This window comes from Leptospira wolffii serovar Khorat str. Khorat-H2 (genome assembly GCF_000306115.2).
Classification (GTDB): domain Bacteria; phylum Spirochaetota; class Leptospiria; order Leptospirales; family Leptospiraceae; genus Leptospira_B; species Leptospira_B wolffii.
Genome location: NZ_AKWX02000023.1, coordinates 345,630 through 403,300, shown reverse-complemented (window position 1 = coordinate 403,300; position 57,671 = coordinate 345,630). Strand labels below are relative to the sequence as shown.

54 protein-coding genes (2 of these 54 cut by a window edge) are annotated in these 57,671 nt (G+C 46.2%); 21 read left to right on the top strand and 33 right to left on the bottom strand.

Annotated features, from left to right (window positions below):
• The 4 genes from LEP1GSC061_RS19995 to LEP1GSC061_RS19980 form a co-directional block, all read right to left on the bottom strand.
• Positions 1-722 carry the 5' portion of a hypothetical protein gene (locus LEP1GSC061_RS19995; protein WP_016547178.1) on the bottom strand. Its footprint begins 43 nt before the window's first position, so only the first 722 of its 765 coding nucleotides appear in the window; it begins with the start codon at positions 720-722; its stop codon lies off the left edge, out of view.
• 32 nt (positions 723-754) lie between these two features.
• Positions 755-1,498 (bottom strand): hypothetical protein, encoded by a 744-nt coding sequence (locus LEP1GSC061_RS19990; RefSeq protein WP_016547466.1) that lies wholly within the window; start codon positions 1,496-1,498, stop codon positions 755-757.
• On the bottom strand, positions 1,498-1,956 hold the full coding sequence (locus tag LEP1GSC061_RS19985) for a hypothetical protein (protein ID WP_016547475.1): 459 nt from the start codon (positions 1,954-1,956) through the stop codon (positions 1,498-1,500). The genes LEP1GSC061_RS19990 and LEP1GSC061_RS19985 overlap by 1 nt, the downstream gene beginning before the upstream one ends.
• A gap of 146 nt (positions 1,957-2,102) precedes the next feature.
• Complete coding sequence (locus LEP1GSC061_RS19980) at positions 2,103-5,987, bottom strand: PAS domain S-box protein (RefSeq protein ID WP_232218528.1); 3,885 nt, start codon at positions 5,985-5,987, stop codon at positions 2,103-2,105.
• Between the two features lie 145 nt (positions 5,988-6,132).
• On the opposite strand from LEP1GSC061_RS19980, the gene LEP1GSC061_RS19975 reads away from it, so the two are divergent.
• Complete coding sequence (locus LEP1GSC061_RS19975; RefSeq protein ID WP_016547055.1) at positions 6,133-6,552, top strand: MAPEG family protein; 420 nt, start codon at positions 6,133-6,135, stop codon at positions 6,550-6,552.
• Between the two features lie 11 nt (positions 6,553-6,563).
• On the opposite strand, the gene LEP1GSC061_RS19970 is transcribed toward LEP1GSC061_RS19975, so the two are convergent.
• The 14 genes from LEP1GSC061_RS19970 to LEP1GSC061_RS19905 all read right to left on the bottom strand — a co-directional run bounded on the left by LEP1GSC061_RS19970 (position 6,564) and on the right by LEP1GSC061_RS19905 (position 19,317).
• Complete coding sequence (locus LEP1GSC061_RS19970; RefSeq protein WP_232218524.1) at positions 6,564-7,124, bottom strand: hypothetical protein; 561 nt, start codon at positions 7,122-7,124, stop codon at positions 6,564-6,566.
• 186 nt (positions 7,125-7,310) lie between these two features.
• Entirely contained in the window at positions 7,311-7,820 is a 510-nt protein-coding gene (locus LEP1GSC061_RS19965; RefSeq protein ID WP_016547111.1) for an SseB family protein, read from the bottom strand.
• A 3-nt stretch (positions 7,821-7,823) separates the two neighbouring features.
• Positions 7,824-9,305: an NADH-quinone oxidoreductase subunit N gene (locus LEP1GSC061_RS19960; protein ID WP_016546926.1), complete on the bottom strand. Its 1,482-nt coding sequence runs from the start codon at positions 9,303-9,305 to the stop codon at positions 7,824-7,826.
• A complete protein-coding gene (locus LEP1GSC061_RS19955; RefSeq protein WP_016547405.1) occupies positions 9,302-10,951 on the bottom strand; it encodes a complex I subunit 4 family protein in 1,650 nt (549 codons plus the stop codon). Before LEP1GSC061_RS19955 ends, LEP1GSC061_RS19960 begins: the two co-directional genes overlap by 4 nt.
• Entirely contained in the window at positions 10,952-12,865 is a 1,914-nt protein-coding gene (nuoL, locus tag LEP1GSC061_RS19950) for an NADH-quinone oxidoreductase subunit L (RefSeq protein WP_016547464.1), read from the bottom strand.
• 4 nt (positions 12,866-12,869) lie between these two features.
• Positions 12,870-13,205: an NADH-quinone oxidoreductase subunit NuoK gene (gene nuoK, locus LEP1GSC061_RS19945; protein ID WP_016547346.1), complete on the bottom strand. Its 336-nt coding sequence runs from the start codon at positions 13,203-13,205 to the stop codon at positions 12,870-12,872.
• On the bottom strand, positions 13,202-13,816 hold the full coding sequence (locus LEP1GSC061_RS19940; protein WP_016547430.1) for an NADH-quinone oxidoreductase subunit J family protein: 615 nt from the start codon (positions 13,814-13,816) through the stop codon (positions 13,202-13,204). The genes nuoK and LEP1GSC061_RS19940 overlap by 4 nt, the downstream gene beginning before the upstream one ends.
• Positions 13,810-14,868 carry an NADH-quinone oxidoreductase subunit NuoH gene (nuoH, locus tag LEP1GSC061_RS19935; RefSeq protein WP_016547073.1) on the bottom strand — a complete coding sequence of 353 codons (1,059 nt, stop codon included), beginning with the start codon at positions 14,866-14,868 and terminating at the stop codon, positions 13,810-13,812. The genes LEP1GSC061_RS19940 and nuoH overlap by 7 nt, the downstream gene beginning before the upstream one ends.
• Positions 14,869-16,155, bottom strand: coding sequence for an NADH-quinone oxidoreductase subunit NuoF (nuoF, locus tag LEP1GSC061_RS19930; RefSeq protein ID WP_016546997.1), 1,287 nt, complete (start codon positions 16,153-16,155; stop codon positions 14,869-14,871).
• A gap of 11 nt (positions 16,156-16,166) precedes the next feature.
• Positions 16,167-16,646: an NADH-quinone oxidoreductase subunit NuoE gene (gene nuoE, locus LEP1GSC061_RS19925; RefSeq protein WP_016547240.1), complete on the bottom strand. Its 480-nt coding sequence runs from the start codon at positions 16,644-16,646 to the stop codon at positions 16,167-16,169.
• Positions 16,646-17,860 (bottom strand): NADH-quinone oxidoreductase subunit D, encoded by a 1,215-nt coding sequence (locus LEP1GSC061_RS19920; RefSeq protein WP_040510186.1) that lies wholly within the window; start codon positions 17,858-17,860, stop codon positions 16,646-16,648. Before LEP1GSC061_RS19920 ends, nuoE begins: the two co-directional genes overlap by 1 nt.
• A 10-nt stretch (positions 17,861-17,870) precedes the next feature.
• The gene (locus LEP1GSC061_RS19915) at positions 17,871-18,392 is read right to left on the bottom strand and encodes an NADH-quinone oxidoreductase subunit C (protein WP_016547306.1); all 522 of its coding nucleotides are present in this window, start codon (positions 18,390-18,392) and stop codon (positions 17,871-17,873) included.
• Positions 18,389-18,949, bottom strand: coding sequence for an NADH-quinone oxidoreductase subunit B (locus tag LEP1GSC061_RS19910; protein WP_016547371.1), 561 nt, complete (start codon positions 18,947-18,949; stop codon positions 18,389-18,391). Before LEP1GSC061_RS19910 ends, LEP1GSC061_RS19915 begins: the two co-directional genes overlap by 4 nt.
• Positions 18,940-19,317, bottom strand: coding sequence for an NADH-quinone oxidoreductase subunit A (locus LEP1GSC061_RS19905; protein ID WP_040510183.1), 378 nt, complete (start codon positions 19,315-19,317; stop codon positions 18,940-18,942). Before LEP1GSC061_RS19905 ends, LEP1GSC061_RS19910 begins: the two co-directional genes overlap by 10 nt.
• Before the next feature lie 635 nt (positions 19,318-19,952).
• Here LEP1GSC061_RS19905 and LEP1GSC061_RS19895 point away from each other — a divergent pair.
• Positions 19,953-20,417, top strand: coding sequence for a MaoC family dehydratase (locus tag LEP1GSC061_RS19895; RefSeq protein WP_040510181.1), 465 nt, complete (start codon positions 19,953-19,955; stop codon positions 20,415-20,417).
• Between the two features lie 75 nt (positions 20,418-20,492).
• Positions 20,493-20,918 (top strand): MarR family winged helix-turn-helix transcriptional regulator, encoded by a 426-nt coding sequence (locus tag LEP1GSC061_RS19890; RefSeq protein ID WP_016547052.1) that lies wholly within the window; start codon positions 20,493-20,495, stop codon positions 20,916-20,918.
• A 7-nt stretch (positions 20,919-20,925) separates the two neighbouring features.
• On the opposite strand, the gene LEP1GSC061_RS19885 is transcribed toward LEP1GSC061_RS19890, so the two are convergent.
• Positions 20,926-22,638, bottom strand: a complete 1,713-nt coding sequence (locus LEP1GSC061_RS19885; protein ID WP_016546981.1) for an HsdM family class I SAM-dependent methyltransferase — start codon at positions 22,636-22,638, stop codon at positions 20,926-20,928.
• Between the two features lie 151 nt (positions 22,639-22,789).
• Entirely contained in the window at positions 22,790-23,758 is a 969-nt protein-coding gene (locus LEP1GSC061_RS19880) for an ankyrin repeat domain-containing protein (RefSeq protein WP_156844606.1), read from the bottom strand.
• Positions 23,759-23,981: 223 nt separating this feature from the next.
• Here LEP1GSC061_RS19880 and LEP1GSC061_RS19875 point away from each other — a divergent pair, with 223 nt between their 5' ends.
• The 6 genes from LEP1GSC061_RS19875 (at position 23,982) to ileS (ending at position 32,400) form a co-directional block, all read left to right on the top strand.
• On the top strand, positions 23,982-25,472 hold the full coding sequence (locus LEP1GSC061_RS19875) for an amidase (RefSeq protein WP_016547387.1): 1,491 nt from the start codon (positions 23,982-23,984) through the stop codon (positions 25,470-25,472).
• A 159-nt stretch (positions 25,473-25,631) separates the two neighbouring features.
• The gene (locus LEP1GSC061_RS19870; protein WP_016547198.1) at positions 25,632-26,111 is read left to right on the top strand and encodes a flavin reductase family protein; all 480 of its coding nucleotides are present in this window, start codon (positions 25,632-25,634) and stop codon (positions 26,109-26,111) included.
• 170 nt (positions 26,112-26,281) lie between these two features.
• Positions 26,282-26,701: an LA_3696 family protein gene (locus LEP1GSC061_RS19865; protein ID WP_016547398.1), complete on the top strand. Its 420-nt coding sequence runs from the start codon at positions 26,282-26,284 to the stop codon at positions 26,699-26,701.
• A 92-nt stretch (positions 26,702-26,793) separates the two neighbouring features.
• Entirely contained in the window at positions 26,794-29,022 is a 2,229-nt protein-coding gene (purL, locus tag LEP1GSC061_RS19860) for a phosphoribosylformylglycinamidine synthase subunit PurL (RefSeq protein WP_016547168.1), read from the top strand.
• The gene (locus LEP1GSC061_RS19855; protein ID WP_016546979.1) at positions 29,019-29,660 is read left to right on the top strand and encodes a leucine-rich repeat domain-containing protein; all 642 of its coding nucleotides are present in this window, start codon (positions 29,019-29,021) and stop codon (positions 29,658-29,660) included. The genes purL and LEP1GSC061_RS19855 overlap by 4 nt, the downstream gene beginning before the upstream one ends.
• Before the next feature lies 1 nt (position 29,661).
• Entirely contained in the window at positions 29,662-32,400 is a 2,739-nt protein-coding gene (gene ileS / locus LEP1GSC061_RS19850; protein ID WP_016547296.1) for an isoleucine--tRNA ligase, read from the top strand.
• 56 nt (positions 32,401-32,456) lie between these two features.
• Here the strand turns inward: ileS and LEP1GSC061_RS20925 are convergent, their stop codons facing one another.
• The 5 genes from LEP1GSC061_RS20925 to LEP1GSC061_RS19825 all read right to left on the bottom strand — a co-directional run bounded on the left by LEP1GSC061_RS20925 (position 32,457) and on the right by LEP1GSC061_RS19825 (position 36,383).
• Complete coding sequence (locus LEP1GSC061_RS20925; protein ID WP_016546944.1) at positions 32,457-33,407, bottom strand: outer membrane protein assembly factor BamD; 951 nt, start codon at positions 33,405-33,407, stop codon at positions 32,457-32,459.
• A 19-nt stretch (positions 33,408-33,426) separates the two neighbouring features.
• Entirely contained in the window at positions 33,427-34,524 is a 1,098-nt protein-coding gene (locus LEP1GSC061_RS19840) for a hypothetical protein (RefSeq protein WP_016546996.1), read from the bottom strand.
• 235 nt (positions 34,525-34,759) lie between these two features.
• Positions 34,760-35,137, bottom strand: a complete 378-nt coding sequence (locus LEP1GSC061_RS19835) for a hypothetical protein (RefSeq protein ID WP_016547351.1) — start codon at positions 35,135-35,137, stop codon at positions 34,760-34,762.
• Between the two features lie 80 nt (positions 35,138-35,217).
• Positions 35,218-35,961 (bottom strand): LA_1326/LA_4305 family lipoprotein, encoded by a 744-nt coding sequence (locus LEP1GSC061_RS19830; protein ID WP_016547406.1) that lies wholly within the window; start codon positions 35,959-35,961, stop codon positions 35,218-35,220.
• A gap of 59 nt (positions 35,962-36,020) precedes the next feature.
• Positions 36,021-36,383 (bottom strand): STAS domain-containing protein, encoded by a 363-nt coding sequence (locus LEP1GSC061_RS19825; protein ID WP_016547069.1) that lies wholly within the window; start codon positions 36,381-36,383, stop codon positions 36,021-36,023.
• Positions 36,384-36,496: 113 nt separating this feature from the next.
• Here LEP1GSC061_RS19825 and LEP1GSC061_RS19820 point away from each other — a divergent pair, with 113 nt between their 5' ends.
• From LEP1GSC061_RS19820 to LEP1GSC061_RS19795, 6 genes are all read left to right on the top strand, one after another.
• Positions 36,497-38,326: a hypothetical protein gene (locus tag LEP1GSC061_RS19820; RefSeq protein ID WP_016547323.1), complete on the top strand. Its 1,830-nt coding sequence runs from the start codon at positions 36,497-36,499 to the stop codon at positions 38,324-38,326.
• A 20-nt stretch (positions 38,327-38,346) separates the two neighbouring features.
• Complete coding sequence (locus LEP1GSC061_RS19815; RefSeq protein ID WP_016546988.1) at positions 38,347-39,063, top strand: hypothetical protein; 717 nt, start codon at positions 38,347-38,349, stop codon at positions 39,061-39,063.
• 34 nt (positions 39,064-39,097) lie between these two features.
• Positions 39,098-40,441: a hypothetical protein gene (locus LEP1GSC061_RS19810; protein WP_016547184.1), complete on the top strand. Its 1,344-nt coding sequence runs from the start codon at positions 39,098-39,100 to the stop codon at positions 40,439-40,441.
• A gap of 39 nt (positions 40,442-40,480) precedes the next feature.
• Positions 40,481-41,809 (top strand): hypothetical protein, encoded by a 1,329-nt coding sequence (locus tag LEP1GSC061_RS19805; RefSeq protein ID WP_016547385.1) that lies wholly within the window; start codon positions 40,481-40,483, stop codon positions 41,807-41,809.
• A gap of 92 nt (positions 41,810-41,901) precedes the next feature.
• Positions 41,902-42,216 carry a DUF485 domain-containing protein gene (locus LEP1GSC061_RS19800; protein WP_016547298.1) on the top strand — a complete coding sequence of 105 codons (315 nt, stop codon included), beginning with the start codon at positions 41,902-41,904 and terminating at the stop codon, positions 42,214-42,216.
• A complete protein-coding gene (locus LEP1GSC061_RS19795; protein ID WP_016547121.1) occupies positions 42,216-43,751 on the top strand; it encodes a solute symporter family protein in 1,536 nt (511 codons plus the stop codon). The genes LEP1GSC061_RS19800 and LEP1GSC061_RS19795 overlap by 1 nt, the downstream gene beginning before the upstream one ends.
• Before the next feature lie 51 nt (positions 43,752-43,802).
• Here the strand turns inward: LEP1GSC061_RS19795 and LEP1GSC061_RS19790 are convergent, their stop codons facing one another.
• From LEP1GSC061_RS19790 to LEP1GSC061_RS19770, 5 genes are read right to left on the bottom strand one after another with little or no spacing between them, the layout of a single operon-like run.
• Positions 43,803-44,900 carry an AI-2E family transporter gene (locus LEP1GSC061_RS19790; protein ID WP_016546940.1) on the bottom strand — a complete coding sequence of 366 codons (1,098 nt, stop codon included), beginning with the start codon at positions 44,898-44,900 and terminating at the stop codon, positions 43,803-43,805.
• Complete coding sequence (locus tag LEP1GSC061_RS19785) at positions 44,893-45,420, bottom strand: cyclic nucleotide-binding domain-containing protein (protein ID WP_016547008.1); 528 nt, start codon at positions 45,418-45,420, stop codon at positions 44,893-44,895. Before LEP1GSC061_RS19785 ends, LEP1GSC061_RS19790 begins: the two co-directional genes overlap by 8 nt.
• Positions 45,421-45,422: 2 nt before the next feature.
• A complete protein-coding gene (locus tag LEP1GSC061_RS19780) occupies positions 45,423-45,980 on the bottom strand; it encodes a lipoprotein signal peptidase (protein ID WP_016547058.1) in 558 nt (185 codons plus the stop codon).
• The gene (locus LEP1GSC061_RS19775) at positions 45,977-47,677 is read right to left on the bottom strand and encodes an ABC1 kinase family protein (protein ID WP_016547443.1); all 1,701 of its coding nucleotides are present in this window, start codon (positions 47,675-47,677) and stop codon (positions 45,977-45,979) included. Before LEP1GSC061_RS19775 ends, LEP1GSC061_RS19780 begins: the two co-directional genes overlap by 4 nt.
• A gap of 8 nt (positions 47,678-47,685) precedes the next feature.
• The gene (locus LEP1GSC061_RS19770; protein WP_040510174.1) at positions 47,686-48,738 is read right to left on the bottom strand and encodes a Gfo/Idh/MocA family protein; all 1,053 of its coding nucleotides are present in this window, start codon (positions 48,736-48,738) and stop codon (positions 47,686-47,688) included.
• 92 nt (positions 48,739-48,830) lie between these two features.
• On the opposite strand from LEP1GSC061_RS19770, the gene LEP1GSC061_RS19765 reads away from it, so the two are divergent.
• From LEP1GSC061_RS19765 to LEP1GSC061_RS19740, 6 genes are read left to right on the top strand one after another with little or no spacing between them, the layout of a single operon-like run.
• Entirely contained in the window at positions 48,831-50,246 is a 1,416-nt protein-coding gene (locus LEP1GSC061_RS19765) for a UDP-N-acetylmuramoyl-tripeptide--D-alanyl-D-alanine ligase (RefSeq protein ID WP_016547326.1), read from the top strand.
• Between the two features lie 38 nt (positions 50,247-50,284).
• A complete protein-coding gene (gene purE / locus LEP1GSC061_RS19760) occupies positions 50,285-50,773 on the top strand; it encodes a 5-(carboxyamino)imidazole ribonucleotide mutase (RefSeq protein WP_040510060.1) in 489 nt (162 codons plus the stop codon).
• Positions 50,770-51,891, top strand: a complete 1,122-nt coding sequence (locus LEP1GSC061_RS19755) for a 5-(carboxyamino)imidazole ribonucleotide synthase (protein ID WP_016546937.1) — start codon at positions 50,770-50,772, stop codon at positions 51,889-51,891. Before purE ends, LEP1GSC061_RS19755 begins: the two co-directional genes overlap by 4 nt.
• Before the next feature lie 24 nt (positions 51,892-51,915).
• The gene (locus tag LEP1GSC061_RS19750; RefSeq protein WP_016547279.1) at positions 51,916-53,058 is read left to right on the top strand and encodes a glycosyltransferase family 4 protein; all 1,143 of its coding nucleotides are present in this window, start codon (positions 51,916-51,918) and stop codon (positions 53,056-53,058) included.
• Positions 53,055-53,786 (top strand): class I SAM-dependent methyltransferase, encoded by a 732-nt coding sequence (locus LEP1GSC061_RS19745; RefSeq protein ID WP_016547384.1) that lies wholly within the window; start codon positions 53,055-53,057, stop codon positions 53,784-53,786. Before LEP1GSC061_RS19750 ends, LEP1GSC061_RS19745 begins: the two co-directional genes overlap by 4 nt.
• Positions 53,783-54,712: a lysylphosphatidylglycerol synthase domain-containing protein gene (locus LEP1GSC061_RS19740; RefSeq protein WP_016547018.1), complete on the top strand. Its 930-nt coding sequence runs from the start codon at positions 53,783-53,785 to the stop codon at positions 54,710-54,712. Before LEP1GSC061_RS19745 ends, LEP1GSC061_RS19740 begins: the two co-directional genes overlap by 4 nt.
• 26 nt (positions 54,713-54,738) lie before the next feature.
• On the opposite strand, the gene LEP1GSC061_RS19735 is transcribed toward LEP1GSC061_RS19740, so the two are convergent.
• The 3 genes from LEP1GSC061_RS19735 to LEP1GSC061_RS19725 all read right to left on the bottom strand — a co-directional run.
• A complete protein-coding gene (locus tag LEP1GSC061_RS19735) occupies positions 54,739-55,683 on the bottom strand; it encodes a glycosyltransferase family 2 protein (protein WP_016546939.1) in 945 nt (314 codons plus the stop codon).
• A gap of 143 nt (positions 55,684-55,826) precedes the next feature.
• Positions 55,827-57,227 carry a UDP-N-acetylmuramate--L-alanine ligase gene (murC, locus tag LEP1GSC061_RS19730; protein ID WP_040510173.1) on the bottom strand — a complete coding sequence of 467 codons (1,401 nt, stop codon included), beginning with the start codon at positions 57,225-57,227 and terminating at the stop codon, positions 55,827-55,829.
• 20 nt (positions 57,228-57,247) lie between these two features.
• Positions 57,248-57,671: the end of a UDP-N-acetylglucosamine--N-acetylmuramyl-(pentapeptide) pyrophosphoryl-undecaprenol N-acetylglucosamine transferase gene (locus LEP1GSC061_RS19725; protein WP_016547107.1), read on the bottom strand. The gene runs 653 nt beyond the window's last position; only the last 424 of its 1,077 coding nucleotides appear in the window; its start codon lies off the right edge, out of view; its stop codon occupies positions 57,248-57,250.

The following is a 57,671-nucleotide window of genomic DNA, read 5'->3' as shown; positions in this document are numbered from 1 at the left end:
TGTACCGATTCGAAGAATTTTCTGACTTCCTGCTTATCCAAATTCTTAGGTGAGCCCATAACGGCCGCGGAATATATCTTATCCGCAACGATATACACTCTGGTCTTCATGTAAAATTCCTCGTTTACCTTTTGTTGCACCTCTACCGACTCCAATTTTCCTATGTCCACCGGATATTCCGATACGATTTCTCCGCCTAAAGTCTCTAACCCCTTGGACTTAACACCTGAAGCGACATCCTCTAAGAACATTTTTCCGGAAGGCCTGGATAAATATTCCATTTCAGTAAAAACGTAAATCACTCCTTCGAATTCGGCTCCTAAAGTATTCGTCTTTAATTTTCCGAACTCGGTTGCGGTGAAACGTTCCGTGGGTTGTATTCCCGACACGGGAAGAGTCGCCACCAAGATCTCCTTTTTAGGTAAAATCGGAACGGAACATATAAAAGAGATACTAGCGAATCCTACGGCAAGAATCAGGAATCTCCGGAAGGTTCTTAAACCCTTTACAATCATAAGGATCGCGGGAGGAATCAGATATATTCCGATTTCTGCAAACATGGCTCCGAAAATAAACGGCCAGCCTTCCCGATGGTTTCCTCTGATACCCATGGCCTTCAAAAGAGAAAAGAAGATATAAAGAAAAATTAACAATATCTCCGGGACAGGAGATCTCATCAGACGATGAACGGACCAAGGTTTAGAATTTTCTAATTCTTCCACAAAAACCTCCGCTATAAAAAATCGGATCCGTGTCAAATAGGAAGAAATCTTCGCCGAATTTTGACTGAGTCGAAAAATGCGCGAGTTTTAGGAGATTCCGATTCGGAGATCGGACCCAGATACGAGACCTGGTATAATTTTCCGGAAAGGATATAAAATCTAGACTTAAAGCATTTTTCCGAATCGACTCGAATCGCAAGTTCCAAGGATTCGGTTCCGAGAACATCATCCGCATCCTCTTGGTATATCAGATCCTCTTGCGACTTACCCAAGATCTCCTCTCTTTGCCAATCCGCCATGTCTTCTAAATAAATTTTTTGGAATGGTCTTTTCCGAAAGGAATACTCCTGCAAAAGAAAAATGTATCTTCCATCTCCCGCCACCTTGGAAAACACTTCCACTTCTCCGAATTTGGTATTTCTAATCACTCGACCCTCTCGGTATTCTCCGGGAAGGGAAACCTCGAGGCTACCCTGAGACAATAAAGTTTGGATTCCCGTTCCGATGAATAGATTAGCCGCCGCTAGTCCGAGTCCGATCAGAATAAAGGTTCGAAATTTCCTGAGTTCCTTTACGAACAGAAGGAGCCCCGGAAGTAATAGGGTGATTATTACCGTTCCTACAGTTCGTCCGACCTCGAACTCCAAGATTCTTCTATGAGTGGTCGGCGCGAATAATGTAGTTAAGATGCATACGATTATATACGCGAAAGCCAGTACTATATTGATCAATATCTGGTTTCGTTTTTCTTCCGGGCTTCGTTCCTCATCGGCCATTATTTATTCTTCGCTTCCCGGGTTTTATCGCAATAATCCTGCACAGCGGCGATCACATTCGGACATTTTTGAGAACCGTCCGCTTTCAACTTGCGGCATTGTTCCACTCTCCAAGTAGCCGATTTCATAATTTCTTCGGTAGGAGGAACGCTTTTACAAAATCCCGGAGTTTTTTTCGCCGCCTCCAAGCTGAACCCTAGAAAGAGTCTTTGCTGGATAAGACAGGAAAGATCCAAGTCCCCGGAACATTCCTCGCCACGCTTCACGGCTTCGTTCAATGCCTCCGCCTGTGTATGCTTCTTACTCCATTCCTTCGCTTCGGTCTGGGTTTTTTCGCCGGTCTCTTTCAGGTTCGAGAATACTCCCTCAAGCCAGATCCCTCCCACATAGAGGCAGCCTCCTCCGAGTACAACCAAGCTAACGAAAACGATGAGAAATATCTTAAGTCCCTTTGGCATAACGTGGCAATCAGGAACCATATGCGAAAAATTGCAAGAAGAAGTACTGCGCGATCTAAAAAAGCCCGATATCAAAAGGAAGGATGCGTTCTAAAAGAAATCGACTCTATCCCGATTGGGAGATATCCGAAGAGAATGCGATCGACTCAGCCTAGCCATCTTAGAATAATTTTGGCAAAGTCCGCTTTTACCGCAGGCTTACTGATATAGTCGTCCATTCCCGCTTCCAGGCATTTTTCCCTTTCACCCGTCACGATTCCCGCAGTAACGGCTATGATCGGAACATGCTTATCGGATTCTAAATTTCGAATGGACCTTGTCGCCTCGTAACCGTTCATTTCGGGTATTTGAATGTCCATAAAGATTAGATCGGGGGAATCCAAAGCGAATCGATCCACGGCTTCCTCTCCGGTCTTAGCCTCCAAAATACGAGCGGCGGGTAGAATTCTAGACACGATCGTTTTCGCGAGCATCATATTCACATCGTTGTCCTCGGCGATCAATATCGTGACAGGTTTCCAAATCCGAGGAGCACCTATCGAAGTCGCAGGGGCGGGAGCGTCCGGAAATTGGAAAGGCTCCCGGATAATTTGATTCTTGGACATCACATCGAATAATTGCTGAACGAATATCGGTTTTGCCAGGACTTCCTGGATTCCGTATTTCTTGGATTCCTTACGAACATTCTCCTCATCCGGATCGCTGCTTAAAAGCACGATCGGTTGTTGATCGATCCCGATTTTCAATTCTTCCCGGATCTTTCTCGCAGTCTCTAACCCGCTTAAAATAGGCATCCGGTGATCCAATAGAATCATATCGTATCTCTCACCAAGAGCCAATTTTTCCAAAGCCTCCGCCCCGCTTCTTCCCGACTCGAAGGGAATTTTTTGGAGAGATAGCATTTGCTTCAGAAGTTCCAGATTATGATCGTTATCATCGATCACAAGAACCTTCTTGATGGAGCGAAGCCGTATCCAATCGTCTCCTACGGATGCCAAAACGGGAAGCTTTAGGTCGAAATAAAAGGTACTACCCTCGCCCAACTCGCTCACGAGTTGCAATTGGCTTCCCATAATCGCCAGAAGCTTGTTCGAAATTGTGAGTCCTAATCCGGTCCCTCCGAATCTTCGGGTCGTGGAAACGTCCTCCTGAGTAAATGCTTCGAAGATTTTCTTTTGGTTATTCGGCGCGATACCTATTCCTGTATCCGATACGGAGAATCTAAAGACGGATTCGGTGTTCGAAATTTTTTCCACCACTTCGATCTTAAATTCTATTTCTCCCCTCTCGGTGAACTTCACCGCATTGCTGAATAAATTCAGTATGATCTGCCTTAACCTTACTCCGTCGGCTTTCACGAAGCGAGGCACGTCGCTCGGAATGTTGATGAGGACTTCCAACCCTTTCTTTTGGGCCTGGTATCGGATCACATTTACGGTCTGACTGCACAACTCCAGAAGATTCGTCTTTTCGTAGGACAACTCCAACTTACCGGCTTCTATTTTTGAAAAATCTAATATATCGTTTATTATATCCAGCAAGGATTCTGCGGACTGAAAGACTGTAAGCGCATATTGATGCTGGGTCTGATCCAAGGAAGTTCGCAGAAGAAGGTCCGAAAATCCTATGATCCCGTTCAAAGGAGTACGTATTTCATGACTCATATTGGCCAAGAAATCGGACTTAGCCTTATTGGCCTGTTCCGCAAGCGATTTCGCCTTCTTCAATTCCTCTCTTTGCAGACAGCTTTCCGTGATATCCTGGGTGAACATCATGATCCCGCCTATCGACCCGTCCAAATTATACCAGGGCCTGACTTCCCAACGTAGGTATTGGTCGTGTTCCCATCCCGGAGGTCTCCATATATCCTCGTCGTTCTTTAAAATCTCCCCCTTTAAACATCTCTGATGGATTTCCTTCCATTCCGCCGAGATATTAGGGAACACCTCGTAATGGGAGAGTCCGAGTATGTCCCGGCCTTCCAGATGATATTCCATAAGCCAGCGCTGGCTCACCGCAACGTATTTTACTCCCGTATCGAACATTGCCACCGCTGCCGGGGCATGCTCCACGAATGCGAGAAGTCTGGATTTTTCCCGAAACAGCTCCAACTCGGCTCTTTTTCGTTCGTCTATATCCATCACCTGCGAGACGAACTGCAGGGGCTTCCCTTCCGCGTCCCGGACAACGGAGACCGATAGATGTATCCATACCGGGCTTCCGTCTTTTCGAATATAACGTTTTTCTAAATGATACCATTCTCTTTCCCCGGCCACCAATTCCTTAAATAAAGCCAGGTCCTTGTCTAAGTCCTCCGGATGGGTGATATCCTCGAAAGACTTCGAGGCCAATTCTTCCTGAGTGTATCCTAATAGTTTCGTGAGATTCTTATTCACCCGGATCCATTTTCCGTCCGGATCCACTATTGCCATTCCGATCGCCGAATATTCGAAAGCCCCTTGGAAGGTTTCTCTTATTCTCTTTTTCTCGCCGATATCCCTACCTATTTCGGAAATGCCGACTACCTTTCCACGTGAATCGTACATGGGAGAAACCGAGATGGACATCACCAACCAATGACCGTTCTTACCCTTTCTTACGGTTTCGAATTGAACGATCTCTCCGCCGGCTTTCACTTCCTCGTTCAGCCTTTCCTCTTCCTTACGTTTATCTTCCGGAATCAGAGTATGAATGGATTTACCGATGATTTCTTCCGCCTTATAGCCGAAGATTTTCTCGGCCCCGGAATTCCATGACGTTATTATATTCTCCAGATCCTTCCCTATGATGGAATCGTGGGACGATTCGACGATTCTTGCCAATCGAAGGTTTGCCACTTCTATTCGTTTGTACTCGTCTATATCCTGAAGGGTTCCGAAAAGCCTGGAACATCTACCGTCTATCGATTCCACATGCCCGATCGATCGGACCCATTTCTTCCTACCGTTAGCCGTGATGATTTGGAGTTCCAAATCCCAAGGAACTCCTAACTCTCTTCCTTTATTTACGGCTTCCGAGATGGACTGCCTGCAATCTCCTTCGGTATAAAAAAGAATCCCTTTCTCCAAGTCCGGTTCGTAATCCGACGACACCTCATGGATTTCTCTGACGGTCTGGGACCAATAAATAGTATTTCGATCGAAATCCACCTCCCAACCGCCGACCTTGGCGACCTGGCTTGTCTGCTCCAAAAATTCCTTGGTCCTGCGAAGCTCCAGTTCCGTATTCTTGATCTCGGTAATATCGCTCACGATTACCGTAAATCCGACTGTCCGGCCTTCCCGGATATCCGGAATATAATTCATCAGAGAGTGCCTAACCGACTTACCGTCCGGAGAAGGGATCGATCTTTCGAATCTCTGAATTTCCCCTTTCAAAGCCTTGGCTACATATATAATATTCTTATTATATATCTCTTCCCCTACGATCTCGCGCATATGTTTTCCGATCACTCCGTCCGGCTTAACGCCGAACCAATCCATATACGCCTTGCTGGCCATTTGGCTGATTAAATTGGAATCGTAGTAGCCCACGATGGACGGTATCGTATCCAAAATGGAAAGAAAATCTATGCCTCTTGCCACGGAAACCGTGGGAAGAACGGAATGTTCGGAAATTCTAACGCAGCAGACCAAGATCTCGATTCCGCCATGTTCGTATTTTCTACAAAAGCTCTCCGTAGGAACTCCAACACCGGAGCCGGTTTGGTAACGAACAATAAAGGACTTTTCCTTCTCCTTTCTCTTGGATAAGGAGTCGAATTTATTCGCGTCTTCGGGAAATACGATCTTATCCCAAACTGGCTCGGTACGGGGAAATTCCTTGTATCCCAAAACGGAAAGGAATTTAGGACTGAGCCAAAGATTCTCAGGCTTTCGGATATCTCGAATCCAGAACCCGTCCAAACCGTAAGTCTCCAAAAAACGAAAGACTTCCGGATCGGTTTTTAAGAAGTCGTAGAGTGCTTTCTCCAAATAATCGTGCATATCCGCGAGTCTTTTCTCTTTGGACGAAAAAGAAGCCAGTAACAATAACGGGAAACTCGGTCCGGTCAATATAAAATTGAGTCCGTTTCCCGATCCGACTTCTTTGCGCGGAATATGCTTTTCTTAGTAGCCAAGATCCTGGCAAAAGAATATTCCTTTTCCTACCGTATCAAGACACGTAGGAAAGGATATGCAAAAGGAACTATGGCTATTTCCGATCGGAGCGATGGCTTTATTGACCTTCTTAGTGGTTCTCCAAATACCGATCCGCAGATTTTACGCGGGTTTCAACGGTAAAGTAACCGCCGATGATTTCAAGTTCGGAGAATCCAAAAGAGTGCCTCCTTGGGTTTCCATAGCAAATCGCAATTACATGAATCTACTGGAAATCCCGATGCTTTTCTACCTGATCTGCATACTCCATTTCATAACCGGCAAGGGAGAACCTCCGGAATTGGTCTGGGCTTGGGTTTACGTCGCCCTAAGATTCGCACATAGCACGATACATCTCACCTACAATAACGTCTATCATAGGTTAGCTGCCTTCGCTTTCAGCAACTTCGTTCTCGCGGGGATCTGGGCTTACTTTTTTCTGGAATTGATTTCTTAAGGTAAGGGCGTTCATTTTTTAGATGAGCCGATCTTTAAGTAGCCTTTGGAAAGAGCTTGTTGCAGAGTCTTCAGGCCCATATTCTCCACCAGTTTCTCGTATTCTCCGGAAGGATAATAGAACGGCATGAGAAATACGAAAAGAACCTGATAATAATATTCGTATTTCTCGCTCAAATCCACCGAGCCAAGATGCACTCCTTCCGAATTATAAAAATCGGAACTCATCAGAAAGCTTCCTTCTTCTCTGTAAGGAGCAAACCCGTATCCTTTGGAGATCAGATAGGAGAAATTCCTATCCTCAGCCTCTACCTCTACGATCTTGATTCGCATTTCTATATCGCCCGGTTCGTCCAAGACGACTTCTTCGAATAACCCCGAGTTTCGATAAGCGGAGGAAAGGATCTTTTTCCATTCCTGTTCCCTTTCCTGTTGTTCTTCCTCGCTCAGATTGAAAATAATATCGTTCTTTTCGGGTATATAGAGTATCCTGAGAGAAAGTCTTTTATAAGGAAAAAATTCGCTCTCCGAGAAACGATCCCGTATTCCCGAAAAATCCCCGTTGGTCAGCAAAATACATCCGTTCGCGAAAAAAACGGCGAAGAGAAAGGGGAATATTCGAAAATAAGAATACATAAAGGGGAGAACTCTCTAGGGCCAGATTGCAACCGCCTCTGCGGGAATCCAGCAGGAATTTGTTGGATATCCCATTACCGGGAGAGGCGATTAGTTTGACCCAAAACGAAACGGGAGAAACGATTATTTTTCCTTTTGTAGGATCTCCAAATGATCCCGGGAAAGAATCCATAACGTGGACCCCGGATCGATAGCGACTCCGGACACACCGGAATTCTGCAACCCCAGCCACCAAAGTTCCTTGGCCGTGACGGGAATCAGAGAGGTCTCTTTGCCGAAATAACGCAGGGATTCGGAAGGATGGGAAAAGGCGGGCAGATAGACCCTCCCTTTTTCGTCGCTGATATGAAGTAGCACGATGGGAGCAGGTTCCTCCTTCTTTGCTACCTTCTTCTTTTTTTTGGCGGGGGCCTTTTTCTTAGGCTTGGCTTTTTTCGGCGGAGGTGCCTGCGTATGAGGCACTAAAAAATAAGCCTTGGTCAGCTCCGAAGAGAGTCTTTCCAGATTCTTAGGGCTCTTCTTCTTGGAGTAAAGATACATTGCCTCCTGGAAGGGAGCATTCTTACCTTCGAATTTCGGAACCTTGATAAATAGATTCTCCCAAAAATCCAGGAGTCGCTTCCAGGCTTCCATCCCTTACTTTCTGAGTTCCGCGGACTTAGGAAGAAGTTTAGGATCCGTAAAGTCCTTTGGCTGCAGAAAGAACCAACCGACCAAAATCGCCGCCAAGCTGAAACCCGAGACGAAGATGATTCCGTAACTTCTCTTAGGTGCGGTTTCCTTGGCGATCTCTCCGTCTTCGGAGGACATATAGGAAACGATTCCCACTTTCACATAATAATACAGTGCAAGAGCCGAGTTTGCGATTCCACCGATCAATAATAGGCGGGAGAAATCGTCTCCCTTCTCCGCAATCTTTTGAAAGAGGAATAGCTTGGCCCAAAAGCCGCCTAACGGAGGGATCCCCGCCAAAGATAGGAAGAATAGAAATAAGGCCAAACTGGTCCAAGGCCTGGTTTTTGCGAGTCCAGCTATGGAATCGTAAGTAACCTGTCTGTTCCCTTCTTCCAAAAAGGAAAGTAAGGAGAATGCGCCTAAGCTCATAAAAGAATAAACAATTAGATAGAATAGGGATTCTTCCTTGATTCCCAAAGAGATCCCCGCGACTACGTAGCCCGCATGCGCAATGGAAGAAAACGCGAGTACCCTCTTTAAACCGGTTTGACGAAGGGCCACAAAATTTCCGAAGGTCATGGAGAGTAAGGCCAGGATTCCCATTATGAGAGTCCACTCCTTCCCCTGGACCGGTTCTGGCAATTTTAAGAAAACCGAAAGTAATAATCCCATAGAGGCCGACTTAGAAGCCGTCGCCATGAAGCCGGTGACGGGAGTGAGCGCGCCCTCATAAGCGTCGGGAGTCCAGGAATGATACGGAAAAAGCGCTATCTTAAACGCGATTCCTGTAAGTAATAACAGAAGACCGATCTTGGTGAAATTTCCGTCGAAACCGGAAAGAACCAAAGGCTTCAAGGATTCCCCGAGATGGGTCGTGCCGGAGCCTCCGAACAGGAAAGCCATTCCCATCAAAAAGAATCCGGTGGAAAAGCAACCCAGTAGGAAGTATTTCAAACTGGCTTCCAGGGAGAAGATATCGCTTCTCGCCATTCCCACCAGAACGTAAAGACAGATGCTCATAAGTTCCAGACCCACGAATACGGTCACCGTATCCGTTCCGGAGGTCATAAGGAACATTCCCACCACTGAGAATAGAAGCAATGGATAGAATTCGGGGAATTCCATTTTATGTTGTTCTAATGCTCTCGGAGACGCGAGGACTGTGGCAAAGGCGGAGACAAGGTACAATAGTCCGAACCAAAATCCAAGGGAATCGATTTCGTAGTGTTGTCCGAAATAGGATCCGACTCTCGGAAATATGTAGGTGGAATAGAAAAGGGAAGCGATCGCGGCTAATAATACCAATCCGGAAGTGAATCTAACGATCCTGAATTCGTTCCTATGGAAAATGAATTGTAGGACCAATAGCAGAATTCCTCCGCCGGATAAGACCAGAATGGGAAGTATCGCGAATAGATCGGCCGAGTTAGGAATCAAATTCATTCTACCGCCTCCTCAGCGACGGTTCTTTTTCCCGGAATCCCTCCGGGTTTCAAGGAAGGGATCCTATTCTCATAGCTCGGGACTTCGCTTCCTAAAGTCTTATAATTTACGAATTTCTTATTCGTCGTTTTCAAAGATCCTTCCTGTTCGGAAAAGGCTCTTTCTTCCAAAGCCTGTTTGGATACGGAGTTCAATACCACTCTCGCGCTGGGTTCCAGATAGGAAAGAAGAGGATTCGGAAATACACCCGTTACGATGATGATCCCCCCGGTGAGAAAAAGTATGAACTTTTCCCTCAATCTCAGAGGAGCCATACCGGATGCAACCGCGTTGGGTTCTCCGAATAGGATCGCTTTTGCGAATATTAGCATATACCCCGCGGCAAAAATGATCGCGGTTCCGGCGATAATTCCCAATAAAAGATCGAATTTCAATGCACCGAGAAGAATCAAAAATTCTCCGACGAAACCGTTCGTTCCCGGAAGACCCGCACTTGCGAATGCACCCAAACCTATGAACGCAGCAAGAAGCGGAGCGGATTTGGCAAGACCGGAATATTCGCCCAAGGAATTGGTTCCGGTTCTTTCATGCAGCATTCCTAATATAAAGAAAAGTAAACCAGAGGTAAATCCGTGATTCACCATCTGTAACATTCCCCCGGACACTCCCTCCTCGGTCAACGTCAGGATCCCTAAAATACAGAACCCCATATGAGAAAGAGAGGAGAAGGCGATGAGCCTCTTGCTGTTCTTCTGAGTCAAGGCCACTACGGCTCCGTAAACGATACCCGCTACGGCAAGACCGGCGAAGAAACTCCTGTATTCCAAGAATACCTGAGGGAAGATGGGAATCACCACTCGTATATAGGCAAAGAGTCCGATCTTGAGAAGAATTCCCGCCAAGTCCACGGAACCGACGGTGGGCGCTTCCTCATGAACGTCCGGCATCCATGTATGCAAAGGAAACAGCGGAACTTTGATCGCAAACGCGAAACTGAAACCCATGAAGAGCCAAAATCTAAGCTCGGGAGGAATGGAATTCAAAGGAGCGACCGCTAATTTCTCCAGATCGAAAGTTCCGGTATAACTGAATAAAACCAAAATACTCGCGAGCATGAACACGGATCCGGTAAAGGAGAATACCAGATATTTCATCGCGGCCTTGATTCTTCCCGATTCTCCCCAAATCCCCACCATTAGGGTAAAAGGCAAGACCATCCATTCCCAGAATACGTAGAACTGTATTAGGTTTACGGAAAGGAATACACCCAGAACCCCCGTCTCCACCAGAAGCAGTAAGATGAAGAATTCTCTTACCCTGTGCTTTACGTTGGAAAATGCGGATAAGGCGGAAAGGAAAAATAACAAAGCGGACATCGCCACGAGCAGAAGAGAGAATCCGTCCACGGCTACATAATAGTCCAGCCCGCCGTTTCCCAGATCCAAGAAATTCCAGATTCTATGAGAGAACTGAAAGCCGCTGTCCCCCTGGGCGAATTCCAAAAACAAAGGAACGGTCATCCCGAATACGCCTAACGTCAAAAGGGAAGCTACGCTACGAATCCAAGCCTCCTTTTTGGAAAGGAACAGGAGAGGGATTCCTAAAACGGGAAGAAAGAGCAGTATGCTTAAATAACTCTGGGGCACTTACATTCCCCTCCATAAAAATACGGATAAAATCAGAACGGTTCCGAGAACGATTAAGAAAGCGTAATCTACTACTGTGCCTGTTTGTATTCTTCTCAATACGGATCCGATTCCCGCGGAAATTCTTCCCGCGCCTACCAAAACCCGATCCAATAGCCTTCTTTCCACCACTTGGGATAAGAATTCGGAGAAGGCGGTAAGAGGTCCGATCAGTACCACTTGGAAGAACTCGTCCACATAGTATTTATTCGCTACTAGGAGTCTTAGGCCTTTATACTCGCTTTCGTCTCCCGGAATCTTTTCTTTTTTAGCGAAGAAGAACCAGTAGATTCCCGCACCTAAAGCCACCACACCCAAAGAAACGGATGCGAGCATCAGCTCTATGCTCGGAGTCAAATGATGCTCCTCCGCGTGGCCGGAAGGGGATCGAGCGAAAATAGGAGCGAAGTATCTCTCCAAAAGATCCACTCCCCCAAGTGACTCTGGAATCAAAAGATAGCCTGAAAACGCGGCACCTACAGCGAGCAGAATCAGAGGAAAAGTCATGGTCCAAGGGGATTCATGAGGATGAACCTTAGGATTCACCCTGGATTTTCCGGTAAAAGCCAAAAACGTTAGACGGAACATATAGAATGCGGTAAGGAAAGCCGTTACCGCACCGGTAGCGAAGAATACAGGATGAAAGAAGTAAGCCTTTTCCAGAATCAGATCCTTGGAGAAGAATCCGCTAAAAGGAGGCACTCCCGTAATCGCCAAGGTTCCCAGTAAGAAGGTCCACCAGGTGATCTTCATGTGAGACTTAAGGCCCCCCATTCTTCTCAAATCCTGTTCGTCGTCCAAAGCATGTATAACGGATCCGGAACCCAAGAATAGAAGCGCCTTGAAGAATGCGTGAGTTAAAAGGTGGAACAGTCCCGAAACATAGGCCCCGGCTCCCATAGCCACGAACATATAACCCAATTGGGAAACCGTGGAATATGCGAGCACCTTCTTGATATCGTTTTGGTAAACCCCGATGGTCGCCGCGAAGAATGCCGTAAAGGATCCGATCACTACGATCCAAAATCCCACCTGAGGAACGAGCGCGAAGATATAATTCAATCTGGCGATCAGGAACAATCCGGCAGTCACCATCGTAGCCGCGTGTATTAAAGCGGACACCGGCGTAGGTCCCGCCATCGCATCCGGCAACCAAACGTGAAATGGAAACTGAGCGGACTTACCCATGGCTCCGATAAAGAAGCAAATCGCGACCACTGGCAGAGCCTTCAGAAAAAGAGAGGAGTGCGGAAAGGAAATCGCGATCTGGGTAAAGGAAACCGTTCCGAGTAACCAGAATGTGAGAGCGATCCCGATGACCATTCCCAAATCCGCAACACGGTTCGTTACGAACGCCTTAATGCTTGCGTCCGCCGCGTTCTTCTTATGAGTATCGAATCCGATAAGAAGATAAGAGCATAGCCCCACTCCTTCCCAACCGAAGAATAGAAGAACCAAATTCTCCGCAAGAACCAGATGCAACATGGAGAATAAGAAAAGATTCAGATAAGAGAAGAATCTGGCAATGCCGGGATTTCCCTTCATATAGCCTATGGAATATAGATGGATAAGACTTCCGATCCCGGTAATGATGAGAGTCATAAAAAGGGAAAGATGGTCCACCTGATAAGCGATGTCCACTTTCAGACCGCCCACATCCAGCCAAGAGAAGAATGGAACGATCTCGGGAGTCGTGCGGCCCATCGGACGGTATTGCAAAAAGGCAAGAACTCCCAAGCCGAAGGAAGCGAAGGAGAATAAGGTCCCGATAACCCCGGGTAGAGATCCCTTTAGAAATCTTCCGAAGAAAGCGTTCAGCACGGCCCCGAGAAGAGGAGAAAGGACTAAAAGAGGTACGAGTAATTCCCAGGCCATTACATTACCATTTCATTAAGTTCATTTCGTCTACGAAACTGGTTTTCTTTTTCCGATGAATCGCAACTACAAGAGCCAAACCTATGGCCGCTTCCGCCGCGGCGATGGCCATTACGAAGAACACCACCACTTCTCCCTGGACCTGATGCAGCGCCTTGGAGAATACCACGAAAACCAGATTCACTGAATTGAGCATTAGCTCCACGGACATGAAGATGACCACCGCACTCCTTCTAAAGAGTACGCCCGCGACTCCTATGGAAAACACGATACAAGCCAAAATCAGGAGATATTCCACCGGAATTCCGGCTACACTAGGCTTTAGAATTTCGGAATTCATGATTCTCCTTCTCCCGGTTTTTTTCCCAGATTCTTTTTCCCTAAGATCACGGCCCCTAATACCGCGGCTAATAGAAGCACGGATACGATTTCGAACGGTAGAAGATAATCCAAGAACATGGAAGTTCCTACGACTGCGGTGTTCCCTTCCACGGAAACGTCCGGTTCTTCGGTCTCGGTCTTTTGAGTAAGAGGATACTGATAAGCTCCCTCGGAGGAATAACCTTTGGGAGCGGAATCCGTATTAGGAACGCCTTCTCTGGCCGCATTCGTCAAAACGATTCCCAAAAGAACCACTAGAGATAGAACCAAGATCTTTTTCAGAGGATGGTTCCAAAGTTGGCCGATACCCTCGTCGTGCAAAGATAGCAGCATCAAAACGAATACAACGAGAACCATAATCGCACCCGCATACACCAGAACCTGCATCGTTGCTACGAAGACGGAACCGATCACCGCATAGATACCGGCTAACGCAAAAAAGGAAAGCACTAACAACACTGCCGAACTGATGGGATTGGGATGAAAAACGACTCCCAAGGCGCCCGCGATCAAAACTCCCCCGAAAATAAAAAAGAGGAGAAGCTCCGGATTATCGAATATTCCTACCATTTCCAAAAACCGTCCCAACCGACGTAAACGCTGGCGATGATGATGTTTGCGATCGCCCAAGGAATCATTTTCTTCCAACCGATGGTCATCAATTGGTCGTAACGAAAGCGAGGAAGAGTCCAGCGCACCCACATGAATAAAAACGCGAAGAATAGGACCTTAAACGTGAAAAACCCCAGCCCCGCCACAGCCTGCCAAGGAGACCCGTTCAACCAACCGAAAGGAAGATGGTAACCCCCGAAGAACAGAATGGTGACCACGCAACTCATGGTGATCATATTCATGTATTCCGCGATGAAGAATAGAGCGAACTTGAAGGCTCCGTATTCCGTATGGAAACCCACGACCAATTCCGATTCCGCTTCGGCCAAGTCGAAGGGTAAACGGTTGGTCTCGGCAAACATCGCCACGACGAAGACGGAAAACGCGATGAATCCGGGCAATTTGAAGATATTCCAGAGGCCGATCTGAGCATCGTTGATATCGGTTAACTTGAGGGAACCGGTCAGAATCACGATCACCGCCACGGACATTCCCAAGGGAAGTTCGTAACTGATCATCTGAGCCGTAGAGCGGATCCCGCCGATCAAAGAATATTTATTATTACTGGACCAACCGGCCAATATGATTCCGTATACGGAAAGACTGGAAATCGCGAGTAGGAACAAAATTCCCGTATCCGGATTCGCGATCTGAAGATCCAGAACCGCAATCCCCGTCTTCGCGGCGATCCAATCCGGAACTAAAATCGTGCCTCCCAACGGTACCACCGACCAGGCCATGATGGCGCAGGTCATGGAAATCGCCGGAGCGATCAGATACATGACCCGGTTCACATTCTTCGGAAAGATCTCTTCCTTGGTCAGGAATTTGATCCCGTCCGCGAGAGGCTGCAATAGCCCGAAAGGCCCCGCGCGATTCGGCCCTTTTCTGTCCTGGATATAACCTGCTACTTTACGTTCCGCTAATGTATAATAAGCGCATGCGGTTATGAATACTACGAAGAAAAGAGTACTTTTCAAAAGCCACAGAAGAACGATACCCCAGTCCATCTATTGAACCCCGCTCGTCTCAGGTTCGGAGGCCTTGTCTTTCAATCTGGCTTCGAACTCGTGCCTGAACTTCAAGATGGTAGGACGAACCGCACCCACACATGCGTCCGAGAGAGGACAAATAGTCGTACCTCCCTCCATATTTCTAGCCAAGGAAAGAATGAGCTCCAAATCGGCACTTGTCCCTTCTCCGTCCTTGATCTTATGTAGAAGGTCCTTCACCCAATGAGTGCCTTCTCGGCAGGGAGTGCACTGTCCGCAGGATTCGTGTGCGTAGAATCTTGCAAAACGGTATGTGGTCTCGACTAGATCGGTCCCTTCTCCTATGACGATAACCGCACCGGATCCGAGCATGGTCTTATGAGCCGCCATGGATTCGAAATCCATATTAGCGGTTTTGCATTCTTCCGCGGTAAGAATGGGAACCGACGATCCCCCGGGAATCACCGCTTTCAGAGGCATTCCGTCCAACATCCCGCCGCAAAGATCGTTCACGAGTTCCAAAAGAGGAGTCCCCAATTCGATCTCGTATACTCCGGGACGTTTCACATGACCGGATACGGAGAATAATCTGGTACCTGGAGATTTTTCCGTACCGATCTTGGAATACCAATCCGCTCCCTTATCGATGATATGAGGAACGGTGGAGAAAGTTTCCACGTTATTCACGACTGTAGGACAACGATAGAGTCCGGAAACCGCGGGAAAAGGAGGCTTCAGACGAGGATGGCCCCTACGACCTTCCAAAGAATTGATAAGAGCGGTCTCTTCTCCGCAGATATAGGCTCCGGCTCCTGCATACAAAACCAAATCGAAATCGAAGCCGCTACCCAGGATATTTTTTCCCAAGTATCCTTTCGCATAGGCCTCGTCTATGGCCTTTTGCATGGAATCGATCCCTTTGTTGAATTCTCCCCGGATATAAAAGAAACCTTTATTCGCTCCGATCGCCTTGGCGCCGATCACCATACCTTCTATGATCTGGTGGGGAAGATTCTCTATGAGCTTGCGGTCCTTAAAGGTTCCGGGCTCTCCTTCGTCGGCATTGCAAATCAGATATTTGGGCTTGGGAATATCCTTAGGAATAAAGGACCATTTCAGACCGGTGGGAAAGCCGGCGCCCCCCCTGCCTCTTAAGCCCGATTTTTTCACGATCTCTATGATTTCTTCCGGCTGCATCTGCAGGGATTTTTTCATCCCGTCGTAGCCGTGAACGGATTCGTAAAAGTCCAACTCGTTGGAGCGAGGATCTTCTATATACTTGGTGAGGATTTTCATTTCGGCCATTGGTTTCCTTCTTACGCCAAATCCTTCAAAATCTGATCTATCTTTTCGAATGTCAGATTTTCGTAATATTCTTCGTTGATTTGCACCATAGGCGCGTATCCGCAGGCGCCCAAGCATTCCACTTCTTCGACTGTGAACTTGCCGTCGGGCGTGGTGTCGCCGGGCTCTATTCCGAGTTTGGAGCAGATATGATCCTGCAATTTATCGTTTCCCCGGATATAGCAACTGGAAGTACCGCAAACCTGGATATGGAATTTTCCCACGGGTTTCTTATTGTATAGAGTGTAGAATGTGGCGACACCGTAGACGTGAGCCAAAGAGATCGGGTCTCCGATTCTTTGGGCTAAGGCCTCCATTCCTTCCCGGCTCACGAACCCGTGCTCCTTTTGCAAAAGATACAAACCGGGCAGAATCACGCTTCTTTTGTCGGGAAACATCTCCAATAGTTTGGAGATTCTCGTTTCGGATTCCGAAGAAAAAGTATAAGACATCAGCAATCCAACTCCCCTGCGATTACGTTCAAGGAACTCATCGTAGCGACCGTATCCGCCAGAAGTCCGCCCTTCACAAGCTCGGGAAAGGATTGATAGAACCAAAAACAAGGCCTACGCACATGCACTCTCCAAGGGGATTTTTCCCCTTCCGAAACGATATAGAAACCCAACTCTCCGTTGGCCGCTTCGGTGGACAGATAATATTCTCCCGGAGGAACCTTGATCCCGTGCATGATGAGTTTGAAATGGTAGATCAACTCTTCCATGTTATGATAAACTTTGCTTTTTTCCGGGAGATAGATATGAGGCAGATCTGCGTGATGAGGTCCGGAAGGAAGTCCGTCTATCAATTGCTCCACGATTCTTAGAGATTGGCGCATTTCTTCCATACGAACCAGAGTCCTATGAAGAACCGATCCATCCTCTCCTACCGGAACGTCGAAGTCCACCTTATCGTAGAACATATAAGGATCGTCCTTGCGAATATCCCAAGGAACGCCTGCTGCCCTTAAGTTGGGACCGGAATAACCGTAGGCGATCGCGTCTTCGGCGGAGATTCCCCCGATACCTTGGGTGCGATCCATAAAGATTCTATTATTTACTAATAGGTCCTGGAACTCCTCGATCGCGGGGCGGAGCCCCTTGATGATGGTTCTCACATCCTTTTCGAAATCGGGATAGATATCCTTTTCTAGGCCACCCACCCTACAGAATGTAGTAGTGAGTCTCGCACCGGTTAGTTTTTCCAGAACCTGGTAGATATTTTCCCTATGATGGAAAAGGTGCAACATCCCGGAGAATGCTCCCAGGTCCACACCCAAAATCCCGTTGCAGATGATATGGTCCATGGTTCTGGAAAGTTCCGAGACGATCATCCTCACATAAGTGACCTTGTCCGGAACCTGGATCTGCATCATTTTTTCCACGGCCAGAATCCATCCGATATTATTCAGAGGAGTGGACACATAGTTCATTCTGTCCGTGCAGACCAGAAATTGGTTATAAGTATATTTTTCGCCCAGCTTCTCGAAGCTTCTATGCACATAACCGATCACGGACTCCGCGTCCACGACCCGTTCTCCGTCCAATTGGATTACGTTTTGCAGAATCCCGTGGGTGGAAGGGTGAGAAGGCCCGAGGTTCACGAGTAAATGCCCTTCGGGGAGGGCCCTTTGCTTCAAACTGAAATGCTCGGCCGTTTTTTCGTACATCGCGGTCATCTTAGGCCTCCATATCGTCTTTCAAATGGATGGTAAGAAGGTCTTCTACCAGATAATCCTGACCGAATCCTTCTAACGGATAGTCCTTCCTAAGAGGGTGACCCTGGAAATTATCGGGCATGATGAGTCTGTCCATTCTAGGATGGCCGAGGAATCGGATTCCGAAAAGATCGAATACCTCTCTTTCCGGCCAATTGGCGCCTTTAAAAATACCGATGATGCTCGGAATTTCCTCACCGTCTTCCACAGCAACACGGAACTGAGTCTTGCTAGAGGATTTATTTCCGGAACGGAGAAGGTAACAGACCTCGAAACGAGGGGTTTTCTTTCCCAACCAATCTATGGCGGTCAAATCGTTCAGATAATTCAGCTCTATGCCGGGAGCGGTCTTGAGAGTGGTAAGAACGGGAACGATTCCTTCCGGTTTCAAATGGAAGGTGGGAAGATTAGAGTTCACCTCTTCTTCTTTGGAAAGGAAATGGGGAAATTTTTCTTTTAAAAAACTCGCAATCGCTTCTTTCATCGTACGACCAGGGGCTTATTTCTTTCGTTCATTTCCCGGATCTTATTCATTACTTCCTGGCGCCTAGCCTCCAAGCCTTGCGTTTTCACTTTCTCTTGGAGTTTTACCACTGCGTCTAAAAGAGCTTCCGGCCTAGGAGGACAACCCGGAACGTACAAGTCCACGGGAAGAATCCTATCTATCCCCTGGAGTACGGAGTAAGCGTGAAACATTCCCCCCGAAGAAGCGCAGGCTCCGTAGCTGATCACGAACTTGGGTTCGGAAAGCTGATCGTAAATTTCTCGGAGGACGGGAGCCATTTTATAAGTGATGGTCCCTAAGACCAGAATCATGTCCGCCTGTCTGGGAGAAAAAGAGGGTCTCTCCGCTCCGAAACGAGCGATATCGTAATCGGCGCAGGAAGTACTCATGTATTCGATCCCGCAGCAAGCCGTCGCGAAAGGATAAGGCCAAAGAGAATAACTTCTCCCCCAGTTGATTACGGAATCCACGCTCGCGATTTGGAAAGAATCCCCGTAGGATTGGCCAGGTTGGCTGAGTTGTTCGTTCAATCCCATTCCAATGCCCCCTTCTTCCGAATATAATACAGTCCGACGACCAGAGTAAAGATGAAGACGAACATCTCTATAAGGAGGAAGTTTCCGAGTCCGGCCTCCTTAAAGGATTTCAGATTTACCGCATATGGAAAAAGAAAAATCGCTTCGATATCGAACAGGATGAAAAGGACGGCCACAAGATAGAACTTGATATTAAATAATCCTTTTGCATCGCCGTAATAGGGAACCCCGCACTCGAAAGTGTCGTGGATCTTGGATTTCTTTTTCGGGTTTAGCAGAAAAGCGAGAGAGAGTATGAGGGCGGAGAACCCTACTCCCAGCAGGAATTGAATCAGAAGGGGGCCTAGATGTTCCGGCGTACTTCCCATATCTTCCTTCATCGAAACCTCGACAGGGGCCAATGTCAATCTAAAATCCCGAATGGGTAGCTTTTAAGAGATCGGAAGACCGGATTCTATCTTTTTGAACTTTCATTTTCTTCCCGGTCCTTCTTTTTCTCGTGTAAAAAATCCGGGCGAGCGGTTCTAAGAGTCTCCACAGGAAATGAGAATGTATTTCAATAAGTAATCCAAAGATCCCAACTCGACAGAGCAAAAACAGAACGACTGTTCTGCGGTCTCGTCGAATTTGCGGGATCGCCTCGTTCCAGGGAGCGTATCGTTCGTCCAATATATTAAGTTTTCATAATCTTCATTCGGAGAGCTCGATCCGAAATCGTTTTGGAAAATATTATCCGGATCGGAATATGCAACCCGAAATCCTTGGAACGACGGAAGAACCCCTCTTCTCCTCCGCTTTCTAAAGTAAAAGGGCGAGAGTTTCCGTTCTTCCGGATTTAGACCGACCGCTTTGACGGCAAGCTCCCTCGTTTTCCGCTTATAATTTTGGACATCAAACAGAACGACTGTTCTGGTTTCGACCGAAAAGTTGGTGACAAAACTAATGAATGGGGCAAGCTATAGACCGATACAGACCCGGCTTACCCGGAAAAAGAGAAGAATACATGCCCAAACTCGTCATCTCCAGCTTTGCAGAATTGGAAACTTACGTAGGAAAAGAACTCGGAGTCTCCGAGCCCCATGAAATCACTCAGGCTCAGATCAACACTTTTGCGGACGCCACCTTGGATCACCAATGGATCCATACGGACCCGGCCAGAGCCGCCAAGGAATCCCCTTTCGGAACCACGATCGCTCACGGGTACCTGACACTCTCCATGGCTCCCTATCTCTTAAGCCAGATTCTCGAATTAAAGAATATTAAAATGGGAATCAATTACGGAATGGAAAAGCTGCGCTTTTTAGATCCGGTAAAAGTAGGATCCAAACTCCGATTGAGAGCCGAATTATTGGAACTCAAGGATCTGAGAGGAACTGCGAGAATGACCCTAAAGCTCAGCTTCGAAGTGGAAGGGGCGCCTAAGCCTGCCGCAATCGGAGAAGTCATCTACCTCTACCAATTCGGTTGAGGCGGAAAGGCCCTCCTATTCTCTCTAGGTAGGGCCGTTTCTACAAAAACAAAACAGGAATCGAATCATAAACGTATGAATCCCCGCACGATCATATACCTTATCTCCAGAATCCGAGACGAATTCCATAGGAGATTGAACTCGGAATTAAAGGAAAAAGGCCTAGGACAACTCACCACCACCCACGCGGATATACTCTTCGCTTTGGCCATGTCCAAGAAAGTCCCCATGCAAGAGATCGCGAGAATGATCGACCGGGACAAATCCACCTTAACGGCCCTTGTGGACAAATTGGAAGATTTAGGTTATGTGGAAAGAGTCAAGGATGGACAGGACCAGAGAGTGGTAAATCTACAACTCACTCGTAAGGCGTACGGAATACGCCCCGTTATGCTGGGGATTTCCCGCTCCCTTTTATCCGGACTATATAAGGGATTTACCGAACCGGAAAAAAAGGAATTAGTACGGCTTCTGGACAAGCTTTATAAAAATCTAAAATAGGATTTTTTTAAGCTTCGGATAAGAATTCTTTTTCGATATCTCGGAGGGTCGCTTCCGCCTCCGTATTTCTAGGTCCCTTTTCCCCTTTGGGCCTTCTTCCGGGAATCCAGGGACGAATACTGCTCCTATAATTATGCAGCAATTTACCGATTCTTTCCTTTTCGGTTTCCTTTAATTTTCTAAAATCGGGTACGAACAAGGAATTCAAATCCCCGGGCTCCACTTTTCGCAGCCCCTGCGCATATTCTCTCGTTCTGGACTCGAGTTCCTTTCTCACATGCGGAGTGATGAGGAAGGCGAAAAGGAATTCCTCCAGATGGGAATACTCCGGCTTGGAAGAGAAACCGTGAAAACAAGTCAGATGCACTGCCGGACTCTGGTTGAATACGAATCTCACCTCTTCTCTATGGAAAGAAGTGGCTAATATCCTGCACGGGCCCCGATTTTCCTGAGAATGCCAAGGCTTACGGCGGGATGGAAGGAATCGATCCGGCACTCCTCTTTTGATTCCTTCTGCCAGATATTTACGAATCCCCATCTGCTCGTTATCGTCGGGAACATCCTTCGCATCCAAAAGCCAAACTTTAGCTCCGCCGGATCTTAGAATGTCCCAATCTTCTCCGGTAAAGAAGGGTGAGAGAGCATACTGCGCCTTCGGAATCGACGATCTAAGATAAGAATACGGTATGGATAGATTCGTTGCGTCCTTTTCAGAAAGAAGAAAATATCCGTTGTCTCCAGTAGCGATTCCTCTTCTGAAACTTCCGAATTCCTTTATGGGGACCCAACCATGACGAAAACTTTTCGACATTGTCACATAATTGCTGTTAGTTGATTTTTTATCATCATTTTTTATTTCTTCCGAAAATTCCTTCTCTTCCTTCAACTGAAACGTCCATTTTTCTCCCACATCGAGCTTCGCCGGGATCCATTTCATATCTTCCAAGCGTACATTTTCACCTTCTAAAAAAGAAGGCGACGTCCTAGCCCAATGAAAGCCCTCTTCTTTAGAGGGAGAATTCTCCAAAAACAGTATACAGGAAGAAGTCACCGCACCGTGAAAGAAGGACCATGAAGAATTTAGTAACAGTATACGACGCAAACTGCCAGATTCTATCAAAGCTTTCTTAATCGGCACTCCGTATCCCGCATTCAGAAACTCGAAAGGCAGAAGTACGGAAGCCCTTCCGTTCTTTTCCAAGGACTTTAGTATACGGAGCAAAAAGAAAACGTAAAGATTCGCCGTGCCTGGAATCTCAGCTTGGATCTGAGTCTCGAATTTATCGATAAATTCCTTTCCCAACTTGGAATGACTTAAGCGCAGATACGGAGGATTGCACAAAATAATATCGTACAATCGCGACGCTTCTCCTTGCAGAAAGTCTCCCAACTTAAGATAAAGATCTTCCTTACGAATTCCAATCTTCTCTAGAGAATGAGAGGACTCCTCGAATAGAATCGGATCTATCTCCCAACCGTGAAATTCCGCGGAAACCGAAGGAAAGGCTTGGAAGAATTCCTTAAAGAAAATCCCTTTTCCCATTCCCGGATCCAATATACGGACTTTAGCCTCCGAACGGGAGAAAGCTTCGGCTTCCGAAATCCAATCCAGCATCAGCTTCACGAGGACCTTAGGAGTAAAAAACTGGCCCAGTGCTTTAGATTTAGGATCCGAACGATGGGAGAGAAACTTTATTGTATCGTCGGGTGTTAGAAACATCTATCCGGTTTTCGCCTGTTTAGCGTTCATATGACGAACGCAATAGGCGGCAACCTTACAATTGTTATATCGATCGGGAAAAAAGTATACAAAGATAGAAATTTCTCCCTATATAAGGGAGAAGGAAACTGTATACTAAAGGATTGGCGCCTTACTGGGCTTTTGCGGAATTTTTTTCCGTCAAAACTTTCTCTATTTCGGGAAGCTGGCCTTCTTTAGCCAAATCTAAGGCCGTCTTTCCTTGGTTATCCGCTAAAGATATATCCGCGCCTAATTGGATCAGCTTCAAGGCCCCCTGGACATTCTTACGAAGAACCGCCTCGATCAAGGGGGATCGCCCCTCTGCATCCCTATGATTGATGTTCGTCCCCGCTTTAACGAGTACGTCGTAAATCTTAGGATCCGCGTTCGGAGATTCCGTTACGAAATGTAAGGCGTTTCTGGCTCCGATCTGTTTAGAACCGTTCGGACCGGAGATCTCCTTAAGCCTGCTGGTAAATACCGCCTTGGAGCCGTTGGCCAATAGATATTCGGCGATCGCCAAGGTAGGAGGAGAAGAAGAGCCTCCTACCGCCAAGAATAAAGGATACTCTTCCACGCCGCCCGGATCGTGATTGGGATTGGCTCCGTTTTCCACTAGAAACTTTACTAAGACCAAACTCTGATTCCGAATCGCCATGTTCAGAAGAGAAACCGGATGCTGCTCCTCTCCTTTTCGAGCCATGTATTCCACAAGAGCGCCCGACTCGATCAATCGTTTGGCCTCCGCCAAATCGTCCATGTCGGGGACCTTTACTTTTAGGATAGGAAGTAGTCGATAGAATAGTACTGAATTTCCATCCGCGTCTTGCGCGTTCAGATTGGCCCCGTGCTTGATCAAAAATTCAACCACATCCTCTCCGTCCGCAAGCATCAGGGCCGTTCGACCTTCCTCGTCTTTGGCGTCTACGGTGGCACCTTGGGCTAAAAGGGCCTCTACCTTACGCAAATCTCCTTCTTTTACGAATCGTAGAAAATCCCGATCCGTCTCCGAAGCTGCGGAGGCAGGGGTGAAGATGCAGAACATGAGCAAAATCCATACTCTCCACCCATATCTATTTAGTTTAATGACTGCATCCATTCTTTATAACACCGATATTACCTATACTGGTTTCGGGCCCGATTCTATAAATGAAATTTCCCCGGAAAAATCCGGGGATTATCCTTGACCGAGCCAGATTCTAAACTATGCCTCTTTCCCTTAGAGAGGAGTCGGCAGGGAATAGTTCCCGATAATTCCGGACGACAAGGCCTTAGACCCAAGACCAAAGCTCTCTTTTTCATATCCTTTAAAGTTGGTTTATATGACCCATATTACAGATCCTTTCGATTCATTCGATGCAATCGGTTTGGCCGAATTGGTAAGAAAAAAGAAGGCTCAGGCCAAGGACCTACTAGAGTTTTCCGCTAAGAAGATCGAAAGGTTCAATCCGGATTTAAATGCGGTCGTTCTAAATACTACGGAGCAAGCTAGAGAACAGCTTCGTTCCGGAAAAATTCCTAGGGGACCTTTTTACGGCGTTCCTCTATTGATCAAGGATATCATCCACGAAGTGCAAGGCCAAAATATCACTGCGGGTTCCAAGGCTTATAGCACTTATATCCCTACAAAGGATAGCGCATTCGTTGCCAAGCTTCGTAACGCAGGATTCGTATTCATAGGCACGACCAACGTACCTGAGTTCGCTCTTATGGGAATTACGGAGCCAAAGTTTCACGGTCCCACTAGGAACCCTTGGGATCCCGAAAGGACTCCCGGAGGATCCAGCGGAGGATCCGCCTCGGCGATCGCTTCCGGCATGGTAAGTATCGCAACGGGTTCCGACGGAGGAGGTTCTATTCGAATCCCCGCCGCCTACTGCGGACTTTACGGATTCAAACCTTCCCGGGGAAGAGTTCCCGTGTATCCGTACGGTAGAGTTTGGCAAGGAGCCTCTGCGGATCATGTACTTACCAAGACGGTTAGGGATAGCGCCGCAGTATTGGATCTAGTTTCGGGCGCGGATATTTCGGAAGCATTCTCTTTGGAAAAAAACAAATCCTCCTATCTTTCCGAAACCAGAAAGGCTCCGGGTAAATTAAGAATCGCTTATTCTTCCGAATCCCCTATAGGAACTCCTGTCCACCCCGATCATATTTCGGCTTTGGAAGATACCGTAAAACTCTTAAAGTCCTTGGGTCATAAGGTGGAACCCGCTTCTCCTAAAATCGACGGAAAGAAATTGGCGAAGGCTTACGTTACCATGTATTTCGGAGAAGTGGCCTCGGAAATAGGAAGACTCGATCGAGTGTTAGGCAGAAAGGCCAAGATGGGAGACGTGGAATCTACGACTTGGATCCTGGGATTATTAGGTCGTTCCATCTCGGCGGGAGATTTCGTGTCCGCCATCCGAACCTGGGACGAAGCCGCTTACACTAGCGAAGAATTCCTAAAAGATTATGATCTGTATCTAACGCCTACTACTGCGGAACCTCCCGCCAAAATCGGAGAACTCGCGCCCAAGCTTTATGAAGAAATTGCGATGCAAATCATAGGCAGGATCGGTACTGGAAAACTATTACTCGCAACCGGAATGGTGGATCAGTTAGTGGAAAAGAATCTTTCCCGCACGCCGTTCACTCAATTGGCGAATCTAACCGGACAGCCTTCCGTATCTATCCCACTTTCCAAAACGAATCTGGGATTACCGATCGGAATGATGTTCACCGCTAAAAGAGCGAGGGAGGATGTACTCTTTCGATTCTCCGCTCAATTGGAAAAAGCGAGACCTTGGGCGGATATCAAGAAAGCCTAAATTCTTCCGTATAAGATCGGACTTAAATCCTCGGATAGCGATTAACGATCGCTTCTTTCGAAGTTCTATCATACTTGAAGTCGGTTTTAGCCGGAAAATAGGAAGATTTTTCCGGCAATTCCCACTTTACAAATAGGGATTCTAAACTATTTACTTCCTATGTCTTTTAGTACGGACGAATTCAAAAACGCTCTCTCTCATTTTGCCTCCGGCGTCACCGTAGTCACCTTTTCCGACCCTTTAAGAAGCGGAGGTCTAACCGTGAGCAGTTTTAGCTCCCTTTCCCTGGATCCGCCTTTAGTATTGTTTAGTCTCCAGAAAAATATCGCGAGCCACGATCCCTTGCTCTCCTCGGGATTATTCACCGTAAACGTTCTTGCGTCCGACCAGGAGGAACTATCCAACCAATTCGCATCCGGAAAAATCGATAAACACGAACTCATACAAAAATTAGGATGCGACCTAGGACATAACGGAGTTCCCTTCCTGAGCGGAACCCTTTCCAGGATAGAATGCGAAGTGGAAAAGCAGGTGGACGGGGGGGATCACACTATAGTTATCGGCAGAGTTCTGGCTTCAGTCTCTGACGATAGCAAAAGACCCCTACTCTATTATCGCAGAAAATATTATAATATCTGAATATTCCAAAAACGAAGGCGGAATTCGGATTCCGCCTTCTCATTCTCCTCATAATATAGAATCAAAATTCCATAATATTCTTAAAAAACCGTCATCCTACCTCGATCCTCCGGAAAGGAATCTAAAAGACCGGCAAGAAGCACTTGCATACGGTCGGGAGGACGTGTAGCATGAGCGCAGAAATGTATCCCTTTCCATCCAAATCATTGAGAGACGTTTTGGGAGAAAAAGGAACCGAGGCCTTTGTGGATTATATTCACAAAGCTCGGGAATACGGTAGGCAAAACATGATCGAATTAACAACGGAACGTTACGAGCGTAGATTGGCCGAAGAAGTCGGATGCCTCCGCGGCGAAATCGCGGAATTCCGAACGGACACGAACACCGGGATCTCGGAACTGAGAGCGGAAATGCATGCAGGATTCGTCGGGGTCCAGGAAGAGTTCAAAGAGGTTCACCAAGAATTCGCGAAGGTTCACGGAAAAATCGGAGACATCCAGGCGTCCATCACGGCCCAAACACGCTGGATCGTAGTCTGTATTTTCGGGGTGGTACCCTTCTATATCGCCTTATTCAAACTCTTGGAATAAGGGCTTTCAGGGCATACTTCCTTTTTTTGCAAAGGAACGATTGCCCTAAAAGTGTTTTCAGAGGGGGGTAATCCGGAAAAACTGGTTCCGTAATGGAAAAAGAATCCGTTTCCCTCCAAGACGCTCTCGATCATGGGCTTACCGAATCAGAATTTAGCCAAATCCAAGAGATTTTAGGCCGAGTCCCGAATTCCACCGAGCTGGGTATATTCTCGGCTATGTGGTCGGAGCATTGCTCTTATAAAAATTCTATTCTCCAATTAAAGACCCTTCCTACCAAATCGGACAAACTTCTCGCCCAAGCGGGAGAGGAAAATGCCGGAGCCATGGATATCGGGCATGGCCTCGCTGTGGTTTTCAAAATCGAAAGCCATAACCACCCCACTGCGGTCGAACCCTACCAAGGAGCGGCAACCGGAGTAGGCGGAATCATGCGGGATATCTTCACAATGGGAGCAAGACCCATCGTCTCCCTGAATTCATTACGTTTCGGTAATCCGGACGAACCCAGAAACAAATACCTTCTATCCCGAGCCGTAAAAGGCATCGGAGATTACGGCAACTCCCTGGGTATCGCTGTCTCCGGAGGAGAATTGTTCATAGACGAATGCTTCTCTAAGAATCCTCTCGTGAACGCGATGACAGTCGGAATCGTTCGTCACGACCAAATGGCAAGCGCGACCACCGGGGGGGAAATCGGAAACGCGGTATTCATCGTGGGATCCACCACGGGTAGAGACGGAATCCACGGAGCTTCCTTCGCCTCCAAGGATCTCACCAAAGAATCGGAATCCAAACGTTCCGCCGTTCAGGTCGGAGACCCCTTCATGGAAAAACTTCTAATGGAAGCTTCTCTGGAAGCGATACAAAAGAAATTATTGGTCGGAATTCAGGATATGGGCGCGGCCGGGATTTCCTGCGCCACTTCCGAAATGAGCGCCAAGGGTAAGACAGGAATGAAGATCAACCTGGACCTAGTTCCCTTCCGCGAAACAGGCATGAACGCCTACGAAGCAATGCTCTCGGAAAGCCAGGAGAGAATGCTCGTAATCCCCAAAAAGGGAAAAGAGGACGAACTCGTATCCATATTCAAAAAATGGAATTTAAATGCGGTTCGCATCGGAGAAGTAACCGATACCGGTCTCTTGGAAGTCTATAAAGATGGAAATCTAAAGGCTAAAATTCCCGCCGATACTTTGGTGTTAGGGGGAGGCGCGCCTAGATACGTAAGGGAAACCAAAAGACCTGAGTATCTGGACAAGGTTTCCAAATGGAGTCCGGACTCCCTCTCTGACCTTAAAAAGGAAGAGATTCCGAATCTTCTTAAGAAATTATTGGGAGGCTGGAATATTTCCTCCCGTAAGCCGATCATAGAACAATACGATACCGAAGTGGGTCTAGTAAAACTGATCGGCCCTGGGGGAGACGGCGGACTCTCCGCAATTCCGGATACCGATATGGCTCTCGCTACGGCGACGGACTGCAATTCCAGATACACCTATTTGGATCCTTACAAAGGCGCGGCATTCGCCGTTTGCGAAGCCGCAAGAAACGTAGCGGTGACCGGAGCGGAGCCTCTCGGAGTCACAAACAACCTAAATTTCGCGAATCCTTATATTCCGGAAAACTACTATATGTTTTCGGAATGCGTCCGAGGAATGGGAGACGCTTGCCGCTTCTTAGGATTGCCCGTAACCGGCGGAAACGTATCCTTCTATAACGAATCTCCGGAAGGCCCCATCTTCCCTACTCCGACCATCGGAATGGTGGGAATCCTGGAAAATCAATCCGATGCGGTCTGGAACGCTCCTAAGAAAGAAGGACTCAAACTTGCGTTGATCGGAAAATTTCGCCCTTCCTTGGGAGGAAGCGAATACCAAAAAATCGTGGCCAATACGGTCCAAGGAGAAGTCCCGGCTTTCGAACTCTCCGAAGAAAAAGCATTGCTCGAATCCTTGGTCGCACTGCGTAAACAAGGAAAATTAAAATTCGCAAGAGATCTGTCCTTGGGAGGAATCGCGGTAGCGCTCTCCAAGATCGTATTACTTTCCCAATTCGGCCTAAAAGCGAATTTGAACGGAATCCGGAAGAATAGGATCGATCTCACTCTTTTCGGAGAATCCGCCGCGAGCGTTATCATCGGCTACGAGGAAAAAGACGAGAAGAATATTCTCTCCCTCGTTGAATCGAAGGGATTGGAATTCCATGCGATCGGAGAGATCTCCGGTTCCAAGTTGGTATTGGAAGATTTCGGAATCGAACTAAGCCGAGAAGAATTAAGCAAGTCCTACGAGTCCGGATTGGTAGAGGTATTCCGATGAATTCAAAATTCACGATTCTTGCAACGCTTCTTATTCTCCTTTCTTTGCTATTCTGGGATTGTAGAAAATCGAACCAAGAAATTTTAGAGTCGGCCGCCAAGAACCCTTCCTCCATCGAAAAGTTAGATTTAGGGATCGGAAAACTCGGGACGGTTCCGGATATATTATTCAGCTTTCCGAATCTGAAGTGGCTGGATATAAGAATGAACGAACTTCATTCTTTGCCGGAAAACGCAGGAGATTGGACTAATTTAGAATATTTGAATATATTCGGAAACGATATATCCGAACTTCCGGAATCCTTCCGCAAACTCCCTCATCTGAAGGTATTCTTCGCGGGGACAAACGATTTCGTCGGAATTCCTCCCCAATTGGTCGGCCCGCCGATCCAGGCAGTTTATTTGGATCAGAATAAGATAACTCTAAGCGAGTCCGATATAGATACGATTTCCTCCATGCCGACTCTCGAAGTATTGGATCTGGCCAGAAACCGAACCATAGTGTCTTTCCCTAAAAATTTGGGCTTCTTGGCGAGTCATCCGAAACTAAGAACCCTAATATTGAAGGAAACCGGCCTGAAACCTTCGCAGGTGCAAAAAGCCAAGGAATTGCTTCCGAAACTGAAGATCGAATTTTAGAATGAAAGAAGAACAAAAGAATCCATATTCAAATACCGTAATACTTCCTCAAACGGATTTCCCTATGAAGGCGGGACTCGCGACCCGCGAGCCGGAACAGGTCAAGACTTGGCAAGCCGGTAAAATCCTCCGCAAAATGAAGGAAAAAAGAAAGGGTCGTCCAGAATTCATTCTACATGACGGCCCGCCTTATGCGAACGGTAACTTCCATACCGGGCACGCTTTGAACAAGATTCTTAAGGACATGATCGTTAAGTCCAAATTCTTCGCAGGTTTCTCCACCGACATGATTCCCGGCTGGGATTGCCACGGTCTTCCCATCGAGGTCCAAGTATTAAAGAATTTAGGAAAAAAAGCCAGAGAGACGGGACCGGAAGAACTTCGGAAATTATGCAGAGCCTACGCAGAAGAATTCGTAGGTAAGCAAGGCCAGGATCTTTCCCGTTTCCTATGCTTCTGGGAAGAAGGTCGCATCTATAAGACGATGAGCCCCGAGTTCGAGGCCAAAATCGTGGAAGTATTCGGACGACTCTTCGAAGAAGGCTACGTTTACAGAGGAAAAAAACCGGTATATTGGTGTATTGAACTCGCCACTGCCCACGCGGAAGCGGAGATAGAATACTACCCTCATAAGTCCCCTTCCATCTATGTGAAGTTTCCCGTAAAAGGACAGGAAGGAAAATTCTGCCTGATCTGGACTACTACTCCATGGACTCTTCCTGCAAATCTCGCAATCAGCTTCAATCCGAAGTTTGCATATTCTTTTTATAGGACGCCTAACGGAGAATCGCTCCTTCTCGCGGACGGCTTAAAGGAAGCGGTCGAAAAGGCTGCGGAAGTGCAGCTCACCAAGGCCGAATCCGTTTCCCAAGCGGACCTTGCCAAAATGGTTTTCCGACATCCTTTCCTGGATCAGGATTCCATTCCCTTATTCGGAGAGCACGTAACTCTGGATGCGGGAACGGGAGCTGTACATACCGCCCCGGGGCACGGTCAGGACGACTATAAGGTCGGACTCGCAGCTGGCTTGGAACCCTACTCTCCTGTGGACGATTACGGTCGCTACACGGACGAATTCCCCATGATGAAAGGGATCAAAGTATGGGATGCAAATCCGAAAATCGTGGAGTTACTTCGCGAGAAGGGACTATTGCTGCATTATTCCGAATTCGAACACAGCTATCCTCATAGCTGGAGAAGCAAGAAGCCTCTTATCTTCCGCGCCACTCCTCAATGGTTCTTCCAAATGGACTATAAGGAACTGCGCGAAAAATCTCTCGAGGCGATAGACAAGGTTTCCTGGATCCCTAACTGGGGAATCACAAGAATCCGGTCCATGGTGGAAACCAGACCCGATTGGTGTCTTTCCAGACAAAGAAACTGGGGAGTACCTATCCCCGCATTTATTTGCGAAGAATGTAACGAAACCCATCTAGATGCAAAATCCGTAAAATTCTTCACGGAGCTCGTCCGCGAGAAAGGGATCGAGATTTGGTATAGCGAACCTGCGAAAACTCTCATGCCTCCCGATACGAAATGCGGTAAATGCGGGTCTTCCTCCTTCCGAAAAGGAAAAGATATTTTGGATGTCTGGTTCGACTCAGGCGTTTCCAATTTCGCCGTCCTGGAAGAAAGAGGAAACGAACCTCCGGCAGATCTGTATCTGGAAGGTTCGGACCAACATAGAGGTTGGTTCCAATCCAGTCTCTGGCCTTCCATGGCGTTACGAGGTATTCCTCCCTATAAATCGGTTCTTACCCACGGTTACGTTTTGGACGAGCAAGGTAGAGCCATGTCCAAGTCCTTAGGTAACGGTATCGATCCTACCACCGATATCATAAACGTTTACGGTGCTGACATTCTCCGTCTTTGGGTTAGCTCCCAGGATTTCCGCGACGATGTTAGAGTGGGAAAAGAGAGAATGAAGATCATTGCGGATAATTATCGCAAGATCCGCAACACCTTCCGCTATCTTTTAGGAAACCTAGCAGGACATACTCCGGATCAGAATCTGCAGCCTTCCGAATTGGAAGAAGTGGATCAGTATTATCTGTCCAGATTGGCGCATCTAACGGAGGAACTGAGAGCCCATTACGAGAATTATCAGTTCCATCAAGTGTATCAGAAATTGCTATTATTCTGTACGGTGACTCTTTCCCAAGATTATTTCGAGATGATCCGCGATAGAATGTACTGCGACCGCAGGGATTCCAAGACCAGACGTTCCTCCTGCACGGCGTTGCAATACATTCTGGAAACATTATGCATCTATTCTGCTCCCATCCTGAGCTTCACTTCGGAAGAAGTATGGAAGGAAAATGGAAAAACAGACTCTGTCTTCTTGGAAGAATTCCCGGATCTTTCCTCATTCAAAAACGGCGGATTGGAAGAAAAATTCGAACTTGCACTGCAAGCAAGGGAAACCGTACACAAAACCCTGGAATTGGCAAGACAGGCCGGAAAATTGGGAAAATCCTTGGAAGGAGCCGTGGAACTTTCGCATTCCGAAAACGGAAAACTCCAGAAAGATTTCTCCGTCCACGGTCTTGAACTGATCTTTACGGTTTCCCAGGTGGGGTTCGACAAAACGGATCGCGAAATTCTTTCCGAATTTTCCGACGAAAAATTCTCCGTCAGAGTGGTTCGTCCATCGGATCCGGAATGCCCACGTTGCTGGAGGCATCCTGCGGAAGATAGAAAAGACGGTCTTTGCAAGCGCTGCGCGGAAGCGGTCGGCTAATCATTTAAAAATAGAATACGAAAGGCGTCCTTAAAAGACACCTTTTCTTTCGGATCTTACTTCTTCTTTTTAGCCGGTTCTATATCTCCGTCTAGAACGGCGGGTTTTCCCGCCGGAATACCCAAAGTGGGAAATTGATTTCTCAGGTTGATGATATCGTAATCGTTGTATTTATTAGCCGCTACGTTCACAGTATACATTTCCTTTTTTACCTTATCGGAAAAAACGAATTTGTCGGTGGAACCTATATCGTCGTCCAAAAGATCGTAGAAGAATACGCCGGTAATTAGATCCGCAATTTCCAACCAATGCCATTCGAACTCGGCCCCTAGGATAATTAGGCCGGCCTTAGAACCGGAACTCCAATAATCCCTGTAGTCTTGGTACAACTGTTGAGTCGGAGTATGCAAACCGAAGCCGCCGTCTATATTCGTCTTTTGTCCCGTACCTACGCGTCTCGCGGAAATTGCGATCGGAACTGCGGGACCGATACCGAATTCCGCTAAAGATTCTTCGGCTATACCCAAATTTCTTTTCTGGGACCAACCGAATGTGATCGTTTGACCCGCGTAAATCGTGACTTGAAATCCTCTGGTCAACCAGACACTACCCCCGATCTGAGGGCCCAACTTCAGATTGAAACTGAATATATCCAGAAAATCTAATATTCTATCGGGAATATAAAAGGCCAAACGGGATAGAAAACTATACTCGTTCACGGTACCTTTGGGTCGATTGTATCCGGAATAACTGGATTCGGATAAGGAGTATCTGATCTTCGGAGGTAATTGTTCCAAAAGATGAACCACACGGGAATCTCCCGGATACAATCGGGAAACTATGCGGATCAATTCGGCGGCCTCGTTCACCTTCCCTTCTTTCAGACTTTGCTCCGCATCCTCCAAGAGGGAAGTAGCGGATAAATGCGCGTCTTTATAATCGGGGCGAGCCGCGCAATTCACGGATAATATTCCTAAGAATATAATAATATAAACGAACGATTTCATAATTGCGATTTCCTAAACCTTAATATCTGAACAAGAATTGGATACCGATCTGAGATCGGATATCGACGGATTTCGGAAACGGTCCCGATGCGCCTGCCGCAGAAGCGAGAAATGCCATCATATTACCGGATGTTAAAGCGTAGAAATCGGGCATCAGACTCAAATTAGTGGATTTCACGGTATTGTTCGCATAGCTATACATTCCATAGAGACCGAACGATACGGATTGGCTGATATCGTATGCGTATCCTAATTGCAATCTTGCCCCCAAGAGATCCGATTTGGTTTTAGCGGAGTACCCGTAAGGATAAATTCTCGTTCCATACGGGGAACCGAGAGTGGTCAATCCATCGACTTCTACTAATCCTACGTGAGAAACGCTTTTAAATATTTCGATTCCAAGATCTACTCTATGCTTTTCCCGGAAAGTTTCGCTATAGTTCACTCCGGTAACGAAATTATAAAATACATCTTGGTTCTTTATTTTCCGACTACGAAGAGGATCCAATCCACCGTAGACTTCGGGAACTCCGCCGGGAATATAAGTCTCTCCATAATTCGAATAATTCGATTTCAGATCGACTTCGGTTTTAAAGGACTCGACCCCTGCTCGAATCGCTAAATTCTTCCAAAATGAAGATTCGGATTTCTGGAACACAAAAAAATCCATACTATAGCCGACGCGGTAGGTCTTTAAAGTATTATTGCTAAATATAGTGGTCGAAAGCTCGGTATCACGGTAATCTGTGCCGCTATTACTCCAACTCGAATCGTAAATGTTGGATTGAGATCCGGAACCCGCCTTGGCGGAAGAATAGGAAAATAGGAAATTACTACGAAAGAACGGACTATAACGAATCCCCGTATCCCAATCTATCGTTTGTCCCTTAAAAGTGGAAATGGAAGGGATGTAATAATCCACCGTGGATCCCAATGCGTTATTCAGCATTAGGGAATTTTCCAATTTTAGAGCGTTTTTTGCCGCCGCCGAGTTTACGGACAATGAAGTTACGGCAAGTCTCATCTTCGTTTTTTGCTCTCCGAAGAATACCTCTTCCGCGTGAACGGAAAGTCCCATCAGAAACAAACAAACCGGAAAAAATTTCAAATATCTCAAATCGAATTCCTACCTATTTCACAGAAATGAACGAACCATTAGCGTTAGATACTGTTTAAAATTAAACGTTCCCAAGTCTTGCAAAATTTTTCATTTTGTCGGCAAAGATCAAATCCCTGGAGGCAATTCGTAATTTATAAAATGATAATAAGCGACCAAAATGGCAAGAAATCTAAGAATTTCGAAAATCACATGCGCAAATCCCATACCGGTCCATCCAAATCGGGATTTTTCTTCATCGAATCATATTCCCCCCAAGGAAAATTTGAGCCGTAATATCTAGAAAAGACGCCGCCATACTGATGGCCGTTATGCACATTAGAAACGTATACGATCTGCGCATCGCGATTTCCCGTTCGGATATGGATCCATAGAACGATTTTAGATTCTGAAGAATGAGTAATATTTCCCCCAAGAGCAACCCGGAGAAGAAGATCCTAGAAATAGATCCGTAAAAGAATGACCCAAGGAAAAAGCCGTAATGAAGATATATCTTCCCGATCCAGAGCCCCTGAATGATAACCGTACCGATTACACAAACCGCATGAATCGCTAAACCGATCCGATATACGCTATTGGGTTGGCACCCAGATTCCGGTTGAAACGATTTCATATATGATTCCTTAATCCTATCCGTAAAAAACCGGAAATCGGACAGGAACCTAAGAAAAAAAGGAAGTCTACCGCCCCGACTTAGGGACGGTCGTTCTCATCGGTTAGTTTAACAGGTTGATATTGCTTTCTGGGAAGGAATTTATATTTTCCAGGATTCTTCATATCGAAAGAGACCCATTTTCGGAGAGGGAGACCTTCCACTACTCCGAAGTCCACATTCTCCCCATCGGAAATTTCCGTCCCGTCGGTGGTGTGGGATAACTTAATCGTCTCCACTCGGGTCCATCGGTCGAAATCCAAGGAGGCTTCCTTGTCGACTAACTCTCGTTTGATCCTACCGAAAAGCAGATTGATCCTCCCCTTCGAGGCCCAGAGTATACAGCTCGTAATCTCGTCGAAAGAAATTACAGACTGCGTATCATCATACTTGGAAATAATCAGTAGGAGTCGATCCTCGGGGAGATTTTTGAGGGCGTAAGGAAGATCCCTCGCCAATAAATCCAGCTCATGGTCCGAAAAAACATAATCGGCAAAATAGCCCACGGAAGATCTTTTCGAATATCTTAAATTACCGAAATAATCCTTAATCCTGGCTTGATCCAATTGTATCGGATGCTCCAGAGGAGAATCTTCGTTTACGGCATCGAAATCGTCGACTGTGGAAGGCTTAATCGTAAAGAAGCCCATACTTTCGGAACGTAAAACCTTTTTCCGAAAGAAATACGCATAACAATCGGTCAAAAGAAGGGCTAATAAAACGAGAAGAACGATACGGATCGCATTGGAAGGGCGGTGAGTTCCGAACGGAAGGTTAAATTTCATCTGTGTCTCTCAGGGACTCTCTTTCATCGTATTGGAACTCCGAGGGGGAAGCTCCGGTTTCAATCGAGAGTCAGAAATTCCTTAAAGTCCGGATATTTCTCCAAAAATTCCTCGATCGTGTACAGATTTACAATCCGATCCAGTCCGGAAAGCCGAAAAACCGAATGTAGGGACTTATTTAATCCGAATATATTAACGGTCCCACGATGGTCCCGGATTTGATTTCTGACCTTAATTATGATTCCGATCCCGGAAGAATCGATGAACTTTACCAGGCCCAGGTGAAAACTCACTATCGGGGGGTAACCGTCTCGGATACTTTCTTCGAATTCTAGGTAGAAGTCCCGGGAATTATCCATTAGGATATCTTCCTGAACCGAGAGTACTAGGTGGTTATCTCGGACCAGACTTTTTAGAATCATGGGAAAATAAAACGCCGGGGATTCCGAAGTATGTCAAGAAATAAGTATCTTTGTTGATTTATTTCGGAACGAAAGCCAGGATACAAATAGAGCGGTTTCCAAGGAATCCATCCATGTCCGAATTCGATAAAACTAAAAAAACCATCGGTGTAAACAACCTAGACGATAAAGCCCGGCGGGAGATGTTTGATAAATTCCAATCTGCCGGCGGTAAGGTCGTTTCGGAAAAGGATAAAAAAAGAGAAGAAGCCCTTCGTAAACAAAAAGAACAGCCTCAAATCCGTCAGGGAGCAAGAAGCCAGGCGGGAGGAAAAGACCCTAGACAAAGTTCCAACAGCAAGCTTCCCCGCACCCAAGCGAAAGCGGCTCCGGTAACTAAAGCGAATCCGTTTTTGGACAAAAAAGCCCTCGAAGCGGAAATGGGGAATTTCTTCAATCGCATGGCGATCCGATTCAAATGTTGGATAGGAAGAGTTACCTCGTTTTCCTCCAGTGACCTTCTCCCCTCCTTCCTTTCGGAAGTAAATATCGCAGGCAAGAAAGCTCTGCTGGAAATGAATTTCGTAGGGAACGACCTTTTAGGCAACCCGGCTTACGCCTCTAAAATCGCCAAAGAATTGGATACCCAAAACCCTCTTTATATAGAGCTACTGGGTAGAATGCATAAGGTTTACGATAGCAACGAATTAGGCCAGCTTTTAGAGGCACATAACGCGGCTCCGGATCTGCCCGTCGCGATCAGTCGTGTTAGACAACCCTTATATTCGCTTTTTAAGAAATTATACTATATCTATCCGTTTCAGGGTTCCTATGTAAAAGCCGTCACCCTAGGATACCAGGCCCTCGAAAAACAAGAAGGTAAACCTTCTTCGGTATACAATACCAAGAAAAAGAGAGCTCTTCAGGAATTCGACGTATTGTACGGAACTCTATTCGATCAGCTGTATCTTGCCATTCTCCGTAGCGAGGATAAGAATATTCCATTGCTTAGCACCTACATGGAGGACCTACTCGGAATCCTACCGGAAGAAAAGTTAGGCCAAAGAAAACAAGGAGAGGAACTGGACGAAATTTCCGGAGGAGCCCACGAAGAGGAAGAGGACACCGAAGACGCTCCGGAAGAGACTCCGGTAGATCCGGAAGAAGGCCTGAGCAAGGAACTGAAATACGGCCTGAAACTCATGCGCTCCATGCCTTTAGAACAACTGCGTAAACGCCAGGATCCGAAGGGAGATCACGACCTTCTTCCTATAGCGGATAAGGCCTTTTTGACCTGGCTTTTCTTTAAGGAATTCGACGAGGAGTATTCCTTCGTGATGACCACTAAGAAAATAGACCTAAAGCCGACGATCGTCGCAGGCGCCAAAATGGATTATCGTGAAAAGTTAATCGATCTCTACGAGACGACCCGAGCTATTCACGAACAATTTCGGATTTACGATCAGTATTACAAGGAATTGGATAATCACCTCAAAAACCCGGGAGCGAATTATATCGAAGCGTCCAAAAAGACCTCCGCTCTCGAAACGAAACGTAGTCAACAATCTCGTAACGTTAGGGTCACCGCCAAGGATTTCCTACAAAAATCCACGGAACTGCTTTCCAAATTGATAGCGGACATGAAGGGCAAAAAGGAAATAGTCACCAATATGGATTCCATCATGACTTTCGATCTTATGGAATCTAAAAAGAGGTTGAATAAGAAACCCATTAAGCAATGTATTATGGAATCTTACTGTTTCGCGTTAGCTCTAGCCGAGCGTCTAGAAAACGGAGATCTTTTCGGCGGAGTTCCGGAATTATCCTCCGAAGAAATGGAAAAAGAGTTCGGCATCAAAACGGGAAACAGCATGCCTGAAAGCGAGCTTCTGGAACCCGGGACTTCCGGATCTTCCGAGGCCGACGATAACTTCGGAGTGGATCCTTCCATTCTTTCAGACTAAAAAGAAACTGCAGGTAACGAGTGACATCTGTTAAAATCACCCTTTTCCAAAAGGATCTATCGCAACCGGTCGCTCCGGAACAAAGGTCTAAGCTATCCAAGGAAAAATCCGATTTCCTGTTATTTCCATTGTATTTTCCGGGTGGAGGCGCCGGCACTCCCGAATCCCTCGCAGGAAAATCCAAAGCGCTTCTAGACGAGATCCTTGCGGTTTCGGAAGTATATAAGGGAGCGATCTTAGGCGGAGGAATGTTTCGCAGGGATGAAGAAGGAAAACTTAGATTCTCCATCCCGATCGTCCAAAACGTCGTACTCGTGGATTGGTACGATGTAAAGATTCTCAATCCGGAAGATTCCCCTGCGATTCCGGGTAACGGAGATCACGCATTGATTCTGGGAGGATTCCGGTTCGGAATACTTGCAGGAAAGGAAATCGAAGAGACTACCGTCTTTGAGAAGCTAAAAGACGAAAAAGTCAATCTAGCGTTTCATCTGGACTCGGTCCAAGAAAGCGGACTGGAATACGGCCAGGACCTGAAAAAATACGCCGACCTTTCCGCTAAGTACGGTCTTTTTCTTTTGCGGTCTTCCGGCTATGGCTCTCCGTTCGGCAAGAAAAGAATCGGCAGAAGTCTCCTCTCCACTCCCACAGGAGTCACCTGGAAAGTCGCCGAGACCGAACAGGAAAAAGAAATCATTAAAACTGTAAATATCAACGGGATCAACGGACTGTTTTAAGCTCATTCTCATTCGGCCCCGTATAGATTCCATAATGAAAAGATACAATCTCATCCAAAGAGCCGACGCCCTGATAGTTCCCCCGGCCGTCGCCCTAGTTCATTACCTTTTAAGCATATTCGGTTTTCCCATCGTATCTATAGCGGAGCATTGGCAATTGACTTCGGAAGCCTGCCTACTAGAAACTCCCTTAAAGGCTTTCCTACTCACTCACGGAGCCAGTCCTTTTTTAGGAATGATCCAATATGTCGCACTTAAGATAGGCGACGGAAACCCGGATGGTTTTTACTCATTCTTCCTTCCGTTTCTTCATATAGTGAGTTTTTTCTTCCTTAGATCCGCATTAGGACGGTTCCGGATCAAATTTCTAGGGCTGATCTTATCTGTCCTATTCCTGAATCCCCTCGCATTTTTGTATTTTAGGTATCCGTTCTACTCTACTTATCTGTTCTTCCTGACCTGTTTCCTTATTTTCGTTTTCTTTTCCAGATTCTCCGTTTCCAAAAAGTTCCTACTCTTAAGTCTTGCTATCTCTTTAGGAAGTTTCATACGTCCTGCATGGCATATAGGATTAGCCGTATTATGGATCGCTTATATGGCCTGGAACTGGAGAAGCAAGTTGTCTCCGAAGATCGTCGCGATCGGAGTCGCCTTTTTACTACTACCGTTAGGGCTCTATGCGAAAAATTATATCTATTTCGGTTCCTTTACCGGCAGCACTTGGTTCGGAATGAATTTGGCAAGATCCCACATGAGAATCAATGTACCGAATACGATTACCTCGGTTTTTCCTTTCGAAAAATTATCCATGTATAAGGGCCTGTACGACGAAAACGGCCCGCTAATTCAAAAATATGCGAACGAGCCCTGCCTTAACGAAGAGAACTTTCAGAATATCAGATATCTTTATATATCCAAAGAATACTATAAGCAGGTTGCTCCTAAGATATCCGGAAAATATACCTTACGGGTCTTTCGCTACGGTGTGGGTCATTACCTAAGAAGTCCCGGCAATTATATTCCGCTAAAGCCTTTTACGAGCAAGGTATCCGGATTCTGGAAAACTTATCCTAATGTCGATATATTCGCATATAACCTTCCGTTAGACGAAGAGCTGACTCTGTACCAGTTTTTATATCCCCTAGTGACGATCTTATTCATTCTCTCGTTCCGGAATTTGTCCTGGAAAATCAGATTGCTTCTACTACATTTAGGTGCGCTTAGTTTCCTCGCGAGTCTGGTGGATCCTTTTGAAGCCAATCGTATGCGATTCGAACTGGAGCCGATTTGGTATTTCTTCGTCTTGCTTTCTCCCTATTACTTGAATCGAATTCTCAAGAATTGGAAAAAGAAACGGCCTGAAAAGAAAGTAGCATGATTTATTTCAGAGAGCTTGTAAAGTAGCGAGGGTAATAATTTGAAAAGTAAATTTTTAAATCTTATCGTTCCCGGCCTCATACTATTCGGCCATATTTTTCTGTCCGCAACCGAATTTCCGATTCTAAGCGTAGATCGCTATTGGCAGATGCCTTCCAAAGACTGCTTTTACTCCGCCCCTTTCGATGCATTTCTATATACTCACGGCAGTAGCCCATTTTTGGGAATGGTCCATTACGCTGCTACAGTGTTAGGCGGTGGAAATCCTAATCTCGTTTATTCCATAATCTTGCCGCTGCTCCATTTGATATCCTTTTTGTTGATGCGAAAAACCTTTCGTCTATTCAGATTTCGCGGATCCGGGCTTCTTTTAGGAATCCTATTTTTGAACCCCGCCGTTTTCGCTTACTTCAGATATCCGTTCTATTCCACCTATTTGTTCTTTATCTCTTCGTTATTAATATATCTATTATGGGCCCCTGGAAATAGAATTTTGAGATATTTACTGATATCTTTTTTGATCTGCCTTGCCTCTTTCATCCGTCCGAGCTGGCATATTGGGTTAGCTTTAATTTGGATCTTGTTTCTATGCTACAAGGAAAGAAAAAGGCTCTCTAAAAAAGTCCTTATCACAGGCATTCTTTTTCTTGCACTGCCGGTAGGGCTTTACTTAAAGAACTATATTCTATTTGATTCTTTCGTTGGCTCCACTTGGCTCGGAATGAATATTGCAAGAACTTATAATATTAAGCCGAGTCCTACTAATATAACCGCTATCTCACCATTCTCCTCATTGGATAAATATTCGGGGAAATACGACGAACAAGATCCATTGATCGAGAAATACTCGAACAATCCCTGTGTGAATGGTAACGATTTTCAAAATGTAAGATACATCGTAATTTCGAGAGAATATCAGAAATGGATATCTCCCAATATTAACTTTAAAACTTCGTTACTGGCGTTCTTAATAGGATTAATCATTTTCCTAAAAAGTCCTACCAATTACCTCTTTTTCAAACCTCGCCTTCTAACACTTCCGGAACTCTGGAAGAAATCCCAAGGACTCGATTGGCTCTCCTTCCCTCTCAGGAACGACTTGGAAATTAATCTTTATCAATTTGTTTATCTCTTTGCCATGTTCTATTTCTTTGTAAGATTCCGAAAGATTACACCGAGGTTCAAGTTGATCTATTTGCACGTATTTTTCTTAGGGGTTCTCTATTGTGTCGTCGACCCCATGGAGTCGAATAGAATGAGATTCGAGATAGAGCCTTTCCTTTATCTTCTTTCTGCGATATCGTTATATTCACTGGCTCATAGACTCAAGAAGTGGAAAAAGAAACGGCCTGAAAAGAAAGCAGCCTAAGCAAATCATTTAATTATCCTTCCGATTCATTTTATCCTTGCGAGAGAGGAGCGAATCTGTATTCTCCTCGCTTGCTAAGAAGAGGATCTCGGATGAAGCTTAAGGCGCACCAACTCATCGAATTACCAGAATTCAAAAAATTAGTCCGCACCAGATGGACTTTCAGTTTTATACTCCTATTTTTGCTCTTTGCAAACTATTACGGTTTCATATTGGTTATCGCCTTGGATAAAGAGAGCGTCACCAAACGAGTTGGAGAATTTTCCAATTACGGATTATTCGGGGGAACTTTCGTAATATTGATTTCCTGGGTTCTCACGATAACTTACGTGATCTGGGCTAACCGTTTTTACGATCGAGAAGTAAACTCTCTCAAGGAAAAATTGGAAACGGAGGGAGGTAAATAATGGAATCCAGCCTCGGACAACCGAATTTTATCGCAGTCTTATTCTTCTTGGTATTCGTAGCCTTTACGTTAGGCATCACTTACTGGGCCGCCAAGAGAACCAAAACATCCAGCGAATTTTATGCGGCGGGCCGAAGCGTCACCGGCCTTCAAAACGGTCTAGCGCTTGCGGGAGATTTCATGTCTGCGGCTTCTTTCTTGGGAATCTCCGGAATGGTTGCTCTGAAAGGATACGACGGAATCATATACGCTGTAGGTTGGCTCGTAGGATGGCCGGCACTTCTATTTCTGATCGCCGAGCCTTTGCGTAATCTGGGAAAATATACCTTCGCGGACGTACTGGCCTTCCGATTGAAACAAAAACCCATTCGCATCGTGGCCGCCTTGGGAGGAATCCTAGTCACCATCACCTATTCCATCGCCCAAATCGTAGGTTCGGGAAAACTCATCAATCTCATGTTCGGGCTTCCCTACGAACTTGCGGTGCTTCTAGTCGGAGGAGTCATGCTTCTCTACGTATTATTCGGAGGCATGATCGCGACCACCTGGGTACAGATCATCAAGGCAGGCTTGCTCCTTTTCGGAGTCACCCTGCTCGTATTTCTTTCCCTTTCCAAATTCGGATTCAGCTTGGACAATCTTTACGGAGCCGTCGAGGCTAAGTTCGGCAGAACCGCCCTAGAGCCGGGAGGTTTCGTATCCAATCCTCTGGATGCGGTTTCATTAGGGCTCGCATTAATGTTCGGTTTATTAGGATTACCTCATATTCTAATGAGATTTTATACGGTCGCAAACGCCAAGGATGCCAGAAAATCCGTGGCCTACGCGACAACGTTTATCGGTTATTTCTATATCATCATTCCGATCGTAGGATTCGCAGCGTCCGTCCTGATCGGAAGGGAAAAAATCGCCGCCATAGACAAGGGCGGAAACATGGCAGCGGCCCTTCTCGCCGAACTTTTAGGCGGAACCCCGTTTTTAGGTTTCATCGCAGCGGTCGCTTTCGCAACGATCCTGGCCGTGGTCGCAGGTCTGACTCTGGCCGCCGCATCCACGATTTCTCACGACCTCTACTTCAACGTAATCAACGATAAAGCAAGCGACAAAGAACAAGTTTCCGTAGCGAGAAAAGCGACGATCGCTTTCGGTGTGATCGGAATTCTTTTAGGAATTCTTTTCAAAGATCAGAATGTGGCTTTCCTCGTGGGACTTGCATTCGCGATTGCCGCTAGCGGTAATTTTCCGGCTTTATTTCTTTCCATCGTTTGGAAGAATTTCAGCACTGCGGGAAGTGTCGCTTCGATTTTGATAGGATCCGTTTCGGCGACAGTATTCATAGTGCTTAGTCCGACGGTTTGGACGGATATATTCAAGTTCCAAGAGGCGATCTTCCCTCTTAAAAATCCCGCAATCGTCTCTATGAGCTTGGCTTTTCTTTCCGCCTTCTTATTCTCCAAATTATTTCCGGATAAGGGAATCGTGGAAAAATTCGAGAAGGAAAAAGTTCGGGTTTATTTAGGAGTGGGCGCGGAATAAGAATCCGATTTGGAAAGGACTCCCGGATTATCCTCCAGGAGTCCGTCTATTCTAAAGTAATTTATGATCCTTCATGGATCTGTAAAGCGTCGCTATCGTAACCTTTAGGATGGCGGCCAACGGTACAGCTACAAGCATTCCCGCGATTCCCAAAAGACTTCCGCCTACGGTGACCGCTCCTACAACGATCACCGGATGCAAAGATACCGCGTCGGAGATAATGACCGGTTGGACGAAGAAATTATCCACAGCCTGAGCGATCAGAATTACGATCAAGATCGCTCCCATGAGTTCGTACATTCCCATCCCGTCGTTGATGGAGTTTACATGAAAGATATTCGCTCCCTGGGTCAAAGTCATGAACAAAGGAGGAACCACTCCTATAATAGGGCCCAAATAAGGAATAGAATTCGCTATCCCTACGAATATCGCGAAGATATAGAAATATTTCAGACCGATCGCATAGAATCCTATCATGGATACGACGGTGATAATCACGCTCTGTATCACAAGGCTGCGCAAATAGTTCGTAATCTGCTCGTTGATCTTAGCCGTTACCATAAGAGTCATCTCGAAATATCGATTCGGTATCAGACTCACCAGATTCTTATAAACTCCGTTTCCGTTCAAAAGAAATAGGAAAGTAAAAAGCGGAGTCACTACCAAATATCCGATGAGAGTTGGTATCAAAGAAACGAGGCCGTTCACTTCTCCATGAATCATATCCGCGGCTTTCTTTACGAGTTCTTCGGGGCGAATGGTCTCTTCCCAACTCGCGGGATAATCGTTGAACTTCAACTGGAATCCGACCACCAGATATTTGAACCGCGCATCGTCCATATCCTGTTTCCAATTCTTCATAATAGGTTGAAGAGTCGAAACGATAGGAGGAGCGACTTCGGTTACTAAAAGATAAATCGGAAGACAGATGAGAAGAATCAGCACTGCTACCGATAAAAGCCTGGGCACACCTAGACTCTCGAAGTAATTGATGGAAGTATTAAAGATATAGAATAGAATCAGGGATAAGGCGATCGGAACGACCAAAAGCTGAAGCCCTAGCGCGAAAAAGACGATCGCGCATCCTACCAGGAAAAAGAAAATGATGCGAATTACGTAGGTAGAAAGAGGCTTATTGGATTCAGGCATTTTTCTGTTTGCCTTTGTAATAGGCTTTTTCCAGGAGTTGATTCGTCTTTTGGAGTCTTTCTACTACGACTCCCGTAAGACTCAACAGTATTTCGATCCCGATCTTAGGCTTGGTTTCGATGATCTCTTTTAAATCGGGCTGAAAGAACCCCAACAGAGTGGACGGTTCCGTAGCTACTGCGGTAGCGGTCCTTCTCTCCTCGGAAAATAGGGATAGCTCGCCGAAAAAGGAATGCTGATCCAGATGAGCCAGATCCAATTCCACCCCGTCACGAACGGAGCGTATCACCACTTTACCGTCGAATATCATATAGAAACCGGCACCGGCCTCCCCTTGTCGGAAAATTTCCTCGCCTTCGGAGTATTGCCTAACGTGAACGAGCCTGGCGATCTCGTGCAAGGTCCTACGTTTCAATTTTCCGAAAACGGATGTTTCTCTCAAAAAGCGGATGATCTCCGGATTGGAGGTCCCCTTTTTCTTGATGATTTTTTTCCAAATAGGAAGCTGTAGGAAGTTCAAGACTATTTCTTATCCTCGTCGATTTTCATTGTAAGAATGAGAAGAACGAGACCTACGCTTACGCAGGAATCCGCAAAGTTGAAAGCGGGCCATCTTTCCATAAAAAGCCAGTTGGGCCAATCAAAATCCAAAAAGTCCACTACCCCGATATATCTTCCGTTATAGCGATTTTCCACAAATCCGAATTCCGCTCCGCTACCGATCACCTTCACGAAGAACTTATCCAGAAAATTTCCGAAGGCTCCGGACATTACGAGAGCCCAGCCTGCGGGATGGCCCAGATCGGAATTCTTCCAACGATAGGCGATCAAAACTAGGATTGCGATCGCGGTCATGGCCAAGGAGGTTCTCGGAAAACCCTGAAACAATCCCATTACGAAACCGGTGTTGAAGGTCAACGTCAGGCGGAAAAAATCCCCTAAGATTTCGATCGGACTATGAGGTCTTAGATATAAAATGGCCGCGTATTTGGTTACGAGGTCGATGGCTGTTCCCAAAAAGACGCTGAATATGAATAAGGGAGGATAGACCTCTAAGAATTTCTTTTCGAAATATTTCACTGACGATTCCTTTTAGTGCTGAATTTATTTCTTAATATGGATAGAGCAAGGAGGATTCCGAAGAAAATCGCGGCCCCGTATCCGAACCAGGCTTGGGTCTCCAATCCCCTATCCATTCTATCGGTACCATAATGGATTCCGAATAGAAGGAAGGCCCCGGAAAGAATCTGATGACCCAAAGAATACATTTTTCTAGTATGAGCTTCCAGATCGGGTAACTTATAAGCCTGTTTACCTCGGTTTAGATTCTTTACCGCCTGCAATAGCTCGCCGGGAAGGGAAACCGCCTGTCCCCAAATGCCGCCCTCTTGGACCAAAACCTTTTGCCATTGGTTCTCTCCCTGCATTACGAGGCTCTTAAAAGGTTTCTCCCCATAATCCAAGACCGTCCGATACGGATCTAAGGTGGCCGTAACCCCTACCAATAACCCCAATACACGTTCTAAGGGAATCAGAGAAGTAGGCAATTGTACCATTCGTAATAATTCCCGAAGACTGGAATTGATCTCCTTCAGGAATTTCAGATCTTCCGGAGTATGGATCTGCTCGAACTTGATATTACGGAAGGAATCCGTATCGGAAAGAAATCGGGAAAGTTTTTCCAAAGAATAGCGAACGACTTCTTCCAGTTTGTCCCGGTCCGCCTTTTTAGAGACGAGTCCCAACTCGTCCAAGGCCTCCACTACGGCAGGGTAGTCCTTGGCCATCGCACAGAGAAAAATTTTGCGTAGCGTAAGTGCCTGGCTGGGAGGAATCTCTCCCACGGCGCCGAAATCGATGAAGCATAATTTTTCGTCGGCGGTATAAATCATATTTCCCGGATGAGGATCGGCGTGATAGAACCGGAACTCGAATACCATGAGAATATAGGCTCGTATCAGAAGATCTACAGGCCTGGATTTCGCCTGGCCTTTTTTCAAAGCGGCCGCTTGGGTGATACGAACCCCTTCCACGAATTCGGCGGTCAAAACACTTTTTCCACTCCATTCGGAAGTGATCTTCGGGAAAATATAATCCGGCTCTTCCGAGAAGTACCGTGCCATTCTTTCCATGGACTCGGCTTCCAACCGAAGATCCGTTTCTCGACCCACTAATTTCGAGACTTCCTTATGAACGATTTTATAATCGAAGGAAACTAAGAAGCGATTGATCCTCTTTAAAAATTTTCGAACCGCCTTAAGATCCTTGGATATGACTTCTTCTATACCAGGATAAAGAATCTTTATCGCTACCTTGCGACCCTTATGCGTGGCGGAATGTACTTGAGCGATGGAAGCGGAGGCCAAGGGAGCTTCCGAAATATCCGGAAACACTTCAACTATATCCTTTCCGAATTCCTTGCGGAATCTTTCCTTTATTTCGGAAAAAGGATGGGGAGGAACCCGGTCCTGAAGATCCTGCAAGGGTTCCGTAAAACTCTCCGGAAAAAGATGGGAAAGACAAGCGAGATACTGGCCTAGCTTGACGTATACTCCTCCCATTTTTAGGAAAAAGTCCCTACATTCCAATCCTAGATCCCGGAAGAAAGCGGTTTCTCTTTCTTCTCTCGCTTCTGAAGAAAGAAACAATCTTACGAATTTATAATACCATAGCAGTCCGAATATTTTCTTCCAAAGAAAAAGACTACCTCTATAGTATCTTCCTCTTGCGGAGTATTTAGGGAGTTGGTTGCCGTTAGGAACGGAGGCTTTCTGCATAGAATTTCTTATTTCTCGCCGATCGTTCTGACTTCGGCCTTTCTTTTAATCTTATCCAGCAGTTCCATAATTTCCAAATTTTCCGATATATCTCCCGTGATTCTCTCGGACTGACCCTGCAATACTTGCCCGACTGAGGCGTAAAGGTTCTGGAAAGGGTTCGATCCGAGGCTAAATTTTTTGGGAAATGAGACTTCCGTCAAACTATTAAATCCCTTATAACGCCGGGAGGGCTTGGATTCAAATAGAACGCTTCCATCGTTAGAAAGCAGAATCCTTGCCTTTTCCGTCATAATATCCACTTCGAATTGAAAGTAAGACCTGGCTCCCCCCGCCTCCAGAAATACGACGGGTCCACCCTTGTATTCCAATAAAGCTAGGGCCCTATCTTCGATAGGGATCCCCTTACGTCTATGGAGCACGGATCGAATTCGATCCGGTCTGCCTAGAATCCAATGAATCAAATCCACGGCATGAGTTCCGTCATGGAATAAGGGGCCGGTCCTTCCCTTATAGGCACTACCCGGGGAGAGAGCGGACGTTAGGACGGAGGCTCGTATTATCCGGATCGGTCCGTATTTTCCCGAATCCAAAACCTGTTTAGCCCAAGCATATTTTGGATGATACCTTCTCTCGTGATTCACCCAAATCCGGACTCCTTTCTTACGAGAAGTACGTTCCAGATCCTTGGCCTGTAGATAGGTTTCGCAAACCGGTTTCTCGATGAGAAGGTTCTTCGTTCCCGCCTCTATCCATTCCATCGCGTCCCGGTAATGGGATTCGGTGGGAGTAGCGATGACCGCTAAATCGGGTATCCGATTTATTAGCTTCAATCCGGAAGGAGAAGATCCTACGAATTCCGGACGCAATTTCCATTGGGCCAGGAATCGATTTCTCTTTTCAGGATTGGGATCGATGCCGCCGGCAAAAAGAAATCTTTTCTTTCCCCAAGGAGAAAAGATCACACCGGCGTGGGTGCATGGCTTCTGTCTATAAGGGTCTTTTTCCAAAGAAGAAGCGATTCTTCCCAGACCGACTAGGACGACCGAGGATTTTTGCATCCCGAATACGGGACGATTCGGAACCGAAGCTTGCAAGACGAATTTTCTAAAAATAGACTGCGAGTATTTCCCCAAGAGAGATCTTAGGTTTCATGAAGGCAGCTTTCGAATACGATCCGGAAACGATACGCAAGGTTTTAGGAGTGCCTTCCGACTTTTCCTTTCGCAAAGAAGATCCTATCCGCAGTATTACCACAGTATCCGGATTAGCCGAGCCTGGGTCGATCTTCGTTCCCTTGCGGGGCAATCGAGACGGACACGAATTCATAAAAGACGCGTTAAACAGAGGAGCATCCTATTTTCTTGCGGAAAGAAACCATCCTATAGTGGAAAGCCTTCCGGAATCGGACCGAGTCAAGGCGATCCCAGTAAAGGATACATTACTCGCTCTAGGAAAATTAGCCGGCTTCCATCGTTCCAGATTCCGCCCAACCATCATCGCAGTCACCGGTTCCAGCGGTAAAACCACTACTAAGGAAATTCTAGGCTCCTGCCTTTCTCCTTTGGCGAACAATCTGGTAGTAACGGAAAAAAATTATAATAACGAGATCGGAGTTCCTTTCACTCTATTTAGAATAGGCCCCCAAACCCGTTTCGTAGTTTGTGAGATGGGAATGAACCATAAAGGAGAGATTGCCAGACTCACCGAAATGGCAAGGCCCGACTATTCTCTCATCACTACTGTAGGGACCGCTCATATAGAATTATTGGGCTCCCAAAAGGAAATCGCCAAGGCCAAGGCCGAGATTCTAGACGGAATGGAAAAACCGGGGATCCTATTCTATCCTGAAACCGGAGATTATAAGAATCTACTTCGTAGGAGGTCCAACAAACAGGGAGTTCGATTCAAAACCGTTCCGATGGAGAGAAGGATCGAAATTCTTAAAAAAAATCCGTCGGGATTTTCCATCTCCTATTTAGGCGAGATCCTAGAATGGAATCTTCCGGGCACCAAGCTTTTGGAAAATTTAGCGTTATGCGTTTCCTTACTCGAAGAAATTGGAACTCCTACGGATTGGATCCAAAACGGAATCCGAAATTTCAAGACTCTGGACAAGAGATTGGATTTCCAAGACGGGAATTACAAAATTCTAAACGATACTTATAACGCGAACAGAGAGTCCATGTTCTCGTCTTTGGAAGCTTGCTCCCAACTTTCAGGAGAGAAAGGTTTCTACGCCGTCTTGGGAGATCTGAAAGAGGTAGGCAAATTCGCGAAGAAGTTCCATTACGAGATAGGAAGTTTCGCCGGTTCTATCCCTAATTGTATGGGAATTTATTTATTCGGCTCCTCTTCTCAATCCACTCTGGCCGGATTCCAAAAAAAGGCGGGCAAGACGCGACCTGCTCATTGGTTTCCCGGAGACGAGGAAGGGCTAAAACAATTATTGGAAACCGTAAAGAATGAAGTCCCGAAAGGTTCCTACATACTAGCTAAAGCTTCCAGAGGAATGAGATTGGAAAGGGTCGTCGAAGGCCTGAATTCTTCTCTCCGCACCGACGTTTAGGACTTGCCTCTCCGTCCCTTCCGAAGGATTTTGCAAGGGTGCAAACGAAAGTAGCGGTCATTATGGGAAGCAGCTCCGATTGGGAAACCATGAAGGAAGCAGTGCAGATTCTTAAGGAATTCGGAATAGAATCCAAGGCGGAGATCGTATCCGCGCATAGATCTCCCGAAAAAATGGTCGAATTTGCGAAATCGGCCAGATCCCAAGGATATGAAATCATTATCGCCGGAGCAGGTGGAGCCGCCCATCTTCCCGGAATGGTCGCATCTCTGACCACTCTACCCGTATTGGGAGTGCCCGTCCAAAGCAAATCCCTGTCGGGAATGGATAGCCTTCTATCCATCGTTCAAATGCCGGGAGGAGTTCCCGTAGGAACTCTTGCCATAGGAACGGCAGGCGCAAAGAATGCGGGACTACTCGCAGTCAGAATACTTTCCCTGAAGGACGAGGGCCTCGTTTCCAAATTGGAAGCATATAGGGACAGGATCAGAGAAGAAGCCTTATCTAAAAACAAAGATCTAATATGAAGAAAATATTACTTCCTCCTTCCCGATTAGGAGTTATGGGTTCGGGCCAACTGGGAAGAATGTTCGCTCAGGAAGCGATACGCATGGGTTATAACGTATCCGTCTATTCTCCCGAAAGAAATACGCCTGCCTCTCAGGTAGGTGCGAACGAGGTCGTTGCCTCTTACGAAGACGACATTTCCCTCAAAAACTTTCTCGGATCCGTCGACGCTCTTACATTCGAATTTGAGAATATACCCGGAGGAGAATTGAGTCTTATTTCGGAATATTCCAAGAAGAATTCTTTGCCTGTATTTCCCAGCCCGGATTGCATCAGAATCGCTCAACATAGGATCCGAGAAAAGAATACGTTCTCGAAACTAGGCCTTCCTACCGTTCCATTTTACTGTATAACCAACAAAGCGGAAGCGACCGCCGCAGCCGAATCCTCACGCTTTCCCGCGGTACTCAAGACATCTTCCTTCGGTTACGACGGAAAAGGTCAGACTAAATTCAAGTCCAGGGAAGAATTTCGAGCTTGGGTTGGTTCTCTAGGACAGGAGCCCTTGGATCTGATTCTGGAAGAATGGATAGAATTCGATAAGGAAGGATCCGTTATTCTCGCTCGCGACCAAGAAGGCAAAATCATATCCTTCTCTCCTTCCGAGAATAAGCATAGGAATCATATCTTGGATTTGACCGTGCATCCCGGAAATTTTTCGGCAAGCGTTCTCCGGGACATGAGAGAAGCGTCCATCATACTTGCCGAAGGTATAGACTATATAGGGGTCTTCGGTTTGGAATTCTTCGTCAAGGGAGACAAGATACTCTTAAACGAATTCGCACCCCGCCCGCATAATTCCGGGCATTTCAGCCAGAATGCGGCGGAGATGTCCCAATTCCAATTGCAACTGAGAGCCTTGACCGGCTTACCTTTTCCCGAAAAGATCCGCACGAGTCCGTCTTCTATGAAGAATATACTCGGCCAAGATTACCGACCCGGCTCCGAATTATGGAAAAAATACCTCTCCGATCCTAGATATTCCCTGCATCTATACGGGAAATCCGATCCGAGACAGGATAGAAAAATGGGACATTGGAATTTCGTGGGGGAGAATCCGGATAAGGCGTTCTCTTAAGACGCAAAGTACGGAAAAACCGATTTGTCGAAAAAACCTTTATTATTCGTTTCCAGAAAATGGCCTCCCGCAATAGGAGGAATGGAAACGTATTCCCTCGAGTTACATTCCGCTTTATCCAGAGAATACGATATCGAACTGCTTGTTCTACCGGGAAAGGACGACGGCAGACCTCCATCGCTTTTGTCATTGGCGATCTTTCTAATCAAAGTCGCCGTTTATTGCATATCCAAAGGGCGAAAATACGATCTTGTGATTTTCACGGATATCATATTAACTCCGGCGGCCCTACTACATCGACTCGTCCGTAAAGATGCGAATCGAATTACGATCGTTCACGGCTTGGACCTGGTGTATTCGAATCGAAGTGGGCTCCTCCCTTTCATATACGGATATTACTTAACGTTCATTCTAAAATGCCAAAGCGTATTTTCGAATATAGTCGCTAATTCCGAATCGACGAGATCCATCGCCGAAAAAGCCGGATTCAAGAATCTTTCCGTTGTGCGTCCTTCCTTACCGAAAAACGGTATACTCTCGTTCTCGGACCAAAAACCCGAACCACCCAAGGAATACTTAGGGTGCAAGTATCCTATTTTTTACTTCGGAAGACTAATCCCTAGAAAAGGATCCCTCTGGTTTGCCGAAAACGTTCTCCCAAAACTACCCCAAGGAACTCTCTTTTTTGTTTCCGGAGGTAAATCCGACCAAGAATATGCAAAAAAATTAATCAACTGCGAACGGGTGCGTTACCTTGGGACGCTCAAATCCGAAGAGATCGTAGATTATATCCGTTACAGCTCCTTAGTAGTAATGCCTAACATAATAATCGAAGGAAATCAGGATAAGGAGGGTTTCGGTTTGGTCGCCATAGAAGCCTCCGCAATAGGATGCGTTCTCCTTGCGAGCGATCTGGAAGGAATATCGGATGCCGTTCAGGATCGGATCACGGGTCACAAAGTGGAACCTAATAACGCAAAATCCTGGATTGAAGAAATACGAAAATTACTCAAAATGTCCAAACAAGCAAAGGAAGAATGGAAAAAATCTTCGGCTCGCAAGACTAAAAGAATTTACTCCGAAGAAAAAATACTCCAAGAATTTCGCATTCTCTTAGAAAGAGACTATACCGTGAGTAAGTCGTTTCCAAACGGAGGAAGAAAATGACTCGTTCTTCCGAAAGAGATTTAAAACCCCATGCAATCCTAGACGAGATTTCTAGAAACAAAAAAGCGATAAAAATCCATAAGATCGTAGAAAGATTCGGATTAGCCAATAAGGAAAAATTTCTAGAAATAGGAACCGGCTCCGGATTTATCGCGGCATATTTCACTAAGATCTTCCGAGAAGTGAACGCTTTGGATGTGAAAGACCAAAGACAGACGCGGGAAAATATAGGTTTCCAAACCGTAGAAGGCACAAAGCTTCCATTCCTAGACGAAAGTTTCGATTTAGTCGTCTCGAACCATGTCATCGAACATGTAGGAACCGAAGAAAAACAGATAGAACATCTGAATGAGATTCTAAGAGTTTTAAAAAAAGACGGCATACTATACTTAGCCTTTCCGAATCGTTGGAGATTAATAGAGCCGCATTATAGATTGCCGCTTCTGAGTTGGTTTCCGCAATCGATTTCCGATTTCTACGTTCGAATCTCCGGCAAAGGGGAATTTTACGACTGTCGTCCCTTATCTAGATCGAAGGCTGTTGCACTTCTTTCCAGGTCCGGCTTTCTAGCAAAGGAAGTAACTCTAACGGCAATCTCCGTCTATGCGGAAGTGGAGGCGAACCATCCATTGTCGAAATTTGCGGCATCGCTGCCCGTTTGGTGTTACTTTCCGATAAAAGCGTGGATCTCTACCCTAATCTTCGTGTGCAGAAAGGGACTTAAATGAGCCTTGGCAGAATAAAACGGATAGTCACAATTCTTTTCGTTTCTATTTCCTTATTCTTCTTCATCTTCTATCTGGCTAAACATTATGAAAATCTACCTCATATTTCCTGGAACCTAAAATCCTCCGCCGGCATTGCGACATCCTTACTTCTATATTTATGTAATATGCTAATAGCGGGATTCGCTTGGTTTATTCTGCTTAAATCTTACGGGCAAAAGATATCTCCCGGAAAAGCGATCTATATCGTTGCATTCTCCCAATTCGGCAAATATCTTCCGGGCAATGTCGGACAACATATAGGTAAGCTAACGTTATCCAAAGGGGAAGAATTTCCTTTATCCAAAACGATACAGGCGATCATTGTTGAAACTGCGCTATTGGTCGTTGCAGGAGCATCGATAAGCGCGATCGGACTTCTCTTTTACGATTTCCATATCATCTCGAAATCGAATCTTTTACTCATAGAGTTCGCCTTACTCTTTTTGATCGCTCTTATTGCACCCAAAATCGTATTCCATCTAATCAACAAGTATTGCAAAGGGCTTCTTACGAAATATACCGGAGGGGAAAAATTAAATTTACCTAATACAAAAAATCTCATAATACTTATCTTACTCGATCTTACAACTTTTCTAAATCTGGGACTCATTCTAAATATTCTTTCCAGAACGGTTTTCGAATTTCCGGAAAACAATTTCTTCTTTTTGACGACTACGTTCGCTTGGTCCTGGATTTTAGGCTATTTGGCCCCCGGAGCGCCGGCAGGTTTAGGAGTAAGAGAAGCGATCGTATTAGCAAGCTTATCGACTCGCTTTGAACCCGGAATCGCGATCGGGCTAGGCATTTTACTCAGATTCATCACCACGATCGGAGACGGAATCGCGTTCGGAATCGCGTCTCTTTTCCGAAAAAACAAACCCGAATAATAGAATCGTATCGATAAAGTCTTATATCACCTTTTTTTCTCGAACTCCATCTTCTTTTCGTGATATAGAATTTCTTCTAAAATTTTCCGATTCATTCCGGTTAAGAAAGCCAGAACTCCGGAAATCAAAAATAATCCAGAAAGGACGATCAAAATCACCGCAAATAGAAGGGATTGTATATGCCCCTTTCCTTCCCCGTTGAAATAAAAAATCAGAAACCGGAAAGCAATCAGGACGCCCGGCAAAAAAGTCAGAGTCGAGAAAAAACTAAAAAAATGAAACGGTCTATGAATGACCAATAATCGAATCAAAGATAATCCCGATTTCCATATATGTTGGAACATATTCTTAAAAAGGCGGGACTCTCTTGTAGGAGGATTTGTCCGGATCAGAATGGAGGAAACCGTTAGATCCATCCGGATCGCTTGAACCATAGTATCCAGAACGTAGGAAAATTTAGTGGTAACGTTCAGTCTCAATAGACTCTCTCTGGAATAGGCTCTGAAGCCGGAAATCGTATCCGGCACATCCGTTCCTATCAGAGTTCTAACGATCAGATTGCCGAACCATTGCAAAATCTTTTTCAAGGGAGAAAAGTAATTCACCTTCCACGGGACCCTGTTTCCGATCACGATGTCGGAAGTATCCGCGAGAATCGGAGCGATTAACTCCGGTATACAGGAAGATGGATACTGATTATCCGCATCCGTATTAACGAAAATATCCGCGCCGGAGGAAAGCGCCTCTTCCATTCCGGTCTTAAATGCCCGACCTAAACCTAAATTTCTTTTGTGGACCAAAACCTTGCATCCGAATTTGGAAGCAATCTTTGCGGTATCATCGCTTGAGCCGTCGTCTACGATCTGCACCTCGATCGTCTTGATTCCAGGAATTTTTTTCGGAATTTCCGCAAGCACGGCAGGAAGAGTTTTTTCCTCGTTATAGCAGGGGATGTTGATCACTAACTTCATTAAAAAAATCGATTCAACTTTTCAGGTCCAGGATAGATGCTTTATACCTTTAGTCCAATATTTTTTTCTGATGCACAATAATTCGATCGATCTAGTTTTGTTCCGGTTCGGAAATCGATGGAAAATTGAAGAAAAAAATATCTTCAGGCCTTCAAATATTCCAAGGCCCAGTCTCTTACGTTTCCAGCGCCGAGGCTCACCAAAACGTCGCCTTTGGAAATAATTTCTTGCATAATCTTCAAATCCGAGGACAGGTTTCCGGAGAGAGAAATCGGTCTTTTCTTCATTTCTTCCGCGATTAAACCGGAATCAACCCCCGGAATCGGGTCCTCTCCTGCTGAATAAATAGGCAAAAGAAGAACGACCTCGCCGTAATCGAGACTAGATGCAAATTCCCGGAATAAATTCTTAGTCCTTGTGTATCTATGAGGTTGGAAAAGGATCACCGCTCTCCCCGTCCCTTGTGAAAGTTCCCGGATAGAAGATAAAACCGCCTTCACCTCCGTCGGATGATGTCCGTAATCGTCGTAAACGTCCACTCCATCGTTGCTTCCTAAAAATTCCAGCCTTCGCCTAACGCCCGTATAACGAGAAACGGCTTCCGCAGCCGCAGCGGGGTCCGCTCCCAAAGTCGCGGCCGTAAGCACCGCTGCGAGAGAGTTCGTAAGGTAATGTCTTCCTGGAAAACGGGAAGTTAAAAAGTATTCCCGATCTCCCATTTCGAAAAATAATCGCCTGGATTCGATTCGGTATCTAACGACGTTAGTAATATCAACTTTTCCGAATGTTTCTTTTTTTTGGGAACCTGCGCCCGCCTCCCGGGTCTCCGTAAATCCTATAATTTTGCTCTTATCCTCGACTCTTTCCAAGCATTCGCAAATCCCTGGATCGTCCAAATCCAAGACGATTCTCTCCGTGGTTAAGGAAATATACCGAGCGAAAGCTTCCAATAATCGCTCCCTCGTATGATAAAAATCGAGATGATCCTCGTCTATATTCGTGAGAATTCGAACCGGCGCACGATGCGATAAGAATGTCCCGTCGGATTCGTCCGACTCGAATACTGCGACATTTCCCTTCCCGAATCTTCCACCGATTCCGTCCAAAAAAGCGACTCCCCCTCCGACCATGACGGAGGGAGAAAATCCCAATTCTTCCAAGATAAAAGCGGTCATTGCCGTAGTACTCGTCTTTCCGTGAGAACCTGCGACGGAAACGCATTTGAGTTCCGAAAAACAGGAATGCAAAACGTCCGAGCGGTGAAAGAATCGGACTCCCTTGTCCCGAAAGAAACCCGCAATAGGGTGAGAATCCAATCGAATAGCGGAAGAATAAACCGCAGCGTCGTAGGATTCGTCCTTCGGAATTTCGGAAAGCGAGGAGTAGATTCTTGCTCCTTTGTCCCGAAGCTCCCGAACGGCTTGGCTTTCCTTTCCGTCGTAACCGGAAACGGAAAATCCTGCATCCAAAAGGATATGGGCAAGGCTGGACATCCCGGAGCCTCCGATGCCCAGAAAGAAAGGTTTAGAAAATTCGGAATTCATGGGAGAAGCGGTTTCCCCCATTAGGCCTGGCTCTCGAAAAAGAAACCGATCGTATCGCGTGCGGCTTCCACGTGGGAACATTCCAAAGATTTAATGGACATTTCGTTTAGAATCTCCGGCTTTTCCGCAAAATCGCTCAGAATACGGAAGAGTTTACTCTCGTCCTCGTCCCTCTGCTCTAGGGTTGCGGCGGCTCCGTTCGCTTCCATATATTTGGCATTGGCCGTTTGATGGTCGTCCTTGGCGAATGGGAAAGGGATCAGAACCATCGGAAGAGCGTAGGCAGCGCATTCGGAAAGCACTCCGGAACCGGAACGCGCTATCACTAGATTCGCCCATTCGTAATGCTCGGCCATATTGTCCGAATAGGAGATCAGGTCCGCGTCCTTGGTCTTTTTCGAAACCTCGTCATATAAGGCAGTCCCGGTAAGCATCCTAAAGCGG

Excerpts from the sequence above, each read along its gene's own strand:
- LEP1GSC061_RS19990 (WP_016547466.1), bottom strand. The coding sequence starts at position 1,498 with ATGGCCGATGAGGAACGAAGCCCGGAAGAAAAACGAAACCAGATATTG.
- LEP1GSC061_RS19985 (WP_016547475.1), bottom strand. The coding sequence starts at position 1,956 with ATGCCAAAGGGACTTAAGATATTTCTCATCGTTTTCGTTAGCTTGGTT.
- LEP1GSC061_RS19975 (WP_016547055.1), top strand. The coding sequence starts at position 6,133 with ATGCAAAAGGAACTATGGCTATTTCCGATCGGAGCGATGGCTTTATTG.
- LEP1GSC061_RS19965 (WP_016547111.1), bottom strand. The coding sequence starts at position 7,820 with ATGGAAGCCTGGAAGCGACTCCTGGATTTTTGGGAGAATCTATTTATC.
- LEP1GSC061_RS19960 (WP_016546926.1), bottom strand. The coding sequence starts at position 9,305 with ATGAATTTGATTCCTAACTCGGCCGATCTATTCGCGATACTTCCCATT.
- nuoL (WP_016547464.1), bottom strand. The coding sequence starts at position 12,865 with ATGGCCTGGGAATTACTCGTACCTCTTTTAGTCCTTTCTCCTCTTCTC.
- nuoK (WP_016547346.1), bottom strand. The coding sequence starts at position 13,205 with ATGAATTCCGAAATTCTAAAGCCTAGTGTAGCCGGAATTCCGGTGGAA.
- LEP1GSC061_RS19940 (WP_016547430.1), bottom strand. The coding sequence starts at position 13,816 with ATGGTAGGAATATTCGATAATCCGGAGCTTCTCCTCTTTTTTATTTTC.
- nuoH (WP_016547073.1), bottom strand. The coding sequence starts at position 14,868 with ATGGACTGGGGTATCGTTCTTCTGTGGCTTTTGAAAAGTACTCTTTTC.
- nuoF (WP_016546997.1), bottom strand. The coding sequence starts at position 16,155 with ATGGCCGAAATGAAAATCCTCACCAAGTATATAGAAGATCCTCGCTCC.
- nuoE (WP_016547240.1), bottom strand. The coding sequence starts at position 16,646 with ATGTCTTATACTTTTTCTTCGGAATCCGAAACGAGAATCTCCAAACTA.
- LEP1GSC061_RS19920 (WP_040510186.1), bottom strand. The coding sequence starts at position 17,860 with ATGTACGAAAAAACGGCCGAGCATTTCAGTTTGAAGCAAAGGGCCCTC.
- LEP1GSC061_RS19915 (WP_016547306.1), bottom strand. The coding sequence starts at position 18,392 with ATGAAAGAAGCGATTGCGAGTTTTTTAAAAGAAAAATTTCCCCATTTC.
- LEP1GSC061_RS19910 (WP_016547371.1), bottom strand. The coding sequence starts at position 18,949 with ATGGGATTGAACGAACAACTCAGCCAACCTGGCCAATCCTACGGGGAT.
- LEP1GSC061_RS19905 (WP_040510183.1), bottom strand. The coding sequence starts at position 19,317 with ATGGGAAGTACGCCGGAACATCTAGGCCCCCTTCTGATTCAATTCCTG.
- LEP1GSC061_RS19895 (WP_040510181.1), top strand. The coding sequence starts at position 19,953 with ATGCCCAAACTCGTCATCTCCAGCTTTGCAGAATTGGAAACTTACGTA.
- LEP1GSC061_RS19890 (WP_016547052.1), top strand. The coding sequence starts at position 20,493 with ATGAATCCCCGCACGATCATATACCTTATCTCCAGAATCCGAGACGAA.
- LEP1GSC061_RS19885 (WP_016546981.1), bottom strand. The coding sequence starts at position 22,638 with ATGTTTCTAACACCCGACGATACAATAAAGTTTCTCTCCCATCGTTCG.
- LEP1GSC061_RS19880 (WP_156844606.1), bottom strand. The coding sequence starts at position 23,758 with ATGGATGCAGTCATTAAACTAAATAGATATGGGTGGAGAGTATGGATT.
- LEP1GSC061_RS19875 (WP_016547387.1), top strand. The coding sequence starts at position 23,982 with ATGACCCATATTACAGATCCTTTCGATTCATTCGATGCAATCGGTTTG.
- LEP1GSC061_RS19870 (WP_016547198.1), top strand. The coding sequence starts at position 25,632 with ATGTCTTTTAGTACGGACGAATTCAAAAACGCTCTCTCTCATTTTGCC.
- LEP1GSC061_RS19865 (WP_016547398.1), top strand. The coding sequence starts at position 26,282 with ATGAGCGCAGAAATGTATCCCTTTCCATCCAAATCATTGAGAGACGTT.
- purL (WP_016547168.1), top strand. The coding sequence starts at position 26,794 with ATGGAAAAAGAATCCGTTTCCCTCCAAGACGCTCTCGATCATGGGCTT.
- LEP1GSC061_RS19855 (WP_016546979.1), top strand. The coding sequence starts at position 29,019 with ATGAATTCAAAATTCACGATTCTTGCAACGCTTCTTATTCTCCTTTCT.
- ileS (WP_016547296.1), top strand. The coding sequence starts at position 29,662 with ATGAAAGAAGAACAAAAGAATCCATATTCAAATACCGTAATACTTCCT.
- LEP1GSC061_RS20925 (WP_016546944.1), bottom strand. The coding sequence starts at position 33,407 with ATGAAATCGTTCGTTTATATTATTATATTCTTAGGAATATTATCCGTG.
- LEP1GSC061_RS19835 (WP_016547351.1), bottom strand. The coding sequence starts at position 35,137 with ATGAAATCGTTTCAACCGGAATCTGGGTGCCAACCCAATAGCGTATAT.
- LEP1GSC061_RS19830 (WP_016547406.1), bottom strand. The coding sequence starts at position 35,961 with ATGAAATTTAACCTTCCGTTCGGAACTCACCGCCCTTCCAATGCGATC.
- LEP1GSC061_RS19825 (WP_016547069.1), bottom strand. The coding sequence starts at position 36,383 with ATGATTCTAAAAAGTCTGGTCCGAGATAACCACCTAGTACTCTCGGTT.
- LEP1GSC061_RS19820 (WP_016547323.1), top strand. The coding sequence starts at position 36,497 with ATGTCCGAATTCGATAAAACTAAAAAAACCATCGGTGTAAACAACCTA.
- LEP1GSC061_RS19810 (WP_016547184.1), top strand. The coding sequence starts at position 39,098 with ATGAAAAGATACAATCTCATCCAAAGAGCCGACGCCCTGATAGTTCCC.
- LEP1GSC061_RS19800 (WP_016547298.1), top strand. The coding sequence starts at position 41,902 with ATGAAGCTTAAGGCGCACCAACTCATCGAATTACCAGAATTCAAAAAA.
- LEP1GSC061_RS19795 (WP_016547121.1), top strand. The coding sequence starts at position 42,216 with ATGGAATCCAGCCTCGGACAACCGAATTTTATCGCAGTCTTATTCTTC.
- LEP1GSC061_RS19790 (WP_016546940.1), bottom strand. The coding sequence starts at position 44,900 with ATGCCTGAATCCAATAAGCCTCTTTCTACCTACGTAATTCGCATCATT.
- LEP1GSC061_RS19775 (WP_016547443.1), bottom strand. The coding sequence starts at position 47,677 with ATGCAGAAAGCCTCCGTTCCTAACGGCAACCAACTCCCTAAATACTCC.
- LEP1GSC061_RS19770 (WP_040510174.1), bottom strand. The coding sequence starts at position 48,738 with ATGCAAAAATCCTCGGTCGTCCTAGTCGGTCTGGGAAGAATCGCTTCT.
- LEP1GSC061_RS19765 (WP_016547326.1), top strand. The coding sequence starts at position 48,831 with ATGAAGGCAGCTTTCGAATACGATCCGGAAACGATACGCAAGGTTTTA.
- LEP1GSC061_RS19755 (WP_016546937.1), top strand. The coding sequence starts at position 50,770 with ATGAAGAAAATATTACTTCCTCCTTCCCGATTAGGAGTTATGGGTTCG.
- LEP1GSC061_RS19745 (WP_016547384.1), top strand. The coding sequence starts at position 53,055 with ATGACTCGTTCTTCCGAAAGAGATTTAAAACCCCATGCAATCCTAGAC.
- LEP1GSC061_RS19740 (WP_016547018.1), top strand. The coding sequence starts at position 53,783 with ATGAGCCTTGGCAGAATAAAACGGATAGTCACAATTCTTTTCGTTTCT.
- LEP1GSC061_RS19735 (WP_016546939.1), bottom strand. The coding sequence starts at position 55,683 with ATGAAGTTAGTGATCAACATCCCCTGCTATAACGAGGAAAAAACTCTT.
- murC (WP_040510173.1), bottom strand. The coding sequence starts at position 57,227 with ATGAATTCCGAATTTTCTAAACCTTTCTTTCTGGGCATCGGAGGCTCC.